Annotated in this window: 50 protein-coding genes, 1 tRNA gene and 1 other RNA gene (2 of these 52 only partly in view); 18 read left to right on the forward strand and 34 right to left on the reverse strand. The window is 53.7% G+C overall.

Annotated features, from left to right (window positions below; all coding sequences use genetic code 11):
* The 4 genes from LJ739_RS07060 to seqA form a co-directional block, all read right to left on the reverse strand.
* Positions 1 to 685: the 5' portion of a putative bifunctional diguanylate cyclase/phosphodiesterase gene (locus LJ739_RS07060; protein ID WP_407646748.1), read on the reverse strand. The gene continues 650 nt to the left of window position 1, outside the view; only the first 685 of its 1,335 coding nucleotides appear in the window; it begins with the start codon at positions 683 to 685; its stop codon lies off the left edge, out of view.
* A 155-nt stretch (positions 686 to 840) separates the two neighbouring features.
* Positions 841 to 3,324, reverse strand: coding sequence for a glycogen/starch/alpha-glucan phosphorylase (locus LJ739_RS07065; RefSeq protein ID WP_229158524.1), 2,484 nt, complete (start codon positions 3,322 to 3,324; stop codon positions 841 to 843).
* 203 nt (positions 3,325 to 3,527) lie between these two features.
* Positions 3,528 to 5,180: a phosphoglucomutase (alpha-D-glucose-1,6-bisphosphate-dependent) gene (gene pgm, locus LJ739_RS07070; protein ID WP_229158526.1), complete on the reverse strand. Its 1,653-nt coding sequence runs from the start codon at positions 5,178 to 5,180 to the stop codon at positions 3,528 to 3,530.
* 74 nt (positions 5,181 to 5,254) lie between these two features.
* Positions 5,255 to 5,824, reverse strand: a complete 570-nt coding sequence (gene seqA, locus LJ739_RS07075) for a replication initiation negative regulator SeqA (protein ID WP_229158528.1) — start codon at positions 5,822 to 5,824, stop codon at positions 5,255 to 5,257.
* A gap of 219 nt (positions 5,825 to 6,043) precedes the next feature.
* On the opposite strand from seqA, the gene LJ739_RS07080 reads away from it, so the two are divergent.
* The 3 genes from LJ739_RS07080 to LJ739_RS07090 are packed head-to-tail and all read left to right on the forward strand — an operon-like array spanning position 6,044 to position 9,991.
* Entirely contained in the window at positions 6,044 to 6,958 is a 915-nt protein-coding gene (locus tag LJ739_RS07080; protein ID WP_229158530.1) for an AAA family ATPase, read from the forward strand.
* Between the two features lie 7 nt (positions 6,959 to 6,965).
* Complete coding sequence (locus tag LJ739_RS07085; protein WP_229158532.1) at positions 6,966 to 7,949, forward strand: DUF58 domain-containing protein; 984 nt, start codon at positions 6,966 to 6,968, stop codon at positions 7,947 to 7,949.
* Complete coding sequence (locus LJ739_RS07090; RefSeq protein ID WP_229158540.1) at positions 7,946 to 9,991, forward strand: transglutaminase TgpA family protein; 2,046 nt, start codon at positions 7,946 to 7,948, stop codon at positions 9,989 to 9,991. The genes LJ739_RS07085 and LJ739_RS07090 overlap by 4 nt, the downstream gene beginning before the upstream one ends.
* Here the strand turns inward: LJ739_RS07090 and rlmM are convergent.
* From rlmM to LJ739_RS07110, 4 genes are read right to left on the reverse strand one after another with little or no spacing between them, the layout of a single operon-like run.
* Positions 9,945 to 11,027: a 23S rRNA (cytidine(2498)-2'-O)-methyltransferase RlmM gene (gene rlmM, locus LJ739_RS07095; protein WP_229158542.1), complete on the reverse strand. Its 1,083-nt coding sequence runs from the start codon at positions 11,025 to 11,027 to the stop codon at positions 9,945 to 9,947. The two genes, LJ739_RS07090 and rlmM, sit on opposite strands and share 47 nt — an antisense overlap.
* Positions 11,020 to 11,397, reverse strand: coding sequence for a DUF423 domain-containing protein (locus LJ739_RS07100; RefSeq protein WP_229158544.1), 378 nt, complete (start codon positions 11,395 to 11,397; stop codon positions 11,020 to 11,022). Before LJ739_RS07100 ends, rlmM begins: the two co-directional genes overlap by 8 nt.
* Positions 11,394 to 12,026 (reverse strand): alpha/beta family hydrolase, encoded by a 633-nt coding sequence (locus LJ739_RS07105; RefSeq protein ID WP_229158546.1) that lies wholly within the window; start codon positions 12,024 to 12,026, stop codon positions 11,394 to 11,396. Before LJ739_RS07105 ends, LJ739_RS07100 begins: the two co-directional genes overlap by 4 nt.
* The gene (locus tag LJ739_RS07110) at positions 12,010 to 12,918 is read right to left on the reverse strand and encodes a transcriptional regulator GcvA (protein ID WP_229158548.1); all 909 of its coding nucleotides are present in this window, start codon (positions 12,916 to 12,918) and stop codon (positions 12,010 to 12,012) included. The genes LJ739_RS07105 and LJ739_RS07110 overlap by 17 nt, the downstream gene beginning before the upstream one ends.
* A 258-nt stretch (positions 12,919 to 13,176) precedes the next feature.
* Here LJ739_RS07110 and LJ739_RS07115 point away from each other — a divergent pair, with 258 nt between their 5' ends.
* Positions 13,177 to 13,455 carry a hypothetical protein gene (locus tag LJ739_RS07115; RefSeq protein WP_229158550.1) on the forward strand — a complete coding sequence of 93 codons (279 nt, stop codon included), beginning with the start codon at positions 13,177 to 13,179 and terminating at the stop codon, positions 13,453 to 13,455.
* Positions 13,456 to 13,528: 73 nt separating this feature from the next.
* Here the strand turns inward: LJ739_RS07115 and kdsA are convergent, their stop codons facing one another.
* The 7 genes from kdsA to hemA form a co-directional block, all read right to left on the reverse strand.
* On the reverse strand, positions 13,529 to 14,380 hold the full coding sequence (kdsA, locus tag LJ739_RS07120; protein WP_229158552.1) for a 3-deoxy-8-phosphooctulonate synthase: 852 nt from the start codon (positions 14,378 to 14,380) through the stop codon (positions 13,529 to 13,531).
* Between the two features lie 93 nt (positions 14,381 to 14,473).
* A complete protein-coding gene (locus LJ739_RS07125) occupies positions 14,474 to 15,286 on the reverse strand; it encodes a SirB1 family protein (RefSeq protein WP_229158554.1) in 813 nt (270 codons plus the stop codon).
* A gap of 37 nt (positions 15,287 to 15,323) precedes the next feature.
* Positions 15,324 to 15,701, reverse strand: a complete 378-nt coding sequence (locus LJ739_RS07130) for a SirB2 family protein (protein WP_229158556.1) — start codon at positions 15,699 to 15,701, stop codon at positions 15,324 to 15,326.
* Positions 15,702 to 15,826: 125 nt separating this feature from the next.
* Complete coding sequence (locus LJ739_RS07135) at positions 15,827 to 17,392, reverse strand: DUF3369 domain-containing protein (RefSeq protein ID WP_229158558.1); 1,566 nt, start codon at positions 17,390 to 17,392, stop codon at positions 15,827 to 15,829.
* Between the two features lie 76 nt (positions 17,393 to 17,468).
* Positions 17,469 to 18,320, reverse strand: a complete 852-nt coding sequence (gene prmC / locus LJ739_RS07140) for a peptide chain release factor N(5)-glutamine methyltransferase (protein ID WP_229158567.1) — start codon at positions 18,318 to 18,320, stop codon at positions 17,469 to 17,471.
* Between the two features lie 3 nt (positions 18,321 to 18,323).
* Positions 18,324 to 19,409, reverse strand: a complete 1,086-nt coding sequence (gene prfA / locus LJ739_RS07145; protein WP_229158569.1) for a peptide chain release factor 1 — start codon at positions 19,407 to 19,409, stop codon at positions 18,324 to 18,326.
* Positions 19,410 to 19,473: 64 nt separating this feature from the next.
* Positions 19,474 to 20,742, reverse strand: coding sequence for a glutamyl-tRNA reductase (hemA, locus tag LJ739_RS07150; protein ID WP_229159471.1), 1,269 nt, complete (start codon positions 20,740 to 20,742; stop codon positions 19,474 to 19,476).
* A gap of 132 nt (positions 20,743 to 20,874) precedes the next feature.
* Between hemA and lolB the strand changes: the two genes are divergently transcribed.
* The 5 genes from lolB (at position 20,875) to LJ739_RS07175 (ending at position 23,933) form a co-directional block, all read left to right on the forward strand.
* The gene (gene lolB, locus LJ739_RS07155; protein ID WP_229158577.1) at positions 20,875 to 21,477 is read left to right on the forward strand and encodes a lipoprotein insertase outer membrane protein LolB; all 603 of its coding nucleotides are present in this window, start codon (positions 20,875 to 20,877) and stop codon (positions 21,475 to 21,477) included.
* Positions 21,462 to 22,319: a 4-(cytidine 5'-diphospho)-2-C-methyl-D-erythritol kinase gene (gene ispE, locus LJ739_RS07160; protein WP_229158588.1), complete on the forward strand. Its 858-nt coding sequence runs from the start codon at positions 21,462 to 21,464 to the stop codon at positions 22,317 to 22,319. Before lolB ends, ispE begins: the two co-directional genes overlap by 16 nt.
* Positions 22,320 to 22,366: 47 nt before the next feature.
* A tRNA-Gln gene (locus tag LJ739_RS07165) sits at positions 22,367 to 22,441 on the forward strand.
* 34 nt (positions 22,442 to 22,475) lie between these two features.
* Positions 22,476 to 23,423 carry a ribose-phosphate pyrophosphokinase gene (locus tag LJ739_RS07170; RefSeq protein ID WP_229158590.1) on the forward strand — a complete coding sequence of 316 codons (948 nt, stop codon included), beginning with the start codon at positions 22,476 to 22,478 and terminating at the stop codon, positions 23,421 to 23,423.
* Positions 23,424 to 23,564: 141 nt separating this feature from the next.
* Positions 23,565 to 23,933 (forward strand): hypothetical protein, encoded by a 369-nt coding sequence (locus tag LJ739_RS07175; protein ID WP_229158592.1) that lies wholly within the window; start codon positions 23,565 to 23,567, stop codon positions 23,931 to 23,933.
* 8 nt (positions 23,934 to 23,941) lie between these two features.
* On the opposite strand, the gene LJ739_RS07180 is transcribed toward LJ739_RS07175, so the two are convergent.
* Positions 23,942 to 25,180, reverse strand: a complete 1,239-nt coding sequence (locus LJ739_RS07180; protein ID WP_229158594.1) for an NADH:flavin oxidoreductase/NADH oxidase family protein — start codon at positions 25,178 to 25,180, stop codon at positions 23,942 to 23,944.
* A 63-nt stretch (positions 25,181 to 25,243) separates the two neighbouring features.
* Between LJ739_RS07180 and LJ739_RS07185 the strand changes: the two genes are divergently transcribed.
* The 3 genes from LJ739_RS07185 to LJ739_RS07195 all read left to right on the forward strand — a co-directional run bounded on the left by LJ739_RS07185 (position 25,244) and on the right by LJ739_RS07195 (position 27,753).
* Complete coding sequence (locus LJ739_RS07185; protein ID WP_229158596.1) at positions 25,244 to 25,654, forward strand: MerR family transcriptional regulator; 411 nt, start codon at positions 25,244 to 25,246, stop codon at positions 25,652 to 25,654.
* Positions 25,655 to 25,785: 131 nt separating this feature from the next.
* Positions 25,786 to 26,146, forward strand: a transfer-messenger RNA (tmRNA) gene (gene ssrA / locus LJ739_RS07190).
* A 1,328-nt stretch (positions 26,147 to 27,474) separates the two neighbouring features.
* A complete protein-coding gene (locus LJ739_RS07195) occupies positions 27,475 to 27,753 on the forward strand; it encodes a hypothetical protein (protein ID WP_229158598.1) in 279 nt (92 codons plus the stop codon).
* Positions 27,754 to 27,786: 33 nt separating this feature from the next.
* Here LJ739_RS07195 and LJ739_RS07200 read toward each other — a convergent pair whose 3' ends face one another.
* From LJ739_RS07200 to LJ739_RS07245, 10 genes are read right to left on the reverse strand one after another with little or no spacing between them, the layout of a single operon-like run.
* The gene (locus LJ739_RS07200; protein WP_229158600.1) at positions 27,787 to 28,875 is read right to left on the reverse strand and encodes a protein-glutamate methylesterase/protein-glutamine glutaminase; all 1,089 of its coding nucleotides are present in this window, start codon (positions 28,873 to 28,875) and stop codon (positions 27,787 to 27,789) included.
* Entirely contained in the window at positions 28,875 to 29,513 is a 639-nt protein-coding gene (cheD, locus tag LJ739_RS07205; RefSeq protein WP_407646749.1) for a chemoreceptor glutamine deamidase CheD, read from the reverse strand. Before cheD ends, LJ739_RS07200 begins: the two co-directional genes overlap by 1 nt.
* Positions 29,485 to 30,312, reverse strand: coding sequence for a CheR family methyltransferase (locus LJ739_RS07210; RefSeq protein WP_229158605.1), 828 nt, complete (start codon positions 30,310 to 30,312; stop codon positions 29,485 to 29,487). The genes cheD and LJ739_RS07210 overlap by 29 nt, the downstream gene beginning before the upstream one ends.
* A complete protein-coding gene (locus LJ739_RS07215; protein WP_229158607.1) occupies positions 30,309 to 30,821 on the reverse strand; it encodes an STAS domain-containing protein in 513 nt (170 codons plus the stop codon). Before LJ739_RS07215 ends, LJ739_RS07210 begins: the two co-directional genes overlap by 4 nt.
* A complete protein-coding gene (locus LJ739_RS07220; protein WP_229158609.1) occupies positions 30,793 to 31,572 on the reverse strand; it encodes a ParA family protein in 780 nt (259 codons plus the stop codon). Before LJ739_RS07220 ends, LJ739_RS07215 begins: the two co-directional genes overlap by 29 nt.
* The gene (locus LJ739_RS07225; protein WP_229159473.1) at positions 31,560 to 32,066 is read right to left on the reverse strand and encodes a chemotaxis protein CheW; all 507 of its coding nucleotides are present in this window, start codon (positions 32,064 to 32,066) and stop codon (positions 31,560 to 31,562) included. The genes LJ739_RS07220 and LJ739_RS07225 overlap by 13 nt, the downstream gene beginning before the upstream one ends.
* Before the next feature lie 3 nt (positions 32,067 to 32,069).
* Complete coding sequence (locus LJ739_RS07230) at positions 32,070 to 34,604, reverse strand: methyl-accepting chemotaxis protein (RefSeq protein ID WP_229158611.1); 2,535 nt, start codon at positions 34,602 to 34,604, stop codon at positions 32,070 to 32,072.
* Between the two features lie 10 nt (positions 34,605 to 34,614).
* Positions 34,615 to 35,124: a chemotaxis protein CheW gene (locus tag LJ739_RS07235; RefSeq protein WP_229158613.1), complete on the reverse strand. Its 510-nt coding sequence runs from the start codon at positions 35,122 to 35,124 to the stop codon at positions 34,615 to 34,617.
* The gene (locus tag LJ739_RS07240) at positions 35,124 to 37,136 is read right to left on the reverse strand and encodes a chemotaxis protein CheA (protein ID WP_229158615.1); all 2,013 of its coding nucleotides are present in this window, start codon (positions 37,134 to 37,136) and stop codon (positions 35,124 to 35,126) included. The genes LJ739_RS07235 and LJ739_RS07240 overlap by 1 nt, the downstream gene beginning before the upstream one ends.
* Before the next feature lie 23 nt (positions 37,137 to 37,159).
* The gene (locus LJ739_RS07245) at positions 37,160 to 37,522 is read right to left on the reverse strand and encodes a response regulator (RefSeq protein ID WP_229158617.1); all 363 of its coding nucleotides are present in this window, start codon (positions 37,520 to 37,522) and stop codon (positions 37,160 to 37,162) included.
* Positions 37,523 to 37,704: 182 nt separating this feature from the next.
* Between LJ739_RS07245 and LJ739_RS07250 the strand changes: the two genes are divergently transcribed.
* From LJ739_RS07250 to LJ739_RS07260, 3 genes are all read left to right on the forward strand, one after another.
* Complete coding sequence (locus LJ739_RS07250) at positions 37,705 to 38,856, forward strand: response regulator transcription factor (RefSeq protein WP_229158619.1); 1,152 nt, start codon at positions 37,705 to 37,707, stop codon at positions 38,854 to 38,856.
* 101 nt (positions 38,857 to 38,957) lie between these two features.
* Positions 38,958 to 39,977 carry a hypothetical protein gene (locus LJ739_RS07255; RefSeq protein WP_229158621.1) on the forward strand — a complete coding sequence of 340 codons (1,020 nt, stop codon included), beginning with the start codon at positions 38,958 to 38,960 and terminating at the stop codon, positions 39,975 to 39,977.
* Between the two features lie 62 nt (positions 39,978 to 40,039).
* Positions 40,040 to 41,692, forward strand: coding sequence for an FMN-binding glutamate synthase family protein (locus LJ739_RS07260; protein WP_229158623.1), 1,653 nt, complete (start codon positions 40,040 to 40,042; stop codon positions 41,690 to 41,692).
* Here LJ739_RS07260 and LJ739_RS07265 read toward each other — a convergent pair.
* A complete protein-coding gene (locus LJ739_RS07265) occupies positions 41,674 to 43,773 on the reverse strand; it encodes an ATP-binding protein (protein ID WP_229158625.1) in 2,100 nt (699 codons plus the stop codon). The genes LJ739_RS07260 and LJ739_RS07265 overlap by 19 nt on opposite strands.
* 399 nt (positions 43,774 to 44,172) lie before the next feature.
* Between LJ739_RS07265 and LJ739_RS07270 the strand changes: the two genes are divergently transcribed.
* Complete coding sequence (locus LJ739_RS07270; protein WP_229158627.1) at positions 44,173 to 45,369, forward strand: GGDEF domain-containing protein; 1,197 nt, start codon at positions 44,173 to 44,175, stop codon at positions 45,367 to 45,369.
* A gap of 10 nt (positions 45,370 to 45,379) precedes the next feature.
* On the opposite strand, the gene LJ739_RS07275 is transcribed toward LJ739_RS07270, so the two are convergent.
* On the reverse strand, positions 45,380 to 46,273 hold the full coding sequence (locus tag LJ739_RS07275; RefSeq protein ID WP_229158629.1) for a LysR family transcriptional regulator: 894 nt from the start codon (positions 46,271 to 46,273) through the stop codon (positions 45,380 to 45,382).
* A 116-nt stretch (positions 46,274 to 46,389) separates the two neighbouring features.
* Here LJ739_RS07275 and LJ739_RS07280 point away from each other — a divergent pair, with 116 nt between their 5' ends.
* The gene (locus LJ739_RS07280) at positions 46,390 to 47,019 is read left to right on the forward strand and encodes a class I SAM-dependent methyltransferase (protein ID WP_229158631.1); all 630 of its coding nucleotides are present in this window, start codon (positions 46,390 to 46,392) and stop codon (positions 47,017 to 47,019) included.
* Here LJ739_RS07280 and LJ739_RS07285 read toward each other — a convergent pair.
* From LJ739_RS07285 to grpE, 6 genes are all read right to left on the reverse strand, one after another.
* Positions 47,016 to 49,304 carry a penicillin acylase family protein gene (locus LJ739_RS07285; RefSeq protein ID WP_229158633.1) on the reverse strand — a complete coding sequence of 763 codons (2,289 nt, stop codon included), beginning with the start codon at positions 49,302 to 49,304 and terminating at the stop codon, positions 47,016 to 47,018. The two genes, LJ739_RS07280 and LJ739_RS07285, sit on opposite strands and share 4 nt — an antisense overlap.
* A gap of 79 nt (positions 49,305 to 49,383) precedes the next feature.
* Positions 49,384 to 49,830: a GNAT family N-acetyltransferase gene (locus LJ739_RS07290; protein WP_229158635.1), complete on the reverse strand. Its 447-nt coding sequence runs from the start codon at positions 49,828 to 49,830 to the stop codon at positions 49,384 to 49,386.
* Positions 49,830 to 50,303, reverse strand: a complete 474-nt coding sequence (locus LJ739_RS07295; protein WP_229158637.1) for a GNAT family N-acetyltransferase — start codon at positions 50,301 to 50,303, stop codon at positions 49,830 to 49,832. Before LJ739_RS07295 ends, LJ739_RS07290 begins: the two co-directional genes overlap by 1 nt.
* Positions 50,304 to 50,444: 141 nt before the next feature.
* Positions 50,445 to 51,578 carry a molecular chaperone DnaJ gene (gene dnaJ / locus LJ739_RS07300; protein ID WP_229158639.1) on the reverse strand — a complete coding sequence of 378 codons (1,134 nt, stop codon included), beginning with the start codon at positions 51,576 to 51,578 and terminating at the stop codon, positions 50,445 to 50,447.
* Between the two features lie 161 nt (positions 51,579 to 51,739).
* Entirely contained in the window at positions 51,740 to 53,668 is a 1,929-nt protein-coding gene (gene dnaK / locus LJ739_RS07305) for a molecular chaperone DnaK (protein ID WP_229158641.1), read from the reverse strand.
* Between the two features lie 110 nt (positions 53,669 to 53,778).
* Positions 53,779 to 54,378, reverse strand: a complete 600-nt coding sequence (gene grpE, locus LJ739_RS07310) for a nucleotide exchange factor GrpE (protein WP_229158643.1) — start codon at positions 54,376 to 54,378, stop codon at positions 53,779 to 53,781.
* A gap of 203 nt (positions 54,379 to 54,581) precedes the next feature.
* Between grpE and LJ739_RS07315 the strand changes: the two genes are divergently transcribed.
* Positions 54,582 to 57,671 carry the 5' portion of a PAS domain-containing hybrid sensor histidine kinase/response regulator gene (locus LJ739_RS07315; protein ID WP_229158645.1) on the forward strand. The gene runs 303 nt beyond the window's last position, so the window shows 3,090 of its 3,393 coding nt (coding positions 1-3,090); its start codon is at positions 54,582 to 54,584; its stop codon lies off the right edge, out of view.

Genomic DNA, 57,671 nt, shown 5'->3' on the forward strand with positions numbered 1-57,671 from the left:
CCGGAAACAACACCCCATCCATCGGATGGTTCCAGCGCAGCAAACATTCAGCACCGGTGATTTTCAGATCCCGCAGGCGCACCTTGGGCTGAAAATAAAGCTCCAGCTCGTCACGTTGCATGGCCCGCTGCAGGTCGGCTTTCAGCGCCAATGCCCGACCGCCACGCACTTTGTCTTCCAGGCGCGCGATACACAGGTTGTCATAACGGTTTTCTTTGGCTTGCTTCAATGCGCCTTCGGCACGGGACAGCAACTTTATGATGTCACCGTTTTCCGGCGCATTGGGCACAGCGCCCACATTGAAGTCGGCCAGAAAAGCATGATCCTGACAATAAATCGGCGCTTTGAAGTGTTCGACAAGATGGTTGTAGTGATGTCGTAGCTGACGTTCGCCATGCCAGCCGGGGATCAGCAATCCGAATATATCGCCGCTGACGCGACCTAACAGCGCATCGTGGCCAAACAGCCGTTGGATGCGGTTGGCAATTTCCAGCAGGATACGATCACCCACTTCATGACCAAAGCTGGTACTGACATCGGAAAACCGCACCACATCAATCAATAGCAGTGACGCCCGGCGATTCCGTTGCAAATAACCGTCAATGCGATCCACAAACGCATAGCGGTTAGGTATGGTGACCAGCGTACGGTGACTTTCGCCCATGACGGTGATACAGCTCCTCATCAATCTTCATGCGGCCTGACGCCCGGCTAACGAGCGTCTCGAAGGGGGCGAATTTTAGCCGTTTTGACTGAACAAAAAAAGCCCAAATTTTCATTTGGGCTTTTATGCATTCAAAGTGACGTTAAACGACCATTTATTTCAGTATTACGCCATTTTTATTCAACTTTACAAGAACTTAGCTTCCAGATTCTATCCACATAATCCTGAATAGAACGATCCGATGTAAACTTACCCATACGGGCGGTGTTCAGGATTGCTTTTCGTGCCCAGCCTTTGCTGTCCTGATAAGCACTGTCCAGGGCCTTGTGGGCATCTGAGTAAGACGCAAAATCTGCCAGCACCAGGTACGGGTCGCCACCGTCGAGCAGTGAATGCTTCAATGAGGCCAGTGCACCGGGTTTTCCGGGGGTGAAATAATCCGTTTCCAACCAATCCAGAATGGCTTTCAACTCTTTGTTTTCATAGTAATAATCATAAGGGTTGTAGCCATTGGCTTTGAGCGCCTGAACCTCTTCTACGGTGAGTCCAAAGATGTAGATATTGTCATCGCCCACTTCCTCGGCAATTTCAATATTCGCGCCGTCCAACGTACCAATGGTTAATGCGCCATTGAGCGCCAGTTTCATATTACCGGTGCCCGAAGCTTCCTTACCTGCGGTGGAAATCTGCTCCGAAACGTCGGCCGCCGGGATCATTTTCTCCGCCAGACTGACACGGTAGTTGGGCAGGAAAACCACTTTAAGCTTCTGGTTTACGCGGGGATCATTGTTGATTTTGTCTGCCACCTTGTTAATGGCGTAAATGATATCCTTGGCCAGTTTGTAGCCAGGCGCCGCTTTGGCACCGAACAGGAATACCCGCGGCGTCATTGCATAACCAGGGTTTTCTAACAGTCGGCGATACAAGGCCAGAATGTGCAACAGATTAAGGTGTTGACGCTTATATTCATGCAGACGCTTAATCTGGACGTCGAAAATGGCGTTAGGATCCACCTCTACTCCGGTCAACGCTTTGATGTCGGCTGCCAGATCCACCTTGTTCTGATGCTTGATTTGCATAAACGCCTTCTGGAACTTTGCATCGTCGGCAAAATCTGCCAGACCTTGCAGTTTGTCCAGTTGCACCGGCCAATCCTGGCCGATCTTACTGTCGATCAGTTCAGACAAGCGCGGATTACACGCTTTCAACCAACGACGGGGGGTGATGCCATTGGTAACATTGGTCAGTTTACCTGGCCACAGTTGGTCAAATTCGGGAAACAGGTTCTGTTTCACCAGTCGCGAATGGATTTCCGCCACACCATTCACCGCAAACGAGCCTATCACCGACAGGTTACCCATGCGGACCATCTTGTCATTGCCTTCCTCGATGATCGACAGCTTGCTCTTAATGGCGTTGTCATTCGGCCATACCTTATCCACTTCATCCAGGAACCGGTGATTGATTTCGTAGATGATTTCCAGGTGACGGGGCAGGATCTTCTCAAACATCCGCGCCGGCCATTTTTCCAATGCTTCTGGCAACAAGGTGTGATTGGTGTACGCGAAGGTTTGGGTACAGATTTCCCACGCGCTGTCCCAGTCCATCTCAGCCCTGTCGACCAAAATCCGCATTAATTCGGGGATCGCAATGGCCGGGTGCGTATCGTTAAGCTGAATAACCACCTGATCGGCGAAGCGCTCCCAGTTGTCGCCATGGGCCCGTTTGTAGCGGCGGATGATGTCCTTGAGCGAACAGGCACAGAAGAAATACTGCTGGATCAAACGCAGCTCTTTACCCGCTTCCGTTTCATCGTTGGGATACAACACTTTGGAGATGGTCTCTGCCTGCACATTCTCTTTCTGCGCATCGACATAGCCGCCGGCGTTAAACACGTCCCAGTTAAAATAGTCAGACGCCTGAGATTCCCACAGACGCAACACGTTGACCGTCTTGCCGCCATAGCCAACCACCGGAATGTCCCACGGAACACCTTTTACAATGGTACCCGGGTGCCATTCCTTCTGGATCCGGCCTTTGTCGCCATATTTGGTTTCTACATAACCGTACAACGGAATTTCCTGAATTGACTCCGGTCGGCAAATTTCCCAGGGGTTGCCGTAGTCACGCCAGCTGTCCGGACGTTCGATTTGTGCACCACTTTTGATTTCCTGACGGAACAAACCGTGCTCATAGTGCAGGCCATACCCGACTGCAGGTAAATCCATGGTGGCCAGAGAGTCAATAAAACACGCCGCCAGACGACCAAGACCGCCATTACCCAGCGCCATATCCGGTTCTTCTTCCATGATGTCGGTCAGCGAAACACCGAGTTCTTTCAACGCCTGATCGGTGGTTTCAAACAGACCCAGATTGTGCAGATTATTCGACATCAATCGTCCCATCAGGAACTCGGCGGAAAAATAGTGTACCGCGCGGGTATCGTTCAGGTAGTGGGCACGCTGTGTCTTGCGCAATCCTTCCAGAACCTGCTCCTGCACGGCCGCACAGGTCGCTTTCCACCAAGCGTGGTTATTGGCCTTGTTTTCGTCGGTACCAAGGGTGCAATGAAGGTGCTGGACGATCGATGCTTTGATCGTTTTACTGTCCAGGGATTGAGGTTGTGCCGTGTTCTTGGCTCGGGGTGATTTGGTCGCCATTTTCCCTCCTAAAACCATCAGGCGGAACATTGCCGCCTGAATTATGTAATTAACTTTCAGTATTCTATCAACCTACTGACAGTTTTAGCAGGAAAAGTGGCACTTTGTTGTTATTTTATTGTTAATAGTTGATTATTATTTAACCTATCGAACTCAAACCTGTTATTTATTTACATTTTATTAACATTAAAAGATCATTCTGATTACAAACCGGCTCCGGCGAACACATCGGATACCAGTTGTTGCGCTTCTGTGAGCAAATCCTGTAAGTGAGTTTCACCTTTGAAGCTTTCCGCATAGATCTTGTACACGTCTTCGGTGCCGGAAGGACGGGCTGCAAACCAACCGCTTTGGGTACTGACTTTCACCCCGCCAATCGCTGCATCATTACCCGGTGCATGGGTCTGGATGGCCGTAATCGGTTCACCCGCCAGGGCTGTTGAGGTGATCACGCTCTTGTCCATTTTGCTCAGCACCTGTTTCTGTGCATAAGATGCACTGACATCGATACGACGATAATGGGGTTCACCAAATTCGCCGATCAGGTCCTGGTAATGCTGGCCGGGGTCCCGGCCAGTGACAGCGGTGATTTCGGCCGCCAGTAAACACAGAATAATGCCATCTTTATCGGTCGCCCATGGCTGTCCATTGCGACGCAGGAAGATACCACCGGCACTTTCTTCGCCGGAAAAACCTATCTGTGAGTGCAGCATGCCTTGCACAAACCACTTAAAGCCAACCGGCATCTCGGCCATAGGGCGGCCCAGTTTGTTGGCAACCCGATCAATCATACTGCTGGATACCAGCGTCTTTCCTATTTTGAGATCATCGCGCCAGTCAGGGCGATGCCGATACAGGTAGTTGATCGCGACAGCAAGGTAATGGTTCGGGTTCATCAGTCCAGCCGTGGGTGTCACGATACCGTGGCGGTCAAAGTCGGCATCGTTGCCAAACGCCAGATCGAAACGATCCCGCAGCCCAATCAGGCCTGCCATGGCATAAGGAGAAGAGCAATCCATACGGATTTTGCCATCCTTGTCGCGATGCATGAAACTGAAGCGCTGATCCAGTTGGCGATTAACCACCTCAATGTTTAACCCGTAGCGATCGGCAATACGATCCCAATACGCCAGGCCTGCACCACCGAGCGGATCCGTGCCCAGGCGCAAATTGGCATCGCGGATGGCTTGCATGTCGACGACCTGATCCAGCTCGGCAATGTATTGCTCGGCGAAATCCACTTCGGTTACCCATTCGCTGGCCATCGCACCGGCAAAGTCGATTCGCTTCACGTCGCGGTTTTTCGCCGCCATCAGGGCATTGGCACGGGTTTGGATTGCGGTTGTCACATCGCTGTCAGCGGGACCGCCGTGGGGTGGATTGTATTTGAACCCACCGTCCTCGGGCGGATTATGGGATGGCGTTATCACCACGCCATCAGCCAATGCCTGTGCATGGTCACGATTGTGCGACAGGATCGCATGGGAAATGGCCGGTGTGGGTGTGTATCCCTGCTCAGCTTGCACATGCAACGCGACCTTGTTGGCACACAGCACTTCAACACAGGTAACGAACGCCGGCTCCGACAACGCATGGGTATCCATGCCCACCATTAATGGTCCGGTGATCCCCTGTTGTTGACGGTACTCTGCCAGGGCCTGACAAATCGCCGCGATGTGCATATCGGTGAAGGTACCGTTTAACGCACTGCCACGGTGACCTGAGGTGCCAAAGCTGACTTGCTGATTCGGCGAACTGACATCAGGAACAGTGCTGTAATAGGCACTGACTAATCGCGCAACATTTACCAGTTGTTCGGGGCTGGCCAGCTGTCCGGCCTGTGGATGAAGAGCCATAACGTTCCTTTTTTTCGGTACGGTTGTTCACAGGCCACAGCGATGCCACGGGGCAACTGCCTGCACACTAAGTGTTAGGCGGCAAACAACGCCGTCAATCGTTGCGCATCCGACTGGGGATAACCCAGTGCTTCAGCAACCTCGTTGAGCATGGCAACCTTCTTGGCGGTATTATTGTTGGTCACCACCCAATAGTGGGTTCCCGGCACCTGCTTAGGGTTAGTACTGCTGCCAGACTCCAGCAAGGCTTCCTTACTGGTAGCGAAATACAGACGATTGCGGCCTTTCACCGACAGTACATTATCAAACCGCTCAGGATGTGCCTGATGTAACGCGGCCAGAATTTGCAGGAAATGCTCAACCCGGCTTTGTGGCTCCTGATCCTGGTGGGCATTCAGAATGGCGAACACGCCCTCACCTTCCACTGGCGCAACAGGTGCTTTATGCGACGCCGTCGTTACCGCAGGGGATGACGTCTGCGCGGTAGTTTCAGGTTGCGCATCGGACGCCTCAACCGCGGGCACTTCGGCGTTTTCATCGCCAAGCAACAGGCGACGCAAGATTTGCGATGCACTTTCGCCAATATGCTGGGTCTGAGAGGCAATATAAGCGTACAACTGGTCATCGATTTCAATGTGTTTCATGCATTTATCCAAGGTGATTTTGCGACTGTGATCTGAGGTCATTATAAGGCCTCATCCCCGACCGAAAACCCCCCTTTATGATCTTTTTCACCCGAGACGATTGATCGCTCAATCCTTGCACTACGTTTAAGGCCTTATACCCCCGTATAGCTATGCTGGCATCACAATTTGATCCTGATCGGCTACAGTTAACACATATCCGGCAGTAGGAAGGACACTATGCAGCCTCACATACAATCTGCAATAGAGCGCGTCGCACAGCGTTTGCTCGGTAAAGAACAACACATTAAGCTGGCCATCAGTTGCCTGCTGGCCAATGGTCACCTGCTCATTGAAGATCTCCCCGGCATGGGCAAAACCACCCTGTCTAACGCACTGGCTAACGTATTGGGCCTGGATTTTTCGCGCATTCAGTTCACCTCCGATCTGTTGCCAGCGGACATGCTGGGTCTGAACATTTTTGACAGTCAGACCCAAACGTTTCGCTTTCACCCTGGCCCGATTTTCAGTCAGGTGGTGTTGGCCGATGAGATCAATCGAGCCAGCCCGAAAACCCAAAGTGCCCTGCTCGAAGCGATGGAAGAAAAGCAGGTCAGCCTGGATGGTCATACCCATACCCTGCCGTCACCGTTTTTTGTCATTGGTACCCAAAACCCACTGCATCAATCAGGCACTTACCCCTTACCCGAATCGCAACTCGACCGCTTCTTGATGCGCATCCAAATTGGCTACCCTGACTGGAAAGCCGAAAAACAGATGTTGCTTGATCCCCAGGGTGAACTGGCGCCGTTGGCTGCGGTCATGACGCTGGATGAATTGATTGACCTGCAGCGCCAGGTCAACCAGGTGCATGCCAGTGATGCGATACTGGACTACGTGCTACGACTGGTGACCTACAGTCGCGAAAGCGACCAGTTTCCCAATCCCCTGTCGCCACGAGCCAGCAAAGCGCTGTTGCAAGCCAGCCGAAGCTGGGCGCTGATTGCCGGACGGGATCACGTCCTGCCAGAAGATGTGCAGGCGATCCTTCCTGCCGTTGCCGAACACCGGCTGCGTAACAGCCTCAGTGAGTTCAGCGAAACCACCAGTCTGAGCGACAAGTTACTGGCGGCTGTGGATCCACTGGCAGCCTGAGTCAGTGATGATCAATGCACTCCAGCAACGGCTGAACCAACATTGGCAGGCTCGCATCGGCCGCTGGCTGGACCGACGGATTCCGCCAGCGCGAAGCCACCAATTGGATCACCGCAATATTTTCATTTTCCCGTCCAGGCTGGGCGGACTGTTCCTGCTATTGTGCTTCGGTTTGTTCCTGCTCGGTACCAACTACCAGAACAACCTGATGTTGATGCTGTGCTATTTCCTGCTGGCGCTGATGCTGGTGACACTGTTCAGCAGCTATCAGAATTTCGCGCGTTTGCAGGTCCACCTGGGCAAAACCCAGGACTGCTTTGCCGGTGACGTAGCCCACATTGCAGTATGGTTGAATCAACCACAGGGGGATTCACTGCCGGCACTCGGTATTATTTCCATGCGGCAGCAGCCTGATGGCGAAGAATGCGCTGTCACCTTAACGCCCTCCTCCAGCCATGGCACCTTAAGCATTGATGCACCGCACCGAGGCCCCTTGCCGCTGAAACGTGTCACTCTTAGCTGCGAATACCCGCTGGGTCTGTTTCATTGTTGGACGCACCTCGCCTTTGATCATGATGTGATGGTTTATCCGCGCCCGGTTCCCAGCCCTGTAACACTGCATGGCAAGCCACAGGAAGGCGGTCCCAACAGCAGCACGGACAAGGCTGGCCAGGATGAATTTCATCACTTACGCGAATATCAACGGGGCGAGCCGCTCAACCACGTGGCCTGGAAACAGGTTGCCAAGGGTCAGGGCATGTTCAGCAAACACTTTGTCAGTGAACAGGGCGCCCCGGTGTGGCTTAACCTGATGCCCTGCACCACAGAGCAGCTGGAACAGCGCTTGGGACAATTATGCTACCAGATCAGAGAATTGACCCAGGCGCAACAATCCTTTGGCCTTGATCTGGGCAAACACCAGATTACACCTGACTGCGGCCTTGACCATCAACGCCGCTGCTTGCGGGCGCTGGCAGAGTTTCAATTGTGATCGGCGCACCGGCCAACACCCAGGACCAACTGAGCCAGCTACTGCTCAGTGCAGCCTTTGTGATGATCAGTATCGGCTTGTTTGAGCCGATCATGGGCTGGATCCTGGTCTTGATGGCGTGTGCAGTGGTGATCCGTGCTGCCTACGCGCTGGGTGTGCAATCTCAAACGGTGTCAATGACCACTGTCAATCTGCTCGCGCTGCTGGCGGGACTGGTACTGGCCTATTTCAGTGTTCAACTTGGCCTGCTGGTCGCAATGGTCAATCTGCTGGCCATGGCTTGTGCCCTGAAGCTGATGCTGATGCGACGGCGCAAGGATTTTCGCCAATTGATAGTCAGTGCGCTGTTTCTGCTGGGGTGTGGGTTTATCTTTCACCAATCCATGGCCATGAGTGGCTACTTTAGCCTGTGTCTGGGGGTCATTTTACTCGCCATGATGGCCCGACACGGACCACAACTCACGTTGCCACAACTGACCGGCGGATTGGGCCGTCTGTTGCTACAAGCGCTACCGATCGCCGTACTGGCATTTATGGTGATGCCACGTTTAGGGCCTTTCTGGCAGATGCCAACCGCCAAGTCCACCGAAACCGGGCTGGCGGATCGGATGAAGCCCGGCGACATCGCACAGTTGTCCCAATCCTCGGCGCTCGCGTTCAGAGCCAGCTTTACCGACAATATCCCGCCCCCCAATCAGCGCTACTGGCGGGCGCTGGTGATGGAACAGTTTGATGGCCAGGAATGGCAGATTGCGCCGCGCAGAAAGTGGGAGGAAGAACAACTGCGCCTGCAGAACAAAGCATTTGTACCCGCGCCTCAAGGCCCCGGCGCAGCGTATCAGGTGATTGCAGAACCGAGCTACCAACACTACCTGTTCAGTCTGGATGTTTCCGTGGTCAGCGATCCTGGTGTACGCAAACGGGTATGGCCTGGTACGGCTTACCAGCTCAGAAGCCGCGATCCGGTGGCTAGTAAAATGCAGTATGACTTGGTTTATTACCCACAGACCCCCCTCAATCAAACCAATTATTCCCTTGATCGCCAGTTGAACTTGCAGGTGCCGCGACAGGGCAATCCCCGCACCCGTGAATGGGTTGCTAAATTGCAACAGCAGAGCACGTCTGCGCGTATGTTGATTGACAATATTCAGCGCTATTTTCAGCAACAGGGGTTTGAATACACGTTGCGACCTGCGCTGATGCCAAATGATCCGGTCGACCGCTTTTTGTTCGACAATCAGGCAGGTTTCTGCGCCCACTATGCCAGTGCACTGGCTTTTGCCTTGCGACTGGCCGACATTCCAGCCCGGGTGGTCGCCGGCTATCAGGGCGGAGAAGTGCGTGGTGACGACTATGTCAGTATCTACCAGTATGACGCCCATGCCTGGGTTGAAGCCTGGCTTGATGACCAGGGTTGGGTACGGCTTGACCCGACCGCCTGGGTAGCACCCAGCCGGATCCTGTACGGACTGGAGCGGGCCGTGGCCGAAGAAGGCACCTTTCTGGCCGATGATCCGCTGTCCCTGGCACGCCTGAAAGACTATGCCTGGCTTAATCAGGTGCGCTTATTACTCGCTGACATGGATTTCTTGTGGAGTCAGTGGGTACTGGGCTTTGATGCAAATCGTCAGCGAGATTTGTTCAAATCGTTGCTCGGAAAACTGACCGCGTTTAACCTCAGTCTGGTCGGTGTGGTGTCGGTACTGCTGGTAACGATATTGCTGGCGGTGTATTTCATTCCTAAGCGCGCGCCACGGCGCCCTCTATGGCAAAAACGTTACCATCAGGCGTTGGCACTGTTAGAGCCAGTCTGGCCCCGGCCACGCCATTACGGGCCCGATGACTATGTCAGACACGTCAATCAGACCGCCCCCGCAGATATTGCCGGCCCGTTTAATCAACTGACCCAGTTGTATATGTACCTTGCTTACCAACGACCATCAGCGGCTTCACAGCGTGACACCGACACCCGCATGAATCGCGCGTACTTACGCCTCAAGCGTGCGCTCGGGCAGCATCGGCCGCCCGCAAGTGCACGGTGATTTCTTCGCGATCGTGGTACAGGTGCTTGGCCTGAATTCGTGCGGTCTTGCGATGTTCTGTTAACACGTCCCGTATGATCTGCAGCGCCGTTTGCACGCTGTCGTAGCGCTTCTTCATCGGCAACTTGAGGTTAAAGATGGCTTCCTGGCAACGTCCGATTGCCACCCACCGGGCCATCAACTCTGCCACCCGCTGAGGTTGTTCAATCATATCGCAGATCAACCAGTTGACCGGTTGGGGGGGCGAAAACTTAAACCCATCCTCCGCATGATAACTTACCAGGCCAGTGGCCATCAGGGCTTCGTCCATCGCGCCGTTATCAACCGCGTAAACCGAGATTTCCCGCTTGACCATCTGATAGGTCCAGCCACCGGGACAGGCACCGAGATCCACTGCCGTCATCCCCGGACGCAGGCGCTCAGGCCATTGTGCCGCGGGAATAAAAGCATGCAGGGCTTCTTCAAGTTTCAATGTGGAACGGCTGGGAGCGTCACTGGGAAATTTTAACCGTTGGATCCCCATCACATTTGGGCATCGCTGTCCGGCCAGTGAATAGCCCCAGTAAACCGTGTCTGATTGGGTGAAAAACGCGTGCATGCGCGCCTTGTCAGTGCGTTCTTTGGCGGTCAGGTGACCTTTCTTGCGTAACGCTTGTCTCAGCGGCACGGTAAATTTACGGCAGAACTTAGCCAGCTCCCGCCCTTCAGTGGTGTCCGGAAACTCAACCACCACCTCCCCCGCCAGCGGCCAGTCATCAACCGCCGCCAGCAACGGACCAATGCGGTCCGACGGGTCCAGCGCTGTGAGCTGCGCCACACAAACAAACAGCTGACGGGCAAAAATCAACTCCCTAACTGCAATGCGCTCGGCAAACGTCTGTGCGTCCTCGTCTTGATAACAACAGAACTGCACGAAACCGCTGTTCCTGACAAACTGGCTGTAGCCGTATAGGCCCTGCTCGGCAGCACGGGTTTCGATTTCCTGTGCGGTGTCCGATTCAAACCCGGCGCGGCAATAGGCCACAAGGCTATTCATGATCTTGCCCCTTCCACACAGCGCACAATGCCATTAGCCAGCCCGCCATCAGACATAGCCCCCCAAAGGGGGTTACCGGGCCAAACCAGCTTTGCTGGGTCAGGCACAACGCGTACAGGCTTCCGCTGAACAGCACAATGCCGACAATGACACTGTACCCGGCGCGCCTTAACCACACGCTGGCATGATGACGGTACAGCAGGTAAATCCCCAACAACAAAAGGCTGTGGTACATCTGATAGCGCACCGCGGTTTCAAATACCCCTTGCAGTCGCTCATCAAGTACGCTGCGAAGAGCATGGGCACCAAAGGCGCCCAGAATGACGGACAACAGACCACTGAGCAGGCCAAACCGCAGGATCATGTTCATGACAATTGCTCCTTAATGAACGTGGCGGTCCACTCGGCGGCGGTGTCGATGTGTTGTGCCTGGGTATGGCCAGAAGCCTTACGTGGCTTAAAACTGTGATCACCGTCAGGCAGGAAACGCGTGTTCACCTGCTTGCTTAACCCATAGCTGGCAATTTCCTGCTGATGGCCGAACGTATCTCGCTCTCCCTGCACAATCAACAGGGGTTTCGCCATGTCCTGCAGGTGTTCGGTACGTAACTTTTCCGGCTTACCGGGAGGATGAAACGGATAGCCAAAACATATCCCGCCCCTTGCCTGGCAATCCGGTAGCAAGATGCTGGCCATGCGCCCACCCATGGATTTGCCGCCGATAAACAGTGGCAGTTTTGCATCCAGTTGCTCACCTAGGTCAGCCAGCACCTGTTCGAAGTGGGCCAACAAGACCTTGGCCGGATTCGGTGGTCGACGGCGGTTTTGTTGCTTTGCCTCGGCCATGTACGGAAAGTCAAAACGCAACACATTGATGCCACGGCCGGCCAGCGCTTTGGCCATCGTATGCAAAAACTCATGTTCCATGCCGGCTCCGGCACCGTGGGCAAACACAAAATTAGCCACCGGTTCAGCGGCGTTATTAACCAAGTAATTCATTTTCCTGCTCTTCTCTGACCTGTGCCAGCAGCCAGTCACGAAATGCCACAATCTTACCCAGTTCAGCCTGGGATTGATGACACACCAGATAATAGGCATTCCGCGACACCAGTTTTTCTTCAAAAGGACACACCAGGCGCCCGGCAACAATTTCAGGACGTGCCAGCACACTGTGACCCAACGCAATCCCCTGCCCTAATGCGGCCGCCTGAAGGACTAACATTGAGTGACTGAATATTGGCCCTTGCTCGACATTGATCCCCGGTACGTGAAAATGCCGTACCCAGTTTTTCCACGCCTCCCGGCTGGAATCGTGCAGCAGCATGTGGTGGCGAAGATCATCCAGTGAGTCCAGCGGTTTGTCACCCTGAAACAGCAATGGAGAACACACCGGCGTGAGGTATTCGGTATGTAGTTTGTCGGCTTGCAATCCGCTCCACTTGCCGCGGCCATAATAGATCGCAACATCAATATCGTCCCCCAGAAAGCCCTCGTCAAAATCCACCGCTTTGATGCGCACGTCGATTTCCGGGTGTAACAAACTGAAAGTATTGATACGGGGTACCAGCCACTGGATCGCCAGACTGGGTGGCAACGCCACGGTGATCGCCCCCTTTGCCCCTCGGGCCAACAGGCGCTCGGTCGCGTCCTGCAAGGCGATAAAAATATCTTTGAGGTCGAGGTAATAACTCTGTCCCTCTTCGGTCAGCAGCAAGGTACGGTTGCGACGCAAAAACAATTTCATCGACAGAAACTCTTCCAGCGCCTTGATTTGGTGACTCACTGCGGCCTGGGTCACAAACAACTCTTCCGCCGCGCGGGTGAAACTCAAGTGCCGGGCTGCCGCTTCGAAAGCTTTTAGTGCATTTAAAGGGGGTAATCGTCGACTCATTGTTTGGTTTACCGGTTAAGCGAATAAAAGGCCCTCAAGGCCTGCGCGAAAGGTGTGTGACACACCGATGAACTATACATTAGTTTTTCTAATTATCAATGCATACATTTTGTCATTTTTAGCGCGCCTGATAATCGTTTAATATTTACCCACGATGAAGTTAAACCTCTACCAATAAAGGTTTTTTTACATCGATATTGGTAACAAAACGTTAACCAATTAACATTTTTGAAATAATTTAATCTTTAGGTAATCACAATGAAAAACGTACGAAAAATATCATTAGGCAGTGTTTTTGCAATACTATTCAGCCAAGGTGCATTAGCAGCGCCAGAAACGCTGACAGCGGTGCATATTCATTCAATCCTGCAAGACGGTCTGCAGACAGAATTGCAGCAGATTGAAGCCGTCGATCTGCACCAGGATCTTTACAAAGAACTGCAAAACCTCGATTTGCAACTGCAAACCCGTGAAATGGTCGCCATGGTGAGCCGCGAAATCACTGAACAGGGCTTCGACACGACTCAGGCAGAATAACCCCTGCGGCATTACCTAAAGTCTGTTTCTGTTCGACGGGCAGGCACTCCCTGCCCGTCAACAACAGACATCGTTATCGTGCGCTGGTATCCAGCGGCTCGAAGCCTTTGATCAAATCATCAAGCGCTTTCATTTGCTGTAGATACGGCTCCAGCTTGGCCAATGGCAATGCACACGGGCCATCACATTTTGCCTGTTCGGGATCCGGGTGAGCCTCAATGAACAGCCCCGCTAACCCCAGAGCCATACCACTGCGTGCCAACTGTGCCGCCTGAGCACGGCGACCATCGGCTGAATCCGCGCGTCCACCGGGCCGTTGCAAGGCATGGGTTGCATCAAAAATCACCGGTGCAAACTGTTTCATATCATCCATACCCAGCATATCCACCACCAGGTTGTTGTAACCAAAGCTGCTGCCCCGTTCACACAGAATAACCTGCTCGTTTCCAGCTTCGCTGAATTTGGTCATGATATGACGCATTTCATGAGGGGCCAGAAACTGTGGTTTTTTCACATTGATGACCGCCCCGGTTTTCGCCATCGCCACCACCAAGTCTGTCTGACGGGCGAGAAACGCTGGTAACTGGATAACGTCCACCACCTCAGCAACAGGTGCAGCCTGATGAGGCTCATGTACATCGGTGATCAGTGGTACATCGAAAGTTGACTTAATTTCTTCGAAGATGCGCAAGCCTTCTTCCATACCCGGACCGCGATAGCTGTGCACAGACGAACGGTTGGCCTTATCAAACGACGCCTTAAAAACATAGGGGATGCCAAGCTTATCAGTCACTTGCTTGTAGTGTTCGGCAATCTGCATGGCCAGGTCACGGGACTCAAGCACATTCATTCCACCAAACAAAACAAATGGCAACTGGTTGCCGACGGACAACCCCCTAACATTAATAACCGTGTTATTACTCATGGTACTTCCATTGTGGTCAAAGATGGTATCAGGGGCATAGCATACCAGTTGTGGCAACCGGTACGCAGCAGTTTGGGCGCTAAAAAATGCCCTTTAGTGCAAGACTGGTGTTGGTAACGCGTCCCAATGGCGCAATTGCAATTTAAGCAAATAAGCGCTGGGGTCTTGTGGACACTCACGGATAAAGTAACGATAGTCTGCCATTGCCACCCTGGCATTGGTCAGACGATGCAACAAATAGCCACGATCACGCCGCTCATAGGGATCGTCGGGACTGAGGGTCAGCAGCAGTTCGACAGCATGCAGGGCCTTTTCATGCTGATCCGCATCGAGGTATGCCCCTTTGAGGTTATGCAAAAGCCGTTCAATCATTTGTTGTGCGGAGGCGACACAGAGGATGTCGTCATCCAGCTCGTCAACGTCGTCACCGAGCATGGATTGATACAGGGTTTCCAATTCTGACCAGCTTAAGGTGTTACCGGTTAGCGGATCGATGTATTGAATATCGTCTTCACTCCACTGATGGCGCAGTAAAAAATGCCCGGGAAAGTGTATTCCTTCGACATCAAACCCGCACTGCTGGGCAAAGTGACGGTACAAAATTGCCAGCGCCACCGGCACGCCGCAGCGCCGGGTGACGACGCAATGCATCAGGTTCGCCTGGGCATTGAGGCGACTATGACGGTCCAGCGCGAACAGGCAATCCTGATAAAAACCATGATGAAACTGTTGCAAGCGCTGTGCTTCGCTGGCTTGGGGGTCGACGCCGCGTAGTACCGTTTCAGCCATCGTCGCGATGTCACTCAGACAGCGGTTGACGTTAACATTGGGATCAAACTGTTTGGCCAGCCACAGGCTTGCAGCAAGGACATTGCCATCGGCGAGCCATTGTTTGAATTCTGTCATTGGGGTCCGGCCTCCAGGCCGATCGGCCAGTTCAGCATCAGCCGAACAAGATGGGCTGTTTGGTCACTGCGACCTTGGCGATAATCACCAACCAGGTCAGGGCACCGACAAAACCGATCCAGCGCATGGGAGTTGAGCGTGCCCACTTCAACGCCCACATGCCCATCAGAATGTAACATACCAAACCGACGACTTTCTCGGTCAGCCAGCCGTTAACCAGCGGGTACTGGGCAATCAGAACACACAACACAACGGCGCTGATCAGCAACAAAGTGTCAATGACGTGGGGTAACACCCGCATCCATTTCTTTTGCAGCAAGCCATTGTTTTGCAGAGTGAGGAAAAAACGAAAGATAAAAAACAGCGCACTGGTGGCAACCAGTGTCAGATGAAGGTGCTTCACCATCATGTACATCGTTGCAGTCCTTGTTCGTAGTCGGGTGACTTTTATTATTGGCAGGCGCAACTGTACTGTCATTTGTCGCCAAAATCGAGACTTTAACGGCTAAAAAAAGCTAACTGGCTGAGCTAATGTGAGTTTTATTTCAGTGCTGCAGGTTCGCATTCCTGATAACGCTGCTGAATCTCTTCAAAGGCGTCAGACTCACGCAACAGAATGTCCACCAGTGACGGATCGAACTGCTTACCACGCTGGCTACGAAACACATCCAGAACCTTGTCCAACGGCCAGGCTTCTTTGTGGTGTAGTTTACTGCGCAATGCATCGTACACATCGGCAATCGCAGTAATCCGGCTGAAAATATGAATGTCTTCACCTTTTAAGCCCCGGGGGTAGCCATTGCCATCCCAGTGTTCGTGATGATCCCGGGCCACTTTGGCTGCCGCTTTGATGATGGGCCGCTTGGAATCCTTCAGCAGGTTATAGCCGAATTCTGCATGGTTCTGCATCACTTCCCGCTCCGAATCATCGAGGCTGCCGGCTTTGGTAAATATCTTGCTGGGGATCTTGAGTTTGCCGATGTCATGCAGGGGCACAGCCAGTTTGAGCATTTCGACCTGCTCGCGGCTCAGGCCATACGCTTCGGCCAGCAACACGCACATGTCGACCATACGTTGAATGTGCTTGCCGTCACTGAAATGCTTTTCCATTGCCTGCCCCAGACGCACAACAATTTCGCGCTGGGTGTCTTCAATATCTTTGGTCAGCAACACGTTATCAAACGCGATCTGCACATTCTGACTGAACAGTTCAAGCAAGTGCTTGTCCATTGCCGTGAGTTTGCGCGGCAAGCCTGACATATACAGCAGCGAACCATGCGTCGACTTGCCCTGACAATAGGCCACCAGGTATTCATCTTCGTAGACCTGACTGCGCTCCGCCAGCGCCCGGTGACAGGCAGCCAGCTTCTCGCCGGTCACCGCTTCCTGCAACGGGCGACCTTCCAGCTCTGCGTACTCGCCTTTACCGGTAAAGACAAAAAACTCGCGCGGGTTTTCTTCATCAATGGGATGAGGACCGGCCACAGCGGAGGTAATGTAAGCTGCGTCTTTGGTGCCGCCCAGTAGCGACGACAACTGCTGTACGATCCCCTCGATAAAGCCTTCAAGAGAATGAATACTGAACAAATCTGCCGACGCTGAGATGATTTTTTCCAAACCCTGACGGTTTTCCTCAATCACAATGATGTCACGGTAGGAACGCAGGGTGGCGATCACCACGGTAAACAGTTTCTGCGCGGTTAGCTCGGTTTTGGACTTATAGTCATTGATGTCGTAGTTAAGGATAACGTCGCGCTCTGGCGCCTGTCCGGGCTGGCCGGTGCGCAGAATAATGCGGGTAAAGTGATTGTGCAGGGTGTTGCGGACGTATTCGGCCACCTGTAATCCGGCATCATCGGTTTCCATCACCACATCGAGCAGAACGATGGCAATGTCATCGTGGTCTTTAAAGCACTGTTTGGCTTCCGCACCGCTGTAGGCACAGACAAACTCGAGGCGTTTATCCTGGAATGTAAAGTCGCTCAACGCCAGTTTGGTCACCGCGTGAACCTCGGGTTCATCATCGACGATCAGAACCTTCCAGGTTCCCTTTTCTTCCGGGAGCTCTTCTTCCGTGTCTTCTGCAAACAAAAAATCGTCAGACATGCCCTTCTCCACTGTTATCTGGGCTGACTCAACCCCAACGTTGATGTGTACAAAATAGCCCTAACGGACTGGAATATCAACGGTTTTTCTGAGCCATACTGATACGATACAGACCCGCCAGGTCACGTTCGCTGCGACACTTTTCCAGCCCGGCTTGTGCCATCAACGCCTGCACCGCCTGATGCTGTTCAAACCCATGTTCAATCATCAGCCATCCCTGTGGGGCCAGATACTGTGGTGCCTGTTTGCAGATAAGCCGTATATCATCCAGCCCGTCATCCCCGGCCGTGAGTGCTGAGCGTGGCTCAAAGCGCACGTCACCTTGTTGCAGCCAGAGGCTCTGTTCTTCTACATACGGTGGGTTGCTGACAATCAGATCAAAGGCCTGCTGCTCAATCCCATCAAACCAGTGACTGCGCTGCACGGTCACATTGTTGAGCTGATGGCGCGCACGATTGTGCTCGGCCAATGCTACCGCTTCATCAACCACATCCACTGCCACAATTTGCCATTGCGGTCGTTCACTGGCCAGAGCCAATGCAATGGCGCCGGTCCCGGTGCCCAAATCCAGTACCCTGGCATTTTCCGGCACAGGGCACGCCAACGCGGCCTCAACCAGCACTTCGGTGTCGGGGCGAGGGATCAGAGTCGAGGGGTTGACGGTCAGTTCCAGGCTCCAGAACTCTCGTTTGCCAAGTAAGTGAGCCACCGGCGTGCCGGCCTTACGGGATTGGATGCTTGCCTGAAAAGCACGGGCTTGTTGTTCGGACAGGGCTTTGTCCGGCCAGGTGTAGAGATAGGTCTCTGAACAGTCGAGGCAATGACACAGTAACACCCTGGCATCAAGCTTTGCTGATTCACTACCGGCCAGTTCAGCAGTGGCCCAGTCTAGCCACTGCGACAGTGTGCTTAGAGGCGTAAAAGCCATCGATTACTCGTCAGCCAGCGACGCCAGCAAATCGGCCTGGTGTTCTTGACGGATAGGTTCAAGGATGGCGTTCAGATCACCGGCGACAATTTCATCCAAGCGGTACAAGGTCAGGTTGATACGGTGATCGGTGACCCGCCCCTGAGGGTAGTTGTAGGTACGGATACGCTCTGAACGATCGCCACTGGCAACCAGGTTGCGTCGGGTCGAAGTTTCTTCTGCCTGGCGTTTTTCTTCTTCCAGTTGATTCAGACGAGACTGCAACACCGACATCGCTTTGGCGCGGTTTTTGTGCTGTGAACGCTCGTCCTGACACTCCACCACAATACCCGTCGGCATGTGGGTAATACGGATCGCTGAGTCGGTTTTGTTAACGTGCTGCCCACCGGCGCCTGACGCCCGGAAGGTATCAATTTTCAAATCTGCTTTATTGATTTCAATCGCTTCCGACTCAGGAATTTCAGGCATCACCACCACGGTACAGGCCGAGGTATGAATACGCCCCTGGGATTCAGTTTCTGGTACACGCTGAACACGGTGACCACCGGACTCAAATTTCAAAACACCGTAGGCGCCATCCCCCATCACATTGGCGATGACTTCCTTGAAGCCACCGTGCTCCCCTTCATTGGCCGTCACCACTTCAACTCGCCAGCCCTGATTTTCAGCAAACCGGCTATACATACGGAACAGGTCACCGGCAAAAATGGCCGCTTCATCCCCGCCCGCACCGGCACGGATCTCGATAAAACAGTTGTTGTCATCGTTCGGGTCCCGTGGCAACAGTAAGATTTGCAGGTCTGTTTCCAGGCTGTCGATCTGCGCTTTGGCGGCTTTGATTTCTTCCTGTGCCATCTCGCGCATGTCTGCATCATCTTCCTGCAGCATTTCCTGGGCAGATTGCAGATCCGACTGCGCCTGTTGATAGTCGCGAAACGCTTTGACCACATCCTCCAACTGGGCATATTCCTTAGACAACGCACGAAACTTGTCCTGGTTGGCAATGGTGTCCGCATCCCCCAGCAACGCCTGCACTTCCTCGAAGCGTTCTTCCAGGGTTTGTAATTTGCGTACGACAGATTCTTTCATAGGTTTCCTGTTCACAAGAGTTCGGGCCATTGAACACCGCGTTGGCGGTTGGCCAGAGTATAGGCTAATTCTCGGTATTGCTGAGGTCGATCCCAAGGGCGTCGATCAGTAGTGCCAGTTGGGCATCGTCTTGGCTTTCGGCGGCTTGCTTAAGCGCCCTGGTGGGAGCATGCATCAATCTATTTGTGAGCTTGTTGGCCAATTCAACCACAACCTCTTCCGGAGCCTTGCCGTCTGCTAACTGATTTAATGCACGGGTTTGTAACTGTTCACGCAGGGCCAGGTTCTGTTGGCGATATTCCTTCAGCACATCAATATTATGCTGAGCCTGACGCCATTGAACGTAGCTCTGGGCATGCTCCAGTACCAGCTGTTCCGCTTCCTGGGCGGCATTTTGCCGATTCGCCACATTCTTTTCAACGATTTGCTGCAGATCATCCACGGTATACAGATAAGCATCGTCAAGCTCACCCACTTCCCCTTCGATATCGCGGGGAACCGCCAGGTCAACCAGGAAGATAGGCTGATGACGCCGTTGTTTCAGTGCCCGTTCCACCATCCCTTTGCCCAGAATCGGCAACTGGCTGGCGGTGGAGCTGATCACGATGTCAGCTTCATGCAGATGATGAGGTATTTGCGCCAGGGTGATCACATCGCCATTGAACGACGCGGCAATGGCTTCTGCCCGCGCCAGTGTACGATTGGCGACCGTCATTTTGGCCACGCCCTGCTCATTCAGATGACGGGCGACCAGCTCAATGGTTTCCCCCGCGCCAATCAACAGTACGCGGGTTTTACTCAACGACGAGAAAATGTGTTTGGCCAACTGCACAGAAGCAAACGCCACCGACACAGCATTTGCACCAATGTCGGTTTCGCTACGGACCTTTTTCGCCACGGCAAAGGTTTGCTGGAACAGGCGCTCAAAGTCACCACTGATATTGCCGGCATGTTTGGCACTGGTATAGGCCTGCTTTATCTGGCCCAGGATCTGGGGCTCTCCCAGAACCAGCGAGTCCAGTCCACACGCAACCCGCATCAGGTGTTGTACTGCCTGGGTATCGCCATGGCGATAACTGTTGCTGGCCAGTTGTGCGGGGTCGACCTTATGATAGGACGCCAACCAGTGGCTGACCGAGTCGCCGTCAAGCTGGTCACCATGTACATAGATTTCGGTTCGATTGCAGGTCGACAGGATCACCGACTCACGTATTCCCATGTCGGTCTTCAGGGCACTCAGGGCCTCCATGACCTGTTCGGGAGAGAACGCCACTTTTTCTCGCAGCTCGACGGGCGCGGTGTTGTGGTTTATACCAAAGGCGATAAGACTCATGAAATCGGTGTACGGCTGCTCAGTTAACACGGACGGGTATCGGCTGCGCATTGTACGCAAAAGGCAAAACTATTGAAAGCACCAGCGGATGTGTGTTCCCATTAGCGCCATTGAAGTTGACTCGGATTTTCCATGCACGCGTTTCGTCTGGCCATCATCACCCTGGTCATCAATCTGCTCGCGGCCTGTGCACAGCGGCCCCCGCCACAAGTGCTTGATCAGCCACTGCACCAGCAACAATTGGCATCCATCATAAATTGGCAACTAAACGGTCGTCTGGCGTTTAAAAGCCCCGAAGACAAGTTTTCGGCGACCCTGAACTGGCAGCAGCAAAATCAACAGTTTGAACTGGCCCTCACCTCTTTCATTGGCTCAACGCTGATGGAAATGAGCGGTCAGCCTGGCCTTGTCACCCTTGATGTAGACGACCAGCGCTACCTGGATAGCAACGCCAGCGCGCTGTTGCGCCGCATTACCGGCTGGCAGATCCCGGTCAACCAGTTGCCCCAGTGGATCAAGGGCCAGGCGCTGGCCAATGACATGGTGGAATATGACGAATTTGGTCGAATCCAGCGTTTACTGCCGGGTTGCAGCGAGTGTGCCCAATGGGAAATCCGCTACAACGGCTTCCAACGGGTGGGCGAAGTATGGTTACCCGGCGATATTCGTTTGGTTAATCTCGACGATCCCCGCAACAGTATCAAAATACGGGTGAATGAATGGCGGATGCGATGACCTGGTGGCCCAGTCCGGCCAAACTCAACCTGTTTCTGCACATTACCGGTCGTCGCGATGACGGCTATCACACCTTGCAGTCACTGTTCCAACTGCTCAACTACGGCGATCAATTGGCCTTCGAGATCACTGACGATGGCACCATCACACTGCAAAACCCGATTGACGGTGTTGCCAGCGAGGACAACCTCATCTGGCGCGCGGCGCGATTACTGCAGCAGCATTGCGATTGCCGTCACGGCGCCAATATCTACCTGAAAAAAGTGTTACCGATGGGCGGTGGTATTGGTGGCGGTTCGTCGAATGCTGCCACCGTTCTGGTAGCCCTGAATACCCTGTGGAACTGTGGTCTGGATGACGACATGCTGGCAGCGCTGGGATTGCAACTGGGCGCGGATGTACCGATTTTTGTCCGTGGGCATACCGCATTTGCCGAAGGGGTCGGCGAAATCATTACGCCGGTGGAATTACCCCGTAACTACTACCTGGTGGTGTATCCCGGCGTGTCGATTGCCACCGCTGACATCTTTGGTGACCCTGATCTTTGTCGTAGTACAGCCAAGATCCGTACCCAGGACTACCGATTCGAGACCACCCGCAACGATTGTCAGCCGATTGCGCTTAAACGGCATCCCAAAGTTGCAAAAATATTACGTGGGTTGTTAGAATACGCGCCGTCTCGCATGACCGGCACTGGTGCCTGTTTGTTTGGCGTGTTTGAAAACGAAAATGATGCAAATCACGCGCTCAAGGCGCTACCCGAGGGTTGCACCGGGTTTGTGGCATCAGGGGTGAATCGCTCCCCGTTATTGAACACCCGTGATAACGTCACCGGCGCGTAAAACATGATGTAGACTATGCTTAGTGAAGCAGATTGACAGAATTCGGATGGGGTATAGCCAAGCGGTAAGGCAGCGGGTTTTGATCCCGCCATTCGTTGGTTCAAATCCAGCTACCCCAGCCACCTCAACAAACCCAACGCACCGAGGATCATTCTTGTGCCGGACATGAAGCTTTTTGCTGGTAATGCTGTACCAGAACTCGCCCAGAAAGTTGCCGAACGACTTTATACCAAATTAGGCCACGCCAGTGTTGGCCGCTTCAGTGACGGCGAAATCAGCGTCGAAATACATGAAAACGTCCGTGGATCGGACGTTTTTATTATCCAGTCGACCTGTGCTCCTACCAATGACAACCTGATGGAACTGATTGTTATGATTGATGCGCTGCGTCGCGCATCAGCCGGACGTATCACTGCGGTAATCCCTTACTTCGGATATGCCCGTCAGGACCGTCGTGTACGTTCTGCACGTGTGCCCATCACTGCCAAAGTGGTTGCCGACTTCCTGTCCAACGTGGGCGTCGATCGGGTACTGACCATCGATTTGCACGCTGAGCAGATCCAGGGCTTCTTCGATGTACCGGTGGACAATGCCTTCGGCACCCCAATCCTGATGGACGATATGCGTCGTCGTGACTTCGACAACCCAGTCGTGGTTTCACCGGATATCGGTGGTGTGGTTCGTGCACGGGCGATGGCCAAATTGCTCAACGATACTGACCTGGCCATCATCGACAAACGTCGTCCCAAAGCCAACGTCGCACAAGTCATGCACATCATCGGTGACGTGCAGGATCGTGACTGCATCATTGTTGATGACATGATTGATACCGGTGGCACGCTGGGTAAAGCGGCCGAAGCGTTGAAGCAGCACGGTGCGAAAAACGTCTACGCCTATGCGACACACGCCATTTTCTCCGGCAACGCGGCAGAGAACCTGAAAAACTCCGTCATTGATGAGATCATCGTGACCGACAGTATTCCTCTGCGCCCCGAGATCAAAGCCTTGTCCAAGGTCAAGCAGCTGACATTGTCGAACATGCTGGCAGAGGCGATTCGCCGGGTCAGCAATGAGGAATCCATCTCGGCCATGTTCGAGTATTGATCCCCACTGACGGTGTTAACTGAACCGTACCTGAAAGCCGCTGATATTCAGCGGCTTTTTGCTGTTTAGGCCTCGCTTTTTTACCATCACCGTGCTTGAATGCCAGCAACACGTATAAAAAACAGCCTGACAGGAACGAATATGAAGTATGCACTGTTGTTGTCTGTGTTAGCCCTGGTTGCATGCAGCGGTAACACAACCCCACAAGCCGAGTCACAACCCACCCCACCACCGGTTGAAGCCAGCGAGGAGGCAAAAATGATCACCGTAACAGGCACGATTGTGTTCAAAAACCTGGAAGGCGGCTTTATCGGCTTTGATGCCAATAACGGCAAAAAATACATGCCGCGGGGATTAGCAAAAGAGCACCGCAAGCCCGGCCTGGTGCTGGAAATCACGGGTGAAGTACTCGACGTCCTGACTTTTCAACAATACGGTGAAGTACTGAAGGTCAAAGACGTCAAGGTGATTGACGATTCTAAGGTCGGACAACAGTCAAACCACTACTGAGCAGTGATTTAACTCACCTCCGCCTGATATTGCTGACGATAGCGTTTGGTCAGTCGGGCGGAGCGCCATTGATCCATCAGCAACGTTAAAAACGCAGAAGCCCCTTTGTGCGGACGTTTACCCAGCCCTAATCGGCGCAATGCGCGTTTCACCAGTGCCATGGTCGCCAGACCGCTCATCGTTTTGTCTTTCCAGCCCACCCGAGGGATGAATCCTTCGATGTCGTCGCCCTGCTGCCAACGGGCCGGCAAATCCGGGGTCATGGCCAGCGCACTGGCCATGCCTGCCATCACCACACCCTGACCAATCACGGCTTCGGCGGTGGTTTTGCGGCTGATCCCGCCAGTGGTCATCACCGGCAACGTCGTAGCAGCAGCGATCTGCTCGGCAAATTCCAGGAAATACGCTTCGCGGGCCAATGTGCGTTTGTCGGCAGTACGCCCCTGCATGGCTGGCGCTTCGTAGCTACCGCCGGACAATTCAATCAAATCGACGCCTTGTGTTTCGAGCAGTTTAACCACCGCCAGCGCATCATCAACATCAAACCCGCCGCGCTGGAAATCAGCCGAATTAAGCTTCACCGTGACGGCGAAATCTGCCCTCACAACGCTGCGGATCCCGGCAACAATGCGCAGTAGCAAACGTGCACGGTTTTCCAGACTGCCACCCCATTGATCGCTGCGCTTATTGGTCAGTGGCGACAAAAACTGCGCCAGCAAATAGCCGTGCGCGGCATGAACCTGAACACCATCGAAACCCGCCTGCTGCGCACGCTGGGCGGTGGTCACAAACCGTTCTATCACTTCTTCAATGTCGGCCTCGGTCATCGGCTTGGGTTGGGTAAACATGCCCGAATGCTTGCCCATGTTCAGGGCCACATCTGAAGGCGACCACACCCGGCCGCCCATCCGTTTGAACACCTGACGACCCGGATGGTTGATTTGCATCCACGCACGGGTGCCCTGCTGACGGGCGTGCTCGGCCCAGGCTTTAAACGGTTCAATGGGTGTGTCTTTTTCCAGCGCCACGCCGCCGGGGCCGGTCATGGCGAGGTGATCGACCATCACATTGCCGGTGATAATGGTGCCCACCCCACCCTTCGCCCAGGCATCGTACAGGGTAAACAATGCTTGTCCGGGCAATTGCTGGCGTTCAGCCATGTTTTCTTCCATCGCGGCTTTGACCAGACGGTTTTTCACCGTCTGACCGCACGGCAAGGTATAGGTAGTAAAGAGTGGTGATGACATAAACACCTCTTGTTTGTAGGAATGGATTGCACTATAACCTTAAAGTCAACTTTAAGGTCAAGCATGATGAAAATCGGACAACTCGCGGAACAAAGTGGTGTACCGGCCAGCACCATTCGTTATTACGAAAAACAAGGCCTGATGCCCGCCACTAAGCGGGGCGCCAATGGCTATCGCAGCTACGACCAGAGCGCGCTGGACAGATTGCAACTGATCCGTTTCAGCCAGAACCTGGGCTTTTCGCTGCACGAAATGCCACGCCTGATGGATACCGGTGATGGCGTCGATCATGAGCGGGTCATGGCCCGCCTGGAGGAAAAACAACAGGAACTGGCCACCCTGATTAGTCAGCTACAACACAAGCACCATCATATGCAGGCATTGATCCAGCAACTCAAGGATGTCTGGCAGCAGGGCCAGTGTATGCAGCCTGAACAAGTGGGTGAATTGCTGCAAAAAATGCAGTCACAGTGAACTTATTCTCCCCCTGCACGTCTTAGTAATGCTCAGAGTTTGAGCAAACAGCGCAAGAGCCCCACTTGCCCACTCGCACAGTCGGTAAAGTGTGGTAAACTGCCAGCGTACTTTAACGTACCCAGTTTCCTGGGGCTGATTTTGGATTCGACAGGATTCTTGAAGCCTGAGGTGCATGCAGAGGAGCGGTTGGCCTCTTTAAAAAGCCGCACTTAAATAGTCGCAAACGACGAAAACTACGCACTAGCCGCTTAATACCCGGCATAGGCCCTTCCACTTCAGCCGTTGTCTGCTCGTGAAGGTTCGGAAGGTCATACTAGTAGACTAGCGAGGGAAACTTGTCTGAGGTTGAACCGCGAAATAGTATCAGGCCAGCTACAAGGAAATCCTGTTTGTCGGAGTTCCAAGTAGTTAAATAGAAGACAAACTAAGCATGTAGTACCAACGGTAGACGCTTTCTGGACGCGGGTTCGAGTCCCGCCAGCTCCACCAATAACAAACCCTGTGCCGCAAGGCATGGGGTTTTTTATTGGTTGCAGTTTGAGAACGAGAACCCGCAGGGTTCGACCACATTGTCCGGAACAATGTGGAACATCGTCGCAACGCGGCGATGGCCCGAAGGGCGAAATACAGGGAAGTATTTCGTAATCCCGCCAGCTCCACCAAATAAATAAGCCACCCATCGGGTGGCTTTTTTATTTGTGTGGAATTTAGACGAGAACCCGCAGGGGTGAGACTCCGGTCTTCGTAGAAGATTTTGGGTGACTTAACGTCACCCAAAAAGGACTCGAACGCCAGCACAGGAGGTGCTGGCTGGCTCACGGCCACATGGATGTGTTATTACTCTCTGTTTCAGAATTTCATAAATTTAGGACCACCCATCGGTGGTGAACGACGTGCCGTAGATGGCGCGGCTGGTAGACTGGAACAAGGACGTTTTCGTGCTACCAGGAAGTCAAAGCCGAGCAATCCCGCCAGCGGCTTGCCAAAGGCAAGCTTGGGTGTATGGGCGCCGCATACTGACCATCGGGTGGCTTCTTTATTTGTGTGGAATTTAGACGAGAACCCGCAGGGGTGAGACTCCGGTCTTCGTAGAAGATTTTGGGTGACTTAACGTCACCCAAAAAGGACTCGAACGCCAGCACAGGAGGTGCTGGCTGGCTCACGGCCACATAGATGTGTTATTACTCTCTGTTTCAGAATTTCATAAATTTAGGACCACCCATCGGTGGTGAACGACGTGCCGTAGATGGCGCGGCTGGTAGACTGGAACAAGGACGTTTTCGTGCTACCAGGAAGTCAAAGCCGAGCAATCCCGCCAGCGGCTTGCCAAAGGCAAGCTTGGGTGTATGGGCGCCGCATACTGACCATCGGGTGGCTTTTTTATTTGTGTGGAATTTAGACGAGAACCCGCAGGGGTGAGACTCCGGTCTTCGTAGAAGATTTTGGGTGACTTAACGTCACCCGACAAGGACTCGAACGCCAGCACAGGACGTGCTGGCTGGCTCACGGCCACATGGATGTGTTGTTACTCTCTGTTTCAGAATTTCATAAATTTAGGACCACCCATCGGTGGTGAACGACGCGCCTTGGATGGCGCAGCTGGCAGACTGGAACAAGGACGTGTTCTTGTAACCTGGCAGCCCGAGCCGAGCAGTCAGCTCCACATTTAAGCAAAAACCATTTCACTCCCCAACCCCCTCCCAAAGCACAGAATTACCGCTTTCGGTCAATATAATTACCAAAAATTATACTTTTGACTAAACTTTATTCAGCGACCGGCCGTATACAGCTATGTTACACGTCGTGGAGCGAGGATCATGATTGTAAAATTCAGTAATCAGAATGTGTTACAACGTCGTCTCACCGTACCGTCCGAGGGGCAGTACAACCGCTGGCGCTTTATCAAATTTGTGCTGGCGTTTCTGGTGATGATCACCGGCGTCTCCAGCACCGTTGTTGCCCTGTTCGGCTTGGCCGATGGCTTTGACCGTATTGCAGTGGCCTCTGCCATTGTTGGGGTTGCGCTGTACTGGTTAGGCCGGCTCGAAATTCGACAACTGGATCGCGACAGCGACGAACATTCGACCATTGACTGAGACGTCACCATACGAGCCCTCAGATCAGAGGGCTCAATGGCTGCTCACAAAGAAGTGCTCCAGCGCACGTGATAACTGCAGCAGCGGTTGAACATGCTCTGGTGGCACCGCGCCCATTTTAACCGCACTGCCCGGCATGCCCCACACCACACTGGTTGCTTCATCCTGCGCATAGGTCAGGGCGCGGTTTTCACGCATGGTAAGCAACCCCGCGGCACCGTCCTTACCCATACCGGTCAGAATGATCCCGGCAGCCTGCTTACCACAGGCACGAGAAACGGAATCAAACAGCACGTCAACACTGGGCCGGTGACGACTGACCGGGGGATCATCCTGTATATGGATTTCAAGGCCTCCGGGTTTTCGCAGCACTTCCATATGACGACCACCGGGGGCCACATACGCCATGCCCTGATACACCTTCTCGCCATCAGTGGCTTCTTTCACCGTTATCGGCAACAGTCCATTCAGCCGGTTAGCAAATGAAGCGGTGAAGCCGGCGGGTAAATGCAAGGTTATCAATAACGCCTCAACACCACTGAACCGCACCCCTTTGAGCATACTGGTTACCGCCTCAAGGCCCCCCGTCGAGCCACCAATCGCACAGATTTTACGTGCCAGTGTTTGCCGCACAGGCTTCTCAGATGGCGGCGAAACGACGGGTGTCGATGCAGCTGGCTGGGCACTCAGGCGCTGCTGGACGGCGCTGAGTGTTGCACCGGACACCCGGGCGGCCTGCAACACCTTTTCCGTGATCACCTCCCGGTAATGGTCAATGTTGCGGTCCAGATCATGGGGCTTTTCAACAAAATCCACCGCGCCAAGCTCCAGCGCCTGGAGGGTAACTCCGGAGCCCGCGGAGGTCAGGGTTGAAATCATTACCACCGGTGTAGGCCTTAAGCGCATCAGGTTGCGCAGAAAAGTGATGCCGTTCATGCGTGGCATTTCAACGTCGAGCGTAATGACATCAGGCTCGGTTTGCTTGATCACATCGCGAGCTTCATGGGGATCTTCAGCAATACCCACCACGGTTAATTGCGGATGGCTGTCCAACAGGTCCCGTAACACGGTCTGGATCAGTTTCGAGTCATCAACGATGACAACGCGGTAGACTTTGCTCATCAGTCAAACAACTCTACATCACCCGGCTTGACGACCGGTGTGGCCAGTTTCGCCCGATAGCTGACCTCACGCTGAGTGATGGTATCGTTATGCATGTGCTCAAGCTTTTTCATCAACACCTGACCGGTCTGAGGAAAGAACTTCACCTTGCGGGGATACTTGTCACCCAAATCCGAGCTGATCAGACGAAACCCTTCCAGGGTTAAAAACTTGTGTAAAAAAGCGATATTGCTTTTACCGATGTCGGTCATGATCCTGATCACCTGGGCGCCGCCAAAGGCTTTAAACTTCAGGTTTTCCCGTTTGGCACCCACCTTGTACATATCGTTGAGCATCCGCTCCATCGCCACATCACCGTAACGAAACGACTCACTCTGCAAATCGGCCCCTTTGCCACCGGGTAGCATGAAATGATTCATGCCGCCCACACCGGCTTTCAAATCATAAACGCACACAGAGATGCATGAACCCAACACCGTAGAGATGCATTCATCATTTCTGGTCACATAGTATTCACCCGGTAAGATCTTGGCAGAAACGTAGTGTCCGTGCCGATCCCAGAACCGGTTAATGTGCACAAACTGGGGCAAACACTCATTAACACCCACGTTAGCCCTCCTCTCGCTTGCGATAGACATTTTTACCAATATTCTCAAACCGCGTATTGGCCTGCTGCAACGACTCTGAGTGGCCCAGCATCAGGATCCCCCTGGGCAACAAACAATCGGCAAATTGATTAATGATGCGTTGTTTTTGCGGTCCGTCGAAGTAGATCAGAACATTACGGCAAAAGATAAACTGGTACTGAGGTTTGGCTTGCCACGGATGGATCAGGTTGAGTTGTTTAAACGTGATCAGCTGCCGATAGGCCTTCTTGACCCGACAAAAGCCTTCCCGACTGCCGGTGCCTTTTTCAAAGAATTTGCGTTTCACGGCGGTGTCATACATCGCAATGTCTTCCAGTTTATAAATCCCCTGGCTCGCTCGCTCCAGCACATCGGTGTCAAGATCGGTGGCAGTGATCGACAGTGGCAATCTGCGCCGTTGGCAGATGTCCCAGGCATTTACGATGATACTGTAGGGCTCTTGCCCGGAACTGCACCCCGCAGACCATATCGCCACGCTCTGGCTTGGCAGTTCAGACAACGCCTGTTTCAAAAACGCAAAGTGGTGAGGCTCCCGTTCAAACGCAGTAACGTTGGTCGTGATGGCATTGATAAACGCTTTGAACTCACCCGTATCTGACCCAACAAGGCGTACATAGTCATCAAAACTGGTTATCTTCAGCGCCCGCAACCGTTTCGCCAGACGGGCGTAAAACATCTCGTACTTATCATCCGATACCTGAATACCGGAATACTCATTCGCTTTGGCACGCAGCGCATTGAAGTGCCGCCGGGTAAAATCATATTCCCGAAGCCGTTCGGTACCGGTCATCCGTCAGCCTCTTCAACGCACGCAAGCCAGGGTTCACCGCCAAGCATCCGCAGTTGTTCCCGCAGCGCCCCCTGCACCCCAAAAACGCGGCATGTGCTACCTTGTTCATCAATCCATTTCTGCAGCGCAACCAACCACTGAAAACCGCTGGAATCGATGCTGGTTACCTCACGCATATCGACTTTCAGGTCGCCATTGTGGTGGGATAAGTAGGCCTGCCAGTCGCGATGCACAGCCTCAATCACCGGCACCGTCAGCGTTGGGGGCAATGACGGTTGCGCCATTTGTGCTCCGGCGTCGTCATTGGACAGCTCTGCTTGAGGCGCCTCGTTGGTCAATTCGTCCGGTGGTGACGGGCCGACTTCATCACCACTGTCGGCGTCTGCCACCACGGAAGCTTGTGTCTCAGCCGGCTCATCTCCTCCTTGCTCGTCGGGCGCATCCAGCCACTCAAGAGGATCATGCCCCAACCGATCCTGCTCAGGCACATCGCGCTTGTTCTTGCTCATCGGCCTCCTCCTGTACCTGCAACATGGTTTTTGCCAGCCGTCGAAAGACGTCACAACTCTGGCTCTTGGGAGCATAACCAAACACTGACTGGCCATGCCCGGGGCATTCCGCTAATACGGCCCTTTCCTGCACCACCAGCGGCAATAATCGCTCCCCCAGATAGTGCTGAAGCCGGGTCCGTGCCTGACGGCATATTTTGCGCGACTGGTATCGGTTGATCACCACCCACTTGCGTTCAAAGCGCCCCAGCACGCGCTCATAGCGCTGTAACTGCTTTAACATTGCCGACAGACCACTTAAGCCCAAATAATCGGCCGTTACCGGCACCAGCAGCTCGGTGGATGCCGCAATACCGTTAACCACCAGAAAACCGTTCGACGGCGGGCAATCAATCATTACAATATCGAACTCACCGCTGAGGGGCTGAAGAAGGCTTTTAAGTCGCAATCCTCTGCCCTTTTTCATCTGCACCGACTCAAGACGGAACAAATGCTGACCCGCAGCCACCAGTTGCAAGCCGTTTTCAACCTCGATACAGGCCTCTGATAACGTACAATCCCCTTGCAATGCGCTGTCCAGTGACAGCGTCGGCGGGTCAAAAATCCCCAGGGACTGACTCAGGTGAGCCTGAGGGTCAAGATCTATGGCCAACACCCGCAGGCCCTTGGCCCGAAAGGCCGCGGCCAGGTTGACACATACCGTGGTCTTGCCCACACCCCCCTTCTGATTAACACAGCCTATGATCCGCATAGCGGCTCATCGGTCAGACTGGCCAGCGTTGAACGCACGTCACTGACATTGGAAATCCGTAACAGCGCCGGTACATCAAGCAGCACCATCAGTTGATCGTCGACTTTGTACAAACCTGCAACCATTTGCTGAGGAAGCTGTTCCAGCACCGGCGCGGGCCGGATAGATTGTTGCTTAATGCTGGCAACATCACTGACGGAATCCACCACCAACCCGACCAGGAAATCCCGCTCGCCCTGAGGCGCATTGACCACCACCACCACGGTTTTATCAGTTAGCGGCGGCTGCTTGCCATGGAACAAAATGCGCAAATCCAGTACCGGCACCATCTGATCCCTGAAATCAATGATCCCTATCCACTGGGCAGGCGAGTCAGGCAGTTTGCGCAGCCCGGTCAAGACCCGGATTTCCTGCACCCGCGTAATGTGAATGCCGAAAATATCCTGCCCTACGGACACATTCAGGATCTGGATGTGTTCACTGTGTTCCTGCATCACTCAGAACTCTTCCCATTCTTCGTCATTGTTCATGTCCACACCGGCCTTTTTCGTCGCTGGCGGCGCCGCGGGCTTGGGTGTGGTGGCAGGTTGCCGGCTGACCACTTTGGGCTTGGCCGCTACCGGAGCCACCGCTGGTGCACTCGTCTGCCCTTCTTCCACCGTAAAAAACGCAATCCGGTCGACCATCTCATCCACCTGCTGCACAGAAGACTGGCTGGCCGCGGATGCCTGCTCTGCCAACGCCGCATTCTGCTGGGTGATGTCGTCAAGCTCAGCAACTGCCTGGTTAACCTGGCCGATGCCACTGGCCTGTTCATTGGTGGCATTGGCGATATCAGCAATCAGGGCAGATAGTTGATCAACATTGGTGAGAATATCCCGCAATGATTCACCGCAACGATTAACCAAATCACTACCGGCACCCACTTTCACCGAACTGTCGTCAATCAGGCCTTTGATCTCACGGGCTGATGTGGCCGAGCGCTGGGCCAGGTTACGCACTTCATTGGCCACCACTGCGAAGCCCCGTCCCTGTTCACCCGCACGGGCAGCCTCGACTGATGCGTTCAGTGCCAACAGGTTCGTTTGGAAAGCAATTTCGTCGATTACGCCGATAATGGCGCTGATCTTGTTGGAACTTTCAGTGATCTCCCCCATCGCCTGAACCGCTTCAGTGACAATCAATTCCCCTTGATTGGCCTGCTGACGGGCTTTCTCAGCAGCAGAATTCGCGGTGGTTGCATTATCGGCGGTACTGCGCACATTGCCAGTCAGTTGCTCCAGACTTGCCGCCGTTTCTTCCAGGTTGGAGGCCTGTTTCTCGGTACGTTCAGACAATTGATCATTACCCAGTGACAACTCATGATTGGCTGAACGAATCGAATCTGCACTGGTTTTAATACTGCCAATCACACTGCTCAGGTGCTGGGTTGTGTTGTTCAGTGCGGTTTTAACATCGCCGAACATGCCCTGGTAATCATTGGTGATGGTCACCCGCATGTCACCCTGGGCAACTTGCTGTAGCGCGTCATTGATATCACGCACGAAGGCATTAACCGTTTGCGAAAGCTCATTAAGGCCATTCGACACATTGAGGAAGAAGCCTTCTTTGTTGTCTGTTCGGATCAGCGCACCCAACTGGCCCTGACTGACACTGGACACCAGCTTCTGAACTTCAGACTCGGTTTCATGTTGCGCGGTGACATCCGCCCATTCCACCACGGTGCCGAGCCGTTGATTGTCTTCATCAACCACCGGCGTCGCAATCAGCGTGAAACGACGCTGACCGACCTGGATTTGGGTGCGGTAAGGCCGCTCCAGTTTGGCCAGCATGCCACGCTGATGAGACGGGTCTTTGTGGAATTTGTCGATGTTCTCACCGATTAAGCGATCGGGATCAAACTGTGGCAGCTCTTTGCGTAAATCATTCGCAGCGGCGCGCAGCATGGTTTGTACCGCTTCATTCATGTACACGATATCGAGATCACCGTCAGCCACCATCACATTGGTGGTGACACTGTCCAGTGCCGCTCTGATGCGGGCATTCTCCTTAGCCTGGTGCTCCGCCGCACGCTGCTGCGTCACGTCTTCCCACTCCAGCGTGGTGCCCAGACGATTGCCCTCTTCATCCACCACCGGATTGGCCGTCAGCGCAAAATGAATATTGCCAACCTGGATCTGGGTGCGGTAAGTGTCCTTTAACGCCGTGAGTAATTTGCGTTGATGACTGGGATCTTTGTGGAAGATATCGATGTTTTTACCAATCAGATTTTCCGGATCGAAATCATCGCGGATCAAACGGAAGGTCGACAGGTTGTCGCGCATCATGTCGCGCATACTTTCATTAAAGTAAATGATGTTGCAGTCATTGTCGGCCAGCATGACGTTGGTACTGACATTGTCGAGCGCCACCTTCATGCGGGCGTTTTCTTGTGCCTGGATTTTTTGCTGACGCTGTAACGTCAAATCGTGCCATTCCACCATGGTGCCTTCTCGCTGGCCCTGTCCATCAAACAACGGGGTAACCACCAGACCGAAGGCCAACCCGGCCACTTCAATCTCTGCACGGTACACATCCCTGAGTTCACTGATCAGGCGGCGTTGGTGAGACGGGTTAACGTGAAACACATCGATATTGGTGCCAATCAGGGTGGCGGTATTGAACTCTGGCAAGCTCTGACGCAAAGCAGTCTCGTGGGATTTCAACATGGTCAGCAGCGAGGCATTGACCGATTGAATACGCAAATCATTGTCCGCCACCATCACATTCGTGGTCAGGCTGGCAAAGGACCGCTCGATGCGGCCTTTATCCGCTTCCAGTTGCGCCAGTTTCCTTTGCCAGTCTTCGCCATCGGCGCTGCGGGCAGCAAATTGTTGTCGCAACCCCCAGCCCATCAGGATAGCCGTTAGCAGGTGGGCGGCCACGGCGATGATCACCATCGGATCGTGCTGCCACTGGCCAGCGGTTATCGCTGCGCTGACAACCACCAGCACCGCAGCAATAACGTAGTACATCGAGACATTGTGTTTCATGTTCTTCCCCTTAGCTAGCATGGCGCTCGCTATCGTCAACATCGAGCACGGTGTCGATGTCGAGCAATACCGTCATGTTTGAATTGACGTCCATTAGTCCATACACAAAGCGTTCGTTAATGTTTAAATTAAATCGATCAGCGCTACGTACATCGCTCCCGGAAACTTCAATCACATCCTGGATCTGATCCACAATCATCGCCAATGTTCTGCTGCCCTGAGGATGCTCGACATTGAGCACCAGGATCACCGTTTCCCCATCGGGCTGTTTCGCTGACAAGCCCAGCCTCAGGCGTAAATCAATCACCGGTACAATCGCACCACGCAGATTGATCAGCCCTTGCACAAAAGGCGATGAATACGGGATGCGGGTGGTTGACTCCCACACCCGGATTTCCAAAACCCGCAGAATGTCGACCGCATAATCGAGTTTTCCCAAACGGAAACTCAGCCACTCCCGTACATCAGAGCCGCCAGTTGGCTCCTCGTCCAATACAGCCATTTCTTTCGCATCGCCCATCAGTGCACCTTAACCCGTTGAATCAACGCACCGACATCCAGGATCAGTGCTACCGTTCCATCCCCCAGAATGGTTGCCCCGGACAGTTCATCAACGCGCTTGTAGTTGGCTTCCAGTGACTTCACTACCACCTGTTGATGATTGGCCAACTCATCCACCATCAAACCACACTGGCGATTGTCACTTTCCACCACCACGATTAGCGGATCCCCTTCAAAGGATGACTCACGCGGACAATGAAAGGTTTTTGCCAGGTCAAGGACCGGAATAAATTCTCCCCGCCACTTGAACGACACATCCTTTCCTTCCACCTGATTGATCTTGTCCTGGGGGACCTGAATCGACTCAATAATGGAAAGCATCGGGATCACATAGGTTTCGCCATGCACCTTGACCAATTGGCCATCGAGAATCGACAGGGTTAACGGCAGACGAATGGAAAAGGTGGTACCTTTGCCCAGGGTGCTGCGCACATCAATGTGCCCGCCCAGGCCCTGAATGTTACGTTTGACCACGTCCATGCCAACGCCACGGCCGGACAAGTCGGTCACCTGCTCGGCGGTAGAGAAGCCGGGCGCGAAGATCAATTCATGCACGGCCTGTTCATTGAGCACCGAACTGGCTGAGATAAGGCCTTTTTCAATCGCTTTTTTGCGCAGTTTATCGGCGTTCAGGCCAGCCCCGTCATCCGACACTTCAATCACAATATTGCCCACCTGGTGAAAGGCTTTGAGGGTCAGCACGCCGGTGCGGGGTTTACCGTTTTCTTCCCGCACGTCGGGGCGTTCAATGCCATGGTCGATGCTGTTGCGTACCAGATGCACCAGCGGGTCGGTCAACTCCTCAATTACGGTTTTGTCTACTTCGGTGGTCTCACCGACGATATCGACGCGAATTTCCTTGCCCAGGGATTTACAGATATCCCGCACCATGCGTGGAAAGCGACTGAAGCAAAAATCAATTGGCAACATACGGATTTGCATGACGCCATCCTGCAAGTCGCGGGTATGCCGCTCCAGCTGCCCGAGGCCTTGTTGCAATCGTTGTAACTCCGGGTACTGATCCAGATCAGAAAAGGTACTGAGCATCGACTGGGTGATCACCAGCTCACCAAGCAGATTGATCAAACTGTCGATTTTGGCCAAATCAACCCGAATGGATTGTTGGGTACGCTTGGGCGTCTCTTTGGCGGGCGTAGTTGCACTTGCGGTTGCTTCATTCTGCGCTGTGGCTGGCGCAGCAGGTGCTTCTGCTGGCGCCGGTAACGGGCTAACGGGCGCTACAGAGGGTATCGCGGGTGTCAGCGGCGTGAAGATCAGTTCGGCTTCATCCTCCAGCCACATAAACACATCGGCCAGATCCTGGCGAGCCACCGGCGCACTGGCATCCAGGGTTATGTGCCACTGCAAATGCAGCGCTGTCGGCTCAAGCTCGGACAGCGAAGGAATGGCGTTGGTATTGACCTCAACCGTGATAGTGCCCAATTCAGCCAACTCTTCGATATAGCGTAAAGGCTCATTACCGGTTTTCAGCACATCGCGTTCGGGTATAAAGGTAATCTGCCATTGAAGGGAACTGTCCTCGTCAATGGCCGATGCAGCTTGCGCTGGCGCGGTTGCCGCTGAGGATGACAACAACCCCTCCAGCGTGTGGCGGACACTGTCAACTTTCTGGCCATCAATTTCATCACCATACTGGTAATGACTGACCAGCGAACGCAAGGTATCCAGGCAGGAGAAAAGACAATCGACAATGTCCTGGTCCATACTGCGCTCACCGTTTCGCAGCGAGTCCAGCAAGGTTTCCATGACGTGGGTGAATTCCGCCAGACGGGTCATGCCAAAGGTCGCACTGCCCCCCTTCAACGAGTGAGCAGAGCGGAAAATATCGTGGATAACCTCATTGTCGACGTTCGGTAACGCAATCGACAGCAAATGCTGCTCGATGGCATCAATTGCCTCGGCACTTTCTTCAAAGAACACATTTCTGAACCGCTCCATCGGATCTGTCATGAGTTAGCTCACAATAAACGCTTTTATTTGAGCACTTTACTGACAACAGCCGTCAACTTAGCCGGATCAAACGGTTTGACAATCCAGCCCGTCGCACCGGCGGCTTTGCCTTCCTGTTTTTTGTCCAGGCCCGACTCAGTGGTCAACATCAGGATTGGTGTAAATCGATATTTTTCGTTGGCGCGCAGACGCTTGATCAGCTCAATACCGTCCATTACCGGCATGTTGACGTCAGAAATGACCAAGTCGTAATGGTCAGCAGATGCTTTGTCCAACCCTTCCTGGCCGTTTTCAGCCTCATCGACCTCATGCCCCTGCTCACGCAGTGTGAAGCTCACCATCGAACGCATTGATACCGAATCATCAACGGTTAGTATTTTTCCCATTCCGTCCATCCTCCTTGGCAGAATTGACTTGTCATACCAAAAGGTAGCACAGCATTTATAACTTGCTGCAAAACCGCGAAATTTGCGTGTTGGTCAATAATTGCTATGTTTCAAAGAGACAGGATCTGCGCTGCAGAGCGCCTTTCATTTGAAGAAAAACATGACAGTCAAGGATGGTAACGGTGAAACCAAAGGTACTGATTGCCGACAGTGATGATGACCTGACGGACGTGCTCAATCTCATGTTCGAGGACGAATTTGCGCTTACCGTGGTCGACTCCGGTCAACAAGCGCTGGACACCCTGAAGCAACAACACTTCACGTTTATCATCCTCGAGTTGGAATTGCCGGACATGTCGGGCACCCAAATCTGTGAGCGGATAAGGGAAATGCCTGCCGATTCGCGGCCCCACATTGTGATCCTCACTGCCCGCACCAGCGATGAGGACATCAAAGCCGCTTACGCATTGGGTGTGGGCGATTACATCATCAAACCGTTCAATGTGGTGGCGTTCCACCAACGCATTCTGCGCTTTCTGCGCGACATCGAAACCATCAATGCATTGGAACAACACGACCGCAAAACCCAGAGTCTTGCCCATACGGCAATGAAACAAGCCGCTTCCTACGGCAGCGGGCTGGAGTTGATTGCCCGGCTCAATCAATACAACAACATTGAGCAGCTCATGCAGGAAGTGGGCAGGAGTATGCTGTCTCAGGGGTTTAATTGCGCCCTGGAATTGCGCAACAACCAGCAAGCCTACCATTTCGACATTGATAACCACCATTGCAGTAAAAATGAAATGAAAGTCTTTGAGTTACTGCGCGACAAAGGGCGAATTTACAGTTTCGGCAAACGCACCATTTTCAATGATCCACACACCTCAATATTGGTGAAAAACATGCCCGTTTCGGGCACCATGTCTTACGATGCCATCATCGATCTACTGGCTAAGTTGGTGCCCGCGATCAGCAGCCGCTTTATCGCGCTGAGTCAATACCAGACGTTGCTGGATACCCAGCGCTCGCTGCAAACCGCGATCAGCACGGTCAGTTCCGAATTGCTGCGCCTCAAGGAGGAGCGCCAGACCACCATCAGTGATATCGCCGCAGCCATCAACCTGAGCTTCCATGAACTCGAGTTTACGGAAATCCAGGAACAGTTTTTCCTGGAACTGATCGAGAAAAAGCTCAATACCGACAGTACCGATGAAGCGTTCAACCAGATCCTTACCACACTGCGGGACACTGCAGCCGGACTGACCGTGGATGAGCCGCTCAACACCGTTGAAACCGATACCACCGTCAGCAGTGACGACATTGAGCTGTTCTGAGCCTGTTTTTCACCGTGTCGGGTGGATGATCATTGTGACTGGGGGCTGATCCCCTTATACTGGTTTGAGTCTTGTGTACGTCCTGACGGAGCTGGACGCCCATGCCGTATTCCACACACATACGTTGGCTAAGCTTTTTAACCCTCACGATCTGCCTGTACGTAGGTAACCTCCTGTGGGTACTACCAAGCACCCTGCCGGCCAATCTCATCGCACTGACCTTGGTGCTCGACTGGGCCCTGTGGGTTCCCGTTACGTATTATCTATTGTTAGTCAGGCACCGGCTTGCCCCAGCCATGCTGACCCGGCTGTTGTTTGCCATAGGTCTGCTGGCTGCCTTCTGGCAAGCGCCACAACAAAGCCTGCTCAGTGAGTATGCGCCCATCTACCGAATGGCGTTGCTTTGCGTGGCCGGCGGATGGTTGCTGTTAAGTGCATGGCGCTTATACCTCGGTATGCGCCACAGTCGACACCTGCAGGGCGAATCACGCATCGAACACGTCGCCCGACGCGTCGCAGGAAAGAACTCGCCACTGTTTGCTAACCTGCTGGCACAGGAATGGCTGACCTGGTACTACGCCATTATGGGCTGGCGTCTTAACACAGCGTGTGATCAGGTAACACGGTTTAGTTACCATCAGAAAAGCGGCCATTCCGGCATGTTGATTGGCATTGCGGTGTTTCATCTGCCCAGCCTTGTGTTCAGTCACATTATTTTTGCCAACCTGTTCCCGCTACTGGCCTGGCTGCTCACCATCGGACATGTCTACACCTTACAGTTTACCCTTGCTCAGGCGATGGCCGTACGACACCGCCCCATTATCCTCAGTGACCATGGGCTGACCATTCGCTGTGGGCTGCTGTTTGATACCTTTATCCCCTGGCAGGCTATCCGCTCCGTCGAGTCGCTCGCAGGGCGCGACAACCAGTCCACACCCGGCGTGCTACAGGCCAGTATGTTTGGTCATGCCAATGTTGCCATCAAACTCACAGGCAACACCCGACTCAGCGTGTTTGCCGGACTATGTAAAACGGTACACACCGTGCATGTCGGCGTTGATCAACGGGGCGAATTTTTGCAGGCCTGCCAGCACCAACAGCACAACCTCTCTGAGCAGTGAGCAGTGCTATGCTTGTGGGCGGATAACGCCACTCAACATCCATCGGTTTAAAAGGGACTCATATGCGTGCAGCGATACTTATGACACTCAGTGCAGCTTGGATCATCAGTTTGCTGCTCACCTGGTGGTGGCCGCCGTTTCGTTGGTTTCTGTGGATCATGGCGCTGTTATCCGTCGTGGCGTTGTACGACATTTTACAAACCCGGCATGCGTTGTGGCGCAACTTCCCGATCATCGGGCGGGGCCGTTGGGTGATGGAGTTTTTCCGCCCCTTTCTGCGCCAATACTTCTTTGAGTCGGAAACCAGTGGTGTCCCCATTAATCGCATGTTTCGTTCGGTGATCTACCAGCGGGCCAAGGGTGAAATGGACAGCTTGCCCTACGGTACCCGCCTGGATACCCGGGCACTCGGATACGAATGGATAGGCCATTCACTGTCGGCCATTCACTATGACAGAAGCGCGAAAGCACCGCGGGTGATCATCGGCGGTCCTGACTGTCAGCAACCCTATGCCGCGAGCATTTTCAACATCTCGGCGATGAGTTTCGGTGCACTGAGCGCCAACGCCATCCGCGCCCTGAACCTCGGTGCCAAGCAAGGCAATTTTTACCACAACACCGGCGAAGGCAGCGTCAGCCCCTACCACCTTGAGCATGGTGGTGATCTGGTCTGGCAGATCGGTACCGGCTATTTTGGCTGTCGGGATAACGAGGGCCGTTTCGATCCTGACGCATTTGCCACAACCGCCAAACTGCCATCGGTAAAAATGATCGAAATTAAGTTGTCTCAGGGGGCAAAGCCCGGTCATGGCGGTATTTTACCGGCCGACAAGAACACCGCAGAAATCGCCCGTATACGCCTGGTCGAGCCGGGGACCCGTGTTGACTCTCCACCGGCCCACAGCAGCTTTCACACCCCGCTGCAGATGGTTAAATTTATCGCTCAGTTGCGGGAACTCAGTGGTGGCAAGCCAATAGGTTTCAAACTGTGTATCGGCCGCAAAAGCGAGTTTGTCGGGATCTGCAAGGCCATTCACGAAACGGGCATTTTACCGGATTTTATCACTGTGGATGGCGGCGAAGGTGGCACCGGCGCTGCACCGCTGGAATATTCCAATTCAGTGGGTATGCCCTTGTCCGATGCTCTGGTGTTCGTTACCGATACGCTGACCGGATTTGGTTTGCGTAAACACATCAAAGTCATTGCCAGTGGTAAAACCTTTACCGGCTTTCACCTGGTCAAGCATTTCGCGTTAGGGGCGGATGTGTGCAACAGCGCACGAGGCATGATGGTCGCGCTGGGTTGCGTACAATCGCTGGTGTGCAATACCAACGAATGTCCCACCGGTATTGCGACTCAGGACCAGAGTCTGGCTAAAGGCCTGGTGGTGTCCAATAAGGCCCAGCGGGTGTGTCGCTACCATGGTGAAACAGTACACGCCACGATGGACATTATCTCCTCTGCCGGACTGAGAAACCCAAGTCAGTTGAACCGCAGTCATGTGTTCCGTCGGGTCACAGAAACCGAGGTAAAGCGGCTGGATGAAATCTATCCGTCGGTGGCTGAAGGCTGCCTGCTCAGGGATGATTACCCGGATTGCTTCAGTCAGGCCATGAGTGAGTCATCCGCGCACTATTTCACGCCGGCCAAGTACATCATTGAATGTTACAGTGGTCTGGAGGAAATGCCGGAAGATCACGAACGGGTCTCCTGAGGGGCTTTTTTGACGATTGGCAGGCTGATAACAAAGCGGGTCCCCTCACCCAGTTGACTGTCACACTCAATGTTGCCGCCCAGCTGATGGACCACCTGGTTGTAAATGATGTGCATTCCCAGGCCAGAACCGAACTTATCTTCCAGGGTAGTGAAGAACGGATCAAAGATTTGCGCGCGCACCGAGGGTGTCATTCCTTTACCGTCATCGCTGAATAACATCACCAACGTCTCTCCCTTAACGTGTAAATCAATCCGCATGGTGCCGGCATGGTCCGGCTCAAAGGCGTGTTTGAGGGCATTGTCCACCAGTTGCGTGGTGATTTGGGTAAACGCCGCAGGAGACGCATACAGGGAAATTGCGTCTTTACAACTGAACACGATCTTGTGCGGCGTTCCATGGGTTCGGGAGCGCAGCGATAACAGCATATCCTCAAAATACCGCACCAGGTCAAATGTGCGCTTATTGTCGTCGTCACTGTCAACCGCAACCTGCTTGAAACTGCCAATCAACTGAGTCGCGCGAGCCAAATTCTGATTGATCATTTCTGCGCTTTGCAGGACTTTATCATAGGCATCCTGAAACACCGACCGACTGAGCTTCCCTTGGTTGATTTTCTGATAGATCACATCCATGGTGCTTTCCAACGTCGACGCGGCCGTTACGCAAATTCCCAGCGGTGTATTGATCTGATGGGCAACCCCCGCCACCAGACGGCCCAGTGCGGCATGCTTTTCGGTCTCAACCAGTTGCTGTTGGGTGCGCTTCAGGGTATCCAGCGAAGTCATGACCTGATGGGTTTTCTGCTCCAACTCAGCCGTACGCCGGGCAACCTTTTCCTCCAACGCCAGGTTCAACCCCTGCACCTCTTGCTGAGCGGCGCGCAATCTGTCATTCGAGCGTTCAAGCTCGGTGACATGCTGCTGAATTTGCGCGTAGATATCATTCAATGCGTCGACCACCGGCCGAAACTCATTGTTCTTGTCGTAATGAACCTTCGATAAAACCACTTTGTCGTCGTCACTGTAGGCAATTGAGCCGTGCAGGGTCGATACAAGGTGATCAAAGGGACTGAACAGCCAGCGAAACAATCCAAGCATCAAAAACAGAAACAATATCGCCATTGCTATCGCCCCAGCCGCCGTTAACCACGTCACCCGATCAACCTCGGCCTGCACAAAATCACTGGGTAACAACGTACCGATCAAAAACCCGTGTTCGGTCACCTGATAAAACACGTATTGGGGCTTTTCTTTGGCATCGATAATGATGGGTTCAGGTAATCTTCCGAACTGATGCCCTTCGAGCTTCAACAGTGGTGCCAGCCACGGCAACGCGTCAGCTGACAACAGGATACCGGATTCTGCCAGCGGATAACTCAACACCCTTTCAGAGGGTATATGGATCAGAAAAGGCGTGGCATCATGGGATACTTTGACGTCTTCCAGAAAACGGGTCATTTCATCCAAAGACCAGTCCACCGTTGCCATCCCCAACGGCGCTCCCTGAGTGTCCAGCATCACGGCATCCACGGTCATCATCAACGAAAACGTGGCGGCATCATCCCGGTACGGTGAGGTCCAGAACACCGGCCGATAACGGGTTTGATTTTTCCCCCACTGATTATCGGGGGCCATCCGATACCACGGCTGATTCAGGTAATCGTAGGCTGGCGTGTTCAGATCCCAGGTAAAGGTTACCTCTGAACCTTCCCGAAACACATACGGGCCAAACCAACGTTGATTAGGATCCATCGTAAAAGGTTCGTACCACAAGCCCCCACCAATGGCCTGGGGGAAGCTCTCGAAATAACGCAGTAACTGGTTTTTTGCATACGAAGTCACGGTGGCGATTGGCAAATCGTCATTCACCCGCATCTGATGCAGCGCTTCGCCCACCAACGCGATATCAGTCGCTTTTTGTTCCATCAGCTCAACCAGATTATCGATATTGCTGATACTGTTGGTAAAGCTGGCGCGCAGCTCGTTGTCTTTGAAGCGATACAGGGCGGTTTTGTATTCCACCGCGTTGAACATCTGCAGACAGGCGTAGGCGATCAACTGGAACAGCAGCACAAACACCAAAATCCGCCCTTTGATGCCTAGTCCTTTTGGTGAGGTTATCTGTCTGATCCGACTCACTGTCCTATCGCCACCGAAGAATCACTCGCTGTTGTAGGTTGGGTTAATTTGTTTCTCTTCAACACGTTATACAGTCAGTCGCGGCTAATCGCAATGTGTGAAACCAGTATAGTCAACAGGTTACAAATGTCCCCGTCAGGGCGGCTCAGGATCATCACTTATACTAACGTCGAGAAAAGGTATCACCCGCCGCGCGTTTGGTATGATTTAACATACCTTTATATGCGTGACCATCCCTTAAAACTGACTGGTTGGTCCAGTTCTTTGCTATACTGCCGCCGCTTTTTTTGTGGCCCATGGATGGATGTGCGTTCATTAACAGAAGGTTGTATTCACTGCATGGCGTTTGTAGTCCCATCAGGTTCTCTGGCAGCATTGCTGACCAATTTACTGGTATGTCTGTTGTTTTTATCCCTGTACCGGCGTAGCGAAAATGCCACGGCCTTGCTGTATTGGGCAGCATCCTGTGGACTGTTCGTGGTCGGTGGCTTGTGCTATGCCGTACACGTTACGTTGCAGCCTGAATTCTCCGCCTTCAAACTGATCGGCATCGCCAGTCTGATCACGTCTTCGGCTTGTCTTTTCCTCGGTATCCGTTGTTTTGAAGCGGGTACATGCCCGGCTAACAATGTATTTTTCCTGTTACTGGTTGCGGGCGGCTCCCTATCCCTTTACCTGTTGCTAAAAGCGGTGCTGGGTTCGGCTGACGGAATGGCGTCGCTCATTATGGCACTGTTTTTTATCCTCAGTGCGCAGCGCCTTAAAACGGATGCGTGCCAGTTTACGTCCGGTCGATGGGTTTTGCGCGTCCTGCTGCAACTGCATGCTGCGGTGATGATCTGCCAGGGACTCACATTGTTAAGATTACCGCAGGGAGCCTACTACACAACCGATCACCCTCTGATCCAGCCGGTATTACTGACCCACCTGATGCTGACCATTGCCACAGCATTGGTTTTGCCGCTGATCCATAGCATGCGCCAGAACGCAGTGTGGCAGAAGCTCGCCAGCATTGATGATTTAACCCAATGTCTCAATCGTCGCGCCTTCCTGTCGAAGGCTGCACAGCAGTCAGCAAGCCTCGCCACGCTGGAGAAACCGGTCACGGTGTTGATGCTGGATGTGGATCATTTCAAACGCATTAATGATTGCTACGGGCACCTGGTGGGTGACCGCGTGCTGCAACAGGTGGGCCGGGCGATCAGCAAAGCCTTACCTGACTCTGCGCTGTTTGGTCGCCTTGGCGGTGAGGAGTTTGCGGTATTCCTGCCTCTGACTCAACAAGCAGCTGAGCAGGTAGTGAATTGCTTGCACAACGCTGTACGACAGCACCCAATGCGGCATCAGGGCAGTACCATTGCGGTGACCATCAGTGTTGGCGCCGCGTCAGCCAACCATGGTCAGGTACCGTTTGAGACTCTGTTAGCGATGGCAGATGATGCGTTGTATGGCGTAAAAGATGCTGGCAGAGACGGCTCACAGTTTGCCAATCCAGAGGATAATAAACCCAAGCCTCTGTGCATCATCAACGGCTGACAGTCTTCGGTCAGGTTTGCTGATCCATCAACGCTTCGGCGAGAAAATCCATCACCAGCCGTAACCGGCGGCTGGTGTGAAGCTCCCGGTGAACCACCAGCCACAATTCAGTCTCAAAAGCCGGCATATCCTGTAGGACACGGACGACTGACGGCTCCCTGTCGCCGATAGCTTCGGTCATAAAGCCGATACCGACACCGTGCTTGACCATTTCCCATTGCACCAGATGGCTTTCAACCACCACCGGGAAATTGTCGCGCGTCACGGCACAACGACGTTCATTTAACGCATCAATCAACAAATCGCTGTGATCAAAAGCCAGAAAATCGCAATCGGTTAAATCATCGATACTGCGCACAGGATGCTGCTTCAGGTACTCTCGCCCGGCATACAGGTGGGCTCGAAAGTCGCCGATTTTACGGGCAATCAGTTCAGGCTGGGTCGGACGATAGGCACGCAGTGCCAGATCCGCTTCCCGCGACAACAGATCACTGCTGGCGTTACTGGCGATAACCTCCACCGTTATCCCCGGCGCATGTTGACGCAATGCGGCAATGATCGGTGGTAGCTCGAAAGCGGCAGCGACCTCGGTCGCGCTGATACTGACATGCCCTTCCAGTCGTTCACTGCGACCTCCGGCTGCCAATGCCAGCGCCCTGGCCGATTGCTGCATGCCATCCACATGGGCAAACAAGGCATTGCCGTCAGCCGTCAACCGTAGACCCCGTGAAGAGCGTTCAAACAGCGTCACGCCGAGCGCCTGCTCTAACTGGGTGATCTTGCGCCCCAGGGTTGGCTGGGTGAGGCTCAGTTGCCGTGCTGCGGCCGAAAAAGACCCCGCTTTCGCCGTGACCCAAAATGCCTGCGCATGGTTCCAGTCAAAGTCACCTTCCCGACTAGCCATACAAAAATTAACACCTGCTAACAAATTACCGCTGTTCAATATACATATTTGTATAGTTAAAATCGACCCTATCAACCTTAAAGGTGCCCGGCACCTATCATGGAGAGGGACAACACATGCTGAGCAAAACCGCGCGCTTCTGGGATAAAATAGCGCCGCGATATGCGGCCAGACCGGTGGATGATTTAGCCGGCTACCAAGCCAAACTGGCAATATCCGAGGGTTATCTGAGCCCGGAAACGTCGTTGCTGGAGCTTGGTTGTGGCACAGGGTCAACCGCCCTGCACCATGCCCCGAAGGTAAAACACCTGGTCGCGACTGATTTTTCTCCCAGCATGCTGGCGATTGCCAAACAGAAGGCAGCACAGCAGAACTGTTCCAATATTACCTTTGAATGTGCAGATGCCAGCACCTTTCAACCCGATTGCCGGTTTGATGTGATCATGGCACACAGTCTGTTGCATCTGGTGGAGGGCAAGGAAACCCTCATTGCTCGCATCTACGACTGGCTGCCGCCTGGCGGGGTGTTTATTTCCAACACCCCCTGCATTGCTGACATCATGCCGATTTTTCGCTGGATTGGGCCACTGGGAGAATGGCTCGGATTACTGCCGAAACTCCGCGTGTTCAGTGCATCTGAATTGAAAAGCGCCCTGCAAGCCGCAGGTTTTGTCATCGAGTCCGAGTTTCAACCTACCTCGCGCAAAGCGCTTTATCTGGTGTGCCGAAAACCCTACGCTGTCTAGTTAGCAGGCTGCGGTATCAACCGCAGCGTATGCTGGATATCCTGAGGCAACAGCGGCGTTGATTGATGTCGGGCAAAATCATCAAACCCGGCGCGATAAAAGTCAGACAGCGGATGCCCGGACTGCCCGCCAGGTAGCACCAGTATCGCCTTATCGAGATCACCGGGACGCACAAATAACCGTTGCGAGGCACCGAATGTCGGCGCCTGCACCGCCGGCACAAAGCTATCCCCAAAACTGTCCACCACGGGCATGTTCAGATGTTCACCCAACCACGGGATCTGGGCCGCAAAGGGATGGGTGATCGCAAGGGCATTTACCGTTCCCCAGCGTAGGTTGTTCAGGGTCGGGTCGTTACCGTGCTGGGCCTGCAGCTCATTCATGGCCTGCTCAAACTTAGCCAGCAAGAAACCTTGCCAGTCGGTTTGTGGCAATCGTAACCAGTCCTCAGGCCGTTGTTGCAACAATTGTCGCACGGCAGGTTCGACATGACGCATCAGTGGCCGAAACGATACTCCCTCGGCATTCACTGTCGACGCCAATGGCGACATCAGCGCCGCAATCACATTAGCACGGAAACGCCGCACCAGCGTGTACCCAACGGAGTCGGCACAGGCACAGCCCTGCCAGTCCATGACCTGTTGTCGGGCGACGTCATGTTTATCTGGCGACTGTTCCAGTACATCGAGCAATACACTGTGCCAGTAGCGCATGAACCGCGCTTCGTTATCAAGCTGAATGGCATAGAAGCGTTGTTCATCAAATTGCTCGGCTTCAAACAAGCGGTCTCTGATCTGCGAAGCCCGGGCACCGACGGCATAGCCGCCGTCACCGAAACGGGCTAGATCGGCAGTGGAAATTACCCGCGCGTTGGCAGTCCATAAACGGCCATGCTCAGGGTTCAGCACCACCGGAAGATCGGTTTCCTGATGTACCCACAGCGGACTGAGTTGGTCTGAATCAATGGCCTGATCACTGGGCAATGGCCGCGCGGTTACCGCACCGCCGGGGGTCCAGGCAGCGTTGCCGCTGGCATCCACCAGCAACGCATTTTGTACCGGGATCCCCATCTGCTGAACTACCGGTATTGCATCTTCTACCCGCTGTAGCGTATCGAGTTGAACAATGTCCAAATCCACCGCATAAGGCATGTGTGCGGTCCAACGTAACGCGTAGCGACTTCCCTGCACTGACTTGACCGGTCCGGCATCACTTAATTCAATGGCGAAACGGTGTGAGCCTTCGGTGCTGATAATCTCCTCTTCCACCACCGTGGTCTGGGTGTCTTCATCGAGCAGTACCCAGTCAGTGTTGTCCAGGTTGGAATTGGTAAAACCCCAGGCAATGTATCCATTCGTCCCGACCACAATACCGGGCATACCGGGCAAGGACACACCTGTCAGGCTGACCGGTTGCTCCTGTTGACGATAATTCAGTTGTGTCCGGTACCAGATAAGCGGTACCCGCAGTCCCAGATGCATGTCATTGGCCAGCATTGCGCTGTCACTGTTGGTACGCGCACCGGTCACCGCCCAATTGTTGCTGCCGATATCGGGCGGCTCAGATAATACCATCGCCGTCATCTGCGCGCCGGGTGGCAAAGAAGGAATATCAACAGACTGTGCCTGCTCACTGCCATCCAGAGCAGCCTGGTACGGACTGGGCTGCAACAGAAAATCAACCATCTGTGGGCCAAAATGGCGGGCAACCCGTGTCAACGCGAGATCCCGCAGCACCTGATTGTGTTGCAAGTCCATGTACATACTGTAGGCAACCAACACGCTATCCAGGGGTTGCCAGTGGGGTACCTGAGCGCCGAGCAGCCAGTATTCAAATGGCTTTGTGGTCATGGCCGCGATGGCATCATTCACCCCTTGTGCATATTGCACCAGAAGTTGCTGCTGCCAGTCGGGCAAGCCTTTAACCGTTGCCATTGCCCGCTGCTCAAATTGATGAAAACGGGCGCGCTTATCCATCGCCAGAGCTGCATCCCCGACCCACTCGGACAAACGCCCCGCCGCCGAGCGGCGTTGCAAATCCATCTGAAATAAGCGGTCCTGCGCATGGGCAAAACCTAGGGCATAGGCTGCATCGGTGCGACTCTCAGCCTTGATGACTGCCTGACCAAGCACATCCCGTGACAGGCTGACCGGCGCCTGAATAGCACCGCTATGCACCTGACCATCCAATTGGGGCAAGCTGCCATAGAGGGTCAGCCAGGCCGCCCCTGACAGAACCACCGACAACAGTAAAACGGTGAGTATGATGCGTAACGGCCATTTCATGCGGCAGCCCCTTTTTTTACTGATATGACAAACACTTGTAATAAACTCAGTAAACCGAGGAAACGCTTAGCTGTCAATGTTACAAGGCGTGCTGCTGATAAATGTCAGGAACATAACGTTCCATGAATGTGTCAGGCTTTGATAGTGGGGTAAAACCGTGTTTGGCATACAAACCATGGGCGTCACTGGTGGCCAGGGTGATACGCCGTAATCCTTGCAGATCAGGGTGACAAGCCACCGCATCCATGAGCTGTGAGGCGATCCCCTGCCCGCGAAATTGTGGCCATACGATCACGTCCACCAGATTGGCAAAGGTCGCATAATCGGTGATCAAGCGACAAAAGCCAGTCTGTACGTGAGTAGAGGAACAGAACGCGCCGAAACACAACGAATGTTGTAACGCGCGCTCTACTGTCTGAAACGGTATGCCCTTCGCCCAGGTGCTATGGTGATGCAGAAAAGCATGGATTTTGTCGACATCCATCAGCTCATAACCGGTTTGAATGATGATCTCTGACGGTTGCACTATTCGCCATCCTTGCCGGTCAACACACGGGTCATAAACACACTGTTAGGATCCAGTTTGTAGTGACTGAACGGACCACAGGGGCTAAATCCATATTTGGCATACATCGCCCTTGCTGGGGCGAAAAACGCCATCGAGCCCGTTTCCAGACTTAACCGTTTTATCCCCCGTTTACTGGCGTGGTCAATCAGGTTTTCCAGTAGCGCGCTCGCCACGCCCTGCCCTCTGGCATGTTCAGCGGTACGCATCGATTTGATTTCGGCGTGTTCACCAGACAGGGATTTGAGTGCAGCGCACCCCAACAGCGTGCCATGGCGACGGGCGACCCAGAAGGTAATATCCGGTTGCTGCAAACCTGAAATATCCAGCGCATGGACACTTTCGGGTGGTGACGTTTCCCGCATGTCGGCCAAGTGGCCTTCTAACAAAGCCCGTACATCGGGCTGATCCACCGGTTCAATATGTATATCCATTACATCACTCCTGCGCCGTATTATTGGAGCAGTTTACTCCCTGTTCAGGGTTCTGCAAAGGCCTTGCCGCGGGTGTTGAGTGCTGTGGCAGTGCACAAAAAAACCGGGCTTGTGCCCGGTTTTTTTGTCAATACGAGGTGATTAACCTGTAAGGTCGTCAAAAAACTTCTTCACACCATCGAAAAAGCCTTTTTCCTTGGGACGGTACTTGGCTGCTTCGTCACCTTTTCCCATGGAGGTCTCCAGCTCTTCGAGCAACTCTTTCTGACGGGCATTGAGGTTTACCGGCGTTTCCACCACTACCTTGCACATCAAGTCACCGACGCTGCCACTGCGCACCGATTTTACCCCTTTCCCACGCAGTCGGAACATTCGCCCGGTCTGTGTTTCCGGGGTAATCTTCAGTTTTACTTTTCCATCCAGGGTCGGCACTTCAATTTCACCACCGAGGGCTGCACGGGTAAAGCTCAGCGGCACCTCACAGTAGAGGTTATTGGCATCGCGCACGAAGATCGGGTGCTCTTTAACGTGTACCTGCACATACAGATCCCCTGCCGGTGCACCGTTTTCGCCGGCTTCACCTTCGCCGGACAAACGAATACGGTCGCCGGTGTCGACACCTGCGGGTACTTTGACAGACAGGGTTTTGGTTTTTTCTTTGCGTCCCTGACCATGACAACTGTTACACGGATCGGAGATGATTTTGCCCCGTCCGGAACAGGTAGGACAGGTTTGCTGAACCGCAAAGAAGCCCTGACGCATTTGCACCTGGCCATTGCCGTGACAGGTTGGACAGGTCGTTGGTGAAGAGCCTTTTTTCGCGCCTGAACCGTCGCACACGTCACATTCGACCAGCGTCGGTACACGAATTTCGACGTTTTTGCCCCGTACCGCCTCTTCCAGGCTTAGCTCCAGGTTGTAGCGCAGGTCCGCACCCTGACGGGCCCGCGATTGACGTCCCCGTCCGCCGCCAAAAATATCGCCGAACACATCGCCAAAGATGTCGCCAAAGTCTGCACCAGCACCGCCGTAGCCACCGCCACGGTTAGGATCAACACCGGCATGACCGTATTGATCATAAGCAGCACGTTTTTGCGAGTCGGTGAGGATTTCGTAGGCTTCCTGAACCTCTTTGAACTTTTCTTCCATGGCCTTATCGCCCTGAGTACGATCAGGGTGATATTTCATGGCGAGGCGTTTGTAGGCCTTTTTGATATCGCGCTCGCTGGCGCTTTTATCCACGCCCAGCACTTCATAATAGTCTCGCTTCGACATATCGCTCGCTTACCTTGCAGTCTGTGGCTGCCCCAAGGGCAGTCTGGTACATCTCATTCATTTAACCCGTAACAACAAGGGCGCAAACAGGAAAATCCGGCTGCGCCCAAGTTCGCGCCTGCGGGTTAGACAGGCGCCATGGTAGAGAAAAAGGCCGGGCCTTATTTCTTGTCGTCTTTCACTTCCTCGAACTCGGCATCAACAACGTCGTCGTCTTTGCCAGCGCTGTCGCCAGATTCAGCACCGGAAGCTTGCTCAGCGCCGCCTTGGGCAGCTTTCGCCTGGGCAATTTCCATCAATTTGGCAGACGCTTCCATCAATGCCTGAGTCTTGGCTTCGATGGCTTCTTTGTCTTCACCTTTGATGGCGCTTTCCAGTTCTTCAATGGCCGCATCGATCTTGGCTTTTTCGTCCGCAGGCAATTCATCACCGGCTTCCTCAACCTGCTTACGAGTCGCATGGATCATGCCGTCAGCCTGGTTGCGCGCCTGGATCATTTGCTCGAACTTGGCGTCAGCGTCTTTGTTCGCTTCGGCGTCCTGGACCATCTTCTCGATTTCGTCCTCGCTCAGACCAGAAGACGCCTGAATAGTGATCTTCTGCTCTTTGCCAGTATCCTTATCTTTCGCAGATACGTGCAGGATACCGTCAGCATCGATGTCAAAGGTAACTTCAATCTGTGGTACACCGCGCTGTGCAGGGCGAATACCTTCCAGGTTGAACTGACCCAGAGACTTGTTGCCGGTGGCTTGCTTACGCTCACCCTGCAACACGTGTACGGTTACTGCCGACTGATTGTCTTCAGCCGTTGAGAAGGTCTGAGACTTCTTGGTCGGAATCGTGGTGTTCTTCTCGATCAGCGCCGTCATTACACCGCCCATGGTTTCAATACCCAGAGACAGTGGTGTTACGTCCAGTAGCAGTACGTCTTTTACATCACCGGCCAATACACCGCCCTGGATAGCTGCACCAACAGCAACTGCTTCATCAGGGTTAACGTCTTTACGCGGCTCTTTACCGAAGAACTCCGTCACATACTTCTGTACCAGCGGCATACGCGTCTGGCCACCGACCAGAATAATGTCGTGCACATCACCGACCGACAGATCAGCATCGGCCAACGCCTGCTTCACTGGCTCCAGAGATTGCTTGACCATGTCTTCCACCAGTGACTCCAACTTGGCGCGGGTCAGCTTGATGGTCAAGTGTTTAGGGCCTGACGCATCAGCAGTGATGTAAGGCAAGTTCACTTCCGTCTGCTGTGCAGACGACAGCTCGATCTTGGCTTTCTCACCGGCTTCTTTCAGTCGCTGCATCGCCAGCGGATCTTTGCGCAGATCGACACCCTGGTCCTTCTTGAATTCATCAACCAGGTAAGTGATTACACGGTTATCGAAGTCTTCACCACCCAAGTGGGTATCACCGTTGGTGGCCAGAACTTCAAAGGTGTGCTCGCCTTCCACTTCATCGATTTCAATGATGGAAATATCGAAGGTACCGCCACCGAGGTCATAAACCGCCACGATGTTGTCACCTTTTTTCTTGTCCATGCCGTAGGCCAACGCCGCCGCAGTGGGCTCGTTGATGATACGTTTCACTTCCAGACCGGCAATACGACCAGCATCTTTGGTTGCCTGACGCTGAGAGTCGTTGAAGTAAGCAGGAACAGTGATTACTGCACCGGTCACTGGCTCACCAAGGAAATCCTCAGCGGTCTTCTTCATCTTTTTCAACACTTCAGCGGAAACCTGTGGTGGTGCCATTTTTTCGCCTTTGGCGCCCACCCATGCATCACCGTTGTCAGCCTTGACGATTTCGTAAGGCATGATGTCGATGTCGCGCTGTACTTCTTTGTCTTCAAAACGACGGCCAATCAAACGCTTGATGGCAAACAGTGTGTTTTGCGGGTTCGTTACCGCCTGACGTTTCGCAGGTGCACCGACCAACGTCTCGCCGTCGTTCGTGTATGCGATGATTGAGGGAGTGGTACGATCGCCTTCTGCGTTTTCGATCACTCGCGCCTTGTCGCCTTCCAATACTGCGACACATGAATTCGTTGTACCTAAATCGATACCAATGATTTTACCCATTTGCGTGTCTCCAAAAAATTCGGTTCAAAATAATGTCTGTACTCTTTGTGGGGTTTTTTACGGGGTTTTCAACCATCTCGTGAAAAAAATTCCCGTCCCCACCGGTGTTTTTACGCTTCGGTGTCGACGCCGCCTTCCGGTGCCCGAGACACCATCACCATGGCCGGGCGCAGCAAACGTCCGTTAATCTCATAGCCTTTTTGCATCACTGCCATCACCGTATTGGGCGCGCAGTCTGCGCTCTCCTGAAGAGACATCGCCTGATGCAATTCCGGATTGAACATTTCACCCTGAGGATCGATGGCTTTCAGACCAAACTTGTCGATGGTGCTGATAAACGATTTAAGGGTAATGTCGACACCTTCAACCAACGGCTTGATCGCTTCATTGTCCTGGTCAGCCATTTGCACAGCACGCTCCAGGTTATCAATCACGGTGAGCAATTCGCCGGCGAAACGCTCCAATGCGAACTTACGTGCCTTCTCCACTTCAGTGTCTGCGCGGCGACGGGCATTTTCCATCTCCGCACGGGCACGTAATACGCTGTCTTTCTGCTCTTCTACAGTGGCTTCAGCTTTGGCCAGCGCCGCTTCCAATTCTGCAATACGCAGTTGTTCGGCACTTTGCTCTGTCTCAACCTGTTCCTGCACGTCAGCCCCTTGGGCCTCAACGTTCGCATCCGGTGATTGCGGCTGCTGATCGTTACTCATGCGCTACTCCATCTCGTTTTGATTCATGGGGGGTATGTGTTGTTGAGCCTAGTTATGGGGTTGGATTTTTCAGCTTCAAGGCTAAAAACCCCAGTTTTTTCACGGAGATTTCATTTTTTTGTCATCAGGCCTCACTAAGCGCCTCTTTCACTCCTCTGCACTTCACTGTAAAGTGTTGAAATTACGCTTATTTAGAGGTTTCCATGTTCAGCGTCTGGACCGTAGCTGCGGTAGTGCTCGGATACCTATGCATGTTGTTTCTGGTCGCTTTCTGGGGCGACCGCAAAGGGGCAACGCACCGGCAGCATCCTATCGTGTACAGCCTTGCGCTCGGCGTGCAATGCACGTCATGGGCCTTTTTTGGTACTACAACCCAGGCCGCCCTGTATGGCTGGGCCGTGGTGCCTACTTACCTGGGCATTGCGCTGGTGATGGTGTTTGGTTTCAGCGCCTTACGCCGTATCAGCCAGATATGCCAGCGTCACAACATCAGTTCACTGGCCGACTTCATCGGCCTGCAATACCAGAAATCCCACTTACTGGCGGCACTGGTGACGGTGTTATGCTTCTTTGGGGTTGTGCCCTATATCGCACTGCAGTTAGGAGCGGTCAGTCGCAGCTTTGCGCTGATCACCTCTGCCGATGATCCCTGGCCGGGCAACATCGGCATTTATGTCACTGCACTGATGGCATTGTTCGCGATCCTGTTCGGTACGCGCTCCATGTCACTGACCGACAAGCACCCCGGTCTGATGCTGACCATTGCGTTTGAGTCTGTGGTCAAACTGGCGGCCCTGGTGATCGTCGGCCTGTTTGTGTGCTACAGCTTGTTTGACGGGGTGTTTGACTTGCTGGGCAAAGCGCAGCTTAACCAACACGCCCGCACCATCATAACCGCTGACAGTGGTATCGGTGTGTTTATTAGCCACGTGCTGCTCGGCATTGCCGGGATGTTCTGCCTGCCAAGACAGTTTCACATCAACTTCATCGAAAACAACGGTGACGAAGAGCTACGTCATGCCCGCTGGTTGTTCCCGGGCTATTTGCTGGCCATGAGCCTGTTCGTGTTGCCACTGGCGCTGGCAGGCCACCTGCTGTTTGCGCCCGGTACTGTGAGCACCGATATCTATACCCTGGCGCTGCCCGTTGCGGCAGACAGCCCGATGGTCACCCTGATTGGTTTTCTGGGCGGCTTGTCCGCTGCCACCAGCATGGTCATTGTCGCAACACTGGCGGTCGGGATCATGATTTCAAATAACCTGGTCACACCATTGTGGCTGACGGTTAACTTGCGCACACGACGTCAGCATACCCTCAAACCTGCCAGCCTGCTGCTTATCCGGCGCATTACCGTGGTACTGGTGCTGGGGATTGCGTACCTCTATCACGTCGATGTCAGCCAGAGTGCGCCGCTGGTTAAAAGTGGCATCATTGCTGCTGCTCTGTTGGCCCAGACCCTGCCCATCATTCTGCTGGGGTTGTACTGGCAACGGGGACACCGCATTGCCGCCCAGGTATCCTTGCTGGCCGGCGCAGTCTGTTGGTTTTACTGGTTGCTGTGGCCCAGCATCAAATCCAGCTATTATTTCGATCCGCCGCCTACCGACTGGGCGCTGGGTCTTGGTTTTATGTTGAGCTTACTGGTCAACACCGCGTGTTTTGTGGTGTTGTCGGTGTTGCTTTCCTGGCGCCGACCGGCGAGTGCTTATCCGGGCCTGGACGCCGGCCCGCAACACTACCGCGCGATCAAAATCAACGCCCTGCTCGCCCTGACCGACAAGGTGTTAAACCCCACCGCCCAGCGCAACCTCGATCAATGGGTGCAACCGGACAACAACCAGGGCTACGCAAGTCCGGCACTGCTGGAACGGGCAGAACGAGAACTGGCCTCTCAGGTGGGGCGTGCCAGTGCCCGCATTCTGCTTTCCGCGGTGGCCGAAAAAGATCAGGTCGCCCTGCCTGAACTGGTTGAACTGGTTGAAGAAGCCAGTCAAACCTTCCAGTTTAACCATGAGCTGTTGCAATCTTCAGTGGAACATATCCAGCAAGGGATCAGCGTGGTTGACCGTGACATGACCCTGCTGGCATGGAATCAACGTTATGTGGAGATGTTCGATTACCCACGGGATTTTATCAAAGTCGGTCTGACCATTCGTGAACTACTGACCTTTAACGCACAACGCGGCATGCTCGGTGATGTGAAAGATCTCGACCAGGAGATCGACAAACGGATTGCCTACCTGAAACAGGGCAGCCGCTACAAATACCTGCGACACCAGCAAGACGGACGGGTGATCGAGCTTAACGGCAGTCCATTGCCGGGCGGCGGTTTTGTAACCACTTACAGTGACATTACCGAATACATCACCATCCAGCGTCAGTTACAGGACGCCAAAACCCACCTGGAAGAGCGGGTCGCCCAGCGCACCGACGAGCTGCAGCGCACCAACGCCCTTCTGGCGGATGCCAAACAGGCGGCGGATGCCGCCAATGACAGCAAAACCAAGTTTCTGGCCGCCGCAGGCCATGATCTGATGCAACCCTTTAATGCCGCCAGCCTGTTTGCATCGCTGATTGCCCAGCGGGCACAAAACACCGACATCAAAGACCTCAGTGCCAACCTGATCCAATCCCTCAACAGTGCTGAAGAGCTTTTGTCGATGCTGCTGGATATGACCCGGCTGGAGTCTGGGGCGCTGGTACCACAAATACAGTCCTTCGCCGCAACGGATATCCTCTCACCGCTGGTCGAAGAGTTCCGCTTGATCGCGGCGCAAAAAGGGCTGTGTCTGGAAGCGGTACCAACCTCAGTCTGGATACGCTCAGATAAGAAGCTGTTACGACGAGTACTGCAAAACCTGTTGTCTAATGCAATTCGCTACACTGCAACGGGCAAAGTCCTGATTGGTGTGCGCCGTCGCCCCACCACGGTGGAATTTCAGGTCCTCGATTCAGGCCCGGGCATTGCTGAACGGGATCAGAAAGCGATTTTCAAAGAATTCAATCAGTTGCATCCACAACAGGGCAAGTCCGGACTGGGCCTGGGACTGACCATTGTTGACCGAATCGCTGCACTGCTCGGCCATCCCCTTCGCTTGCACAGCCAGGTCAATGTCGGCACCTTGTTCGCCGTCAGTGTGCCACGCAGTGAAGCCCAAACGACGGTGTCGCAGGCCGTTGTGGTAAGAAGTGATAGCGGCGACAAACAATGGCTTTCAGGTGTGCATATACTGGTGTGCGACAACGAACCCCAGACCCTGAACGCGGTGTCAGCACTGTTGCAGGAATGGGGG

It is taken from the genome of Fluctibacter halophilus (assembly GCF_020687825.1).
Classification (GTDB): Bacteria; Pseudomonadota; Gammaproteobacteria; order Enterobacterales; family Alteromonadaceae; genus Fluctibacter; species Fluctibacter halophilus.

Excerpts from the sequence above, each read along its gene's own strand:
- LJ739_RS07115 (WP_229158550.1), top strand. The coding sequence starts at position 13,177 with ATGAAAAACGTACGAAAAATATCATTAGGCAGTGTTTTTGCAATACTA.
- pgm (WP_229158526.1), bottom strand. The coding sequence starts at position 5,180 with ATGGCTCTTCATCCACAGGCCGGACAGCTGGCCAGCCCCGAACAACTG.
- LJ739_RS07270 (WP_229158627.1), top strand. The coding sequence starts at position 44,173 with ATGGCGTTTGTAGTCCCATCAGGTTCTCTGGCAGCATTGCTGACCAAT.
- LJ739_RS07275 (WP_229158629.1), bottom strand. The coding sequence starts at position 46,273 with ATGGCTAGTCGGGAAGGTGACTTTGACTGGAACCATGCGCAGGCATTT.
- lolB (WP_229158577.1), top strand. The coding sequence starts at position 20,875 with ATGCACGCGTTTCGTCTGGCCATCATCACCCTGGTCATCAATCTGCTC.
- LJ739_RS07230 (WP_229158611.1), bottom strand. The coding sequence starts at position 34,604 with ATGAAACACAATGTCTCGATGTACTACGTTATTGCTGCGGTGCTGGTG.
- kdsA (WP_229158552.1), bottom strand. The coding sequence starts at position 14,380 with ATGAGTAATAACACGGTTATTAATGTTAGGGGGTTGTCCGTCGGCAAC.
- LJ739_RS07110 (WP_229158548.1), bottom strand. The coding sequence starts at position 12,918 with ATGAGTCGACGATTACCCCCTTTAAATGCACTAAAAGCTTTCGAAGCG.
- LJ739_RS07240 (WP_229158615.1), bottom strand. The coding sequence starts at position 37,136 with ATGACAGATCCGATGGAGCGGTTCAGAAATGTGTTCTTTGAAGAAAGT.
- prfA (WP_229158569.1), bottom strand. The coding sequence starts at position 19,409 with ATGAAAGAATCTGTCGTACGCAAATTACAAACCCTGGAAGAACGCTTC.
- dnaJ (WP_229158639.1), bottom strand. The coding sequence starts at position 51,578 with ATGTCGAAGCGAGACTATTATGAAGTGCTGGGCGTGGATAAAAGCGCC.
- ispE (WP_229158588.1), top strand. The coding sequence starts at position 21,462 with ATGGCGGATGCGATGACCTGGTGGCCCAGTCCGGCCAAACTCAACCTG.
- LJ739_RS07065 (WP_229158524.1), bottom strand. The coding sequence starts at position 3,324 with ATGGCGACCAAATCACCCCGAGCCAAGAACACGGCACAACCTCAATCC.
- LJ739_RS07260 (WP_229158623.1), top strand. The coding sequence starts at position 40,040 with ATGCGTGCAGCGATACTTATGACACTCAGTGCAGCTTGGATCATCAGT.
- cheD (WP_407646749.1), bottom strand. The coding sequence starts at position 29,513 with ATGTCTATCGCAAGCGAGAGGAGGGCTAACGTGGGTGTTAATGAGTGT.
- grpE (WP_229158643.1), bottom strand. The coding sequence starts at position 54,378 with ATGAGTAACGATCAGCAGCCGCAATCACCGGATGCGAACGTTGAGGCC.
- LJ739_RS07080 (WP_229158530.1), top strand. The coding sequence starts at position 6,044 with ATGCAGCCTCACATACAATCTGCAATAGAGCGCGTCGCACAGCGTTTG.
- rlmM (WP_229158542.1), bottom strand. The coding sequence starts at position 11,027 with ATGAATAGCCTTGTGGCCTATTGCCGCGCCGGGTTTGAATCGGACACC.
- seqA (WP_229158528.1), bottom strand. The coding sequence starts at position 5,824 with ATGAAACACATTGAAATCGATGACCAGTTGTACGCTTATATTGCCTCT.
- LJ739_RS07215 (WP_229158607.1), bottom strand. The coding sequence starts at position 30,821 with ATGAGCAAGAACAAGCGCGATGTGCCTGAGCAGGATCGGTTGGGGCAT.
- LJ739_RS07180 (WP_229158594.1), bottom strand. The coding sequence starts at position 25,180 with ATGTCATCACCACTCTTTACTACCTATACCTTGCCGTGCGGTCAGACG.
- LJ739_RS07220 (WP_229158609.1), bottom strand. The coding sequence starts at position 31,572 with ATGCGGATCATAGGCTGTGTTAATCAGAAGGGGGGTGTGGGCAAGACC.
- LJ739_RS07225 (WP_229159473.1), bottom strand. The coding sequence starts at position 32,066 with ATGCAGGAACACAGTGAACACATCCAGATCCTGAATGTGTCCGTAGGG.
- LJ739_RS07135 (WP_229158558.1), bottom strand. The coding sequence starts at position 17,392 with ATGTCTGACGATTTTTTGTTTGCAGAAGACACGGAAGAAGAGCTCCCG.
- LJ739_RS07130 (WP_229158556.1), bottom strand. The coding sequence starts at position 15,701 with ATGTACATGATGGTGAAGCACCTTCATCTGACACTGGTTGCCACCAGT.
- LJ739_RS07295 (WP_229158637.1), bottom strand. The coding sequence starts at position 50,303 with ATGGATATACATATTGAACCGGTGGATCAGCCCGATGTACGGGCTTTG.
- LJ739_RS07235 (WP_229158613.1), bottom strand. The coding sequence starts at position 35,124 with ATGGGCGATGCGAAAGAAATGGCTGTATTGGACGAGGAGCCAACTGGC.
- LJ739_RS07125 (WP_229158554.1), bottom strand. The coding sequence starts at position 15,286 with ATGACAGAATTCAAACAATGGCTCGCCGATGGCAATGTCCTTGCTGCA.
- LJ739_RS07195 (WP_229158598.1), top strand. The coding sequence starts at position 27,475 with ATGATTGTAAAATTCAGTAATCAGAATGTGTTACAACGTCGTCTCACC.
- LJ739_RS07085 (WP_229158532.1), top strand. The coding sequence starts at position 6,966 with ATGATCAATGCACTCCAGCAACGGCTGAACCAACATTGGCAGGCTCGC.
- LJ739_RS07185 (WP_229158596.1), top strand. The coding sequence starts at position 25,244 with ATGATGAAAATCGGACAACTCGCGGAACAAAGTGGTGTACCGGCCAGC.
- LJ739_RS07280 (WP_229158631.1), top strand. The coding sequence starts at position 46,390 with ATGCTGAGCAAAACCGCGCGCTTCTGGGATAAAATAGCGCCGCGATAT.
- dnaK (WP_229158641.1), bottom strand. The coding sequence starts at position 53,668 with ATGGGTAAAATCATTGGTATCGATTTAGGTACAACGAATTCATGTGTC.
- LJ739_RS07105 (WP_229158546.1), bottom strand. The coding sequence starts at position 12,026 with ATGAATTACTTGGTTAATAACGCCGCTGAACCGGTGGCTAATTTTGTG.
- LJ739_RS07175 (WP_229158592.1), top strand. The coding sequence starts at position 23,565 with ATGAAGTATGCACTGTTGTTGTCTGTGTTAGCCCTGGTTGCATGCAGC.
- LJ739_RS07285 (WP_229158633.1), bottom strand. The coding sequence starts at position 49,304 with ATGAAATGGCCGTTACGCATCATACTCACCGTTTTACTGTTGTCGGTG.
- hemA (WP_229159471.1), bottom strand. The coding sequence starts at position 20,742 with ATGAGTCTTATCGCCTTTGGTATAAACCACAACACCGCGCCCGTCGAG.
- LJ739_RS07100 (WP_229158544.1), bottom strand. The coding sequence starts at position 11,397 with ATGAACATGATCCTGCGGTTTGGCCTGCTCAGTGGTCTGTTGTCCGTC.
- LJ739_RS07210 (WP_229158605.1), bottom strand. The coding sequence starts at position 30,312 with ATGACCGGTACCGAACGGCTTCGGGAATATGATTTTACCCGGCGGCAC.
- LJ739_RS07255 (WP_229158621.1), top strand. The coding sequence starts at position 38,958 with ATGCCGTATTCCACACACATACGTTGGCTAAGCTTTTTAACCCTCACG.
- LJ739_RS07200 (WP_229158600.1), bottom strand. The coding sequence starts at position 28,875 with ATGAGCAAAGTCTACCGCGTTGTCATCGTTGATGACTCGAAACTGATC.
- prmC (WP_229158567.1), bottom strand. The coding sequence starts at position 18,320 with ATGGCTTTTACGCCTCTAAGCACACTGTCGCAGTGGCTAGACTGGGCC.
- LJ739_RS07245 (WP_229158617.1), bottom strand. The coding sequence starts at position 37,522 with ATGGGAAAAATACTAACCGTTGATGATTCGGTATCAATGCGTTCGATG.